General features: G+C 71.0%; 50 protein-coding genes and 3 pseudogenes (1 of these 53 cut by a window edge). 18 read left to right on the top strand and 35 right to left on the bottom strand.

Annotated elements, in window-relative coordinates:
• Positions 1-678: the 3' portion of a phosphotransferase gene (locus AB0M46_RS11170; protein WP_363334798.1), read on the top strand. Its footprint begins 249 nt before the window's first position; 678 of the gene's 927 nt are visible here — the last part of the coding sequence; its start codon lies off the left edge, out of view; it ends in the stop codon at positions 676-678.
• Here the strand turns inward: AB0M46_RS11170 and AB0M46_RS11165 are convergent.
• From AB0M46_RS11165 to AB0M46_RS11140, 6 genes are all read right to left on the bottom strand, one after another.
• On the bottom strand, positions 630-1,481 hold the full coding sequence (locus AB0M46_RS11165) for an LLM class flavin-dependent oxidoreductase (protein ID WP_363334796.1): 852 nt from the start codon (positions 1,479-1,481) through the stop codon (positions 630-632). The genes AB0M46_RS11170 and AB0M46_RS11165 overlap by 49 nt on opposite strands.
• 375 nt (positions 1,482-1,856) lie before the next feature.
• Complete coding sequence (locus AB0M46_RS11160) at positions 1,857-3,059, bottom strand: FAD-dependent monooxygenase (protein ID WP_363334794.1); 1,203 nt, start codon at positions 3,057-3,059, stop codon at positions 1,857-1,859.
• 757 nt (positions 3,060-3,816) lie between these two features.
• On the bottom strand, positions 3,817-5,181 hold the full coding sequence (locus AB0M46_RS11155; RefSeq protein ID WP_363334792.1) for an ABC transporter substrate-binding protein: 1,365 nt from the start codon (positions 5,179-5,181) through the stop codon (positions 3,817-3,819).
• Between the two features lie 26 nt (positions 5,182-5,207).
• Positions 5,208-6,068 carry a carbohydrate ABC transporter permease gene (locus AB0M46_RS11150; protein WP_363334790.1) on the bottom strand — a complete coding sequence of 287 codons (861 nt, stop codon included), beginning with the start codon at positions 6,066-6,068 and terminating at the stop codon, positions 5,208-5,210.
• Between the two features lie 8 nt (positions 6,069-6,076).
• Positions 6,077-7,042, bottom strand: a complete 966-nt coding sequence (locus AB0M46_RS11145) for a sugar ABC transporter permease (protein WP_363334788.1) — start codon at positions 7,040-7,042, stop codon at positions 6,077-6,079.
• 591 nt (positions 7,043-7,633) lie between these two features.
• Positions 7,634-8,191, bottom strand: a complete 558-nt coding sequence (locus AB0M46_RS11140; protein WP_363334786.1) for an NAD(P)H-dependent oxidoreductase — start codon at positions 8,189-8,191, stop codon at positions 7,634-7,636.
• A gap of 144 nt (positions 8,192-8,335) precedes the next feature.
• On the opposite strand from AB0M46_RS11140, the gene AB0M46_RS11135 reads away from it, so the two are divergent.
• Complete coding sequence (locus AB0M46_RS11135; RefSeq protein ID WP_363334784.1) at positions 8,336-8,713, top strand: helix-turn-helix domain-containing protein; 378 nt, start codon at positions 8,336-8,338, stop codon at positions 8,711-8,713.
• A gap of 122 nt (positions 8,714-8,835) precedes the next feature.
• On the opposite strand, the gene AB0M46_RS11130 is transcribed toward AB0M46_RS11135, so the two are convergent.
• The 13 genes from AB0M46_RS11130 to AB0M46_RS11070 all read right to left on the bottom strand — a co-directional run bounded on the left by AB0M46_RS11130 (position 8,836) and on the right by AB0M46_RS11070 (position 27,189).
• Positions 8,836-9,066: a hypothetical protein gene (locus tag AB0M46_RS11130; protein ID WP_363334783.1), complete on the bottom strand. Its 231-nt coding sequence runs from the start codon at positions 9,064-9,066 to the stop codon at positions 8,836-8,838.
• A complete protein-coding gene (locus tag AB0M46_RS11125; RefSeq protein WP_363334781.1) occupies positions 9,063-9,539 on the bottom strand; it encodes a hypothetical protein in 477 nt (158 codons plus the stop codon). The genes AB0M46_RS11130 and AB0M46_RS11125 overlap by 4 nt, the downstream gene beginning before the upstream one ends.
• On the bottom strand, positions 9,536-11,368 hold the full coding sequence (locus AB0M46_RS11120) for a hypothetical protein (protein ID WP_363334780.1): 1,833 nt from the start codon (positions 11,366-11,368) through the stop codon (positions 9,536-9,538). The genes AB0M46_RS11125 and AB0M46_RS11120 overlap by 4 nt, the downstream gene beginning before the upstream one ends.
• Positions 11,365-12,714 carry a hypothetical protein gene (locus AB0M46_RS11115; protein ID WP_363334778.1) on the bottom strand — a complete coding sequence of 450 codons (1,350 nt, stop codon included), beginning with the start codon at positions 12,712-12,714 and terminating at the stop codon, positions 11,365-11,367. Before AB0M46_RS11115 ends, AB0M46_RS11120 begins: the two co-directional genes overlap by 4 nt.
• Positions 12,711-13,541: a polysaccharide deacetylase family protein gene (locus tag AB0M46_RS11110; RefSeq protein WP_363334776.1), complete on the bottom strand. Its 831-nt coding sequence runs from the start codon at positions 13,539-13,541 to the stop codon at positions 12,711-12,713. The genes AB0M46_RS11115 and AB0M46_RS11110 overlap by 4 nt, the downstream gene beginning before the upstream one ends.
• 29 nt (positions 13,542-13,570) lie before the next feature.
• Positions 13,571-15,952 carry a glycosyltransferase gene (locus tag AB0M46_RS11105; protein ID WP_363334774.1) on the bottom strand — a complete coding sequence of 794 codons (2,382 nt, stop codon included), beginning with the start codon at positions 15,950-15,952 and terminating at the stop codon, positions 13,571-13,573.
• On the bottom strand, positions 15,897-16,940 hold the full coding sequence (locus AB0M46_RS11100) for an aminoglycoside phosphotransferase family protein (RefSeq protein ID WP_363334772.1): 1,044 nt from the start codon (positions 16,938-16,940) through the stop codon (positions 15,897-15,899). Before AB0M46_RS11100 ends, AB0M46_RS11105 begins: the two co-directional genes overlap by 56 nt.
• Positions 16,937-18,238 carry a nucleotidyltransferase family protein gene (locus AB0M46_RS11095; RefSeq protein ID WP_363334770.1) on the bottom strand — a complete coding sequence of 434 codons (1,302 nt, stop codon included), beginning with the start codon at positions 18,236-18,238 and terminating at the stop codon, positions 16,937-16,939. Before AB0M46_RS11095 ends, AB0M46_RS11100 begins: the two co-directional genes overlap by 4 nt.
• On the bottom strand, positions 18,235-19,749 hold the full coding sequence (locus tag AB0M46_RS11090; protein ID WP_363334769.1) for a hypothetical protein: 1,515 nt from the start codon (positions 19,747-19,749) through the stop codon (positions 18,235-18,237). Before AB0M46_RS11090 ends, AB0M46_RS11095 begins: the two co-directional genes overlap by 4 nt.
• A gap of 5 nt (positions 19,750-19,754) precedes the next feature.
• Positions 19,755-20,798, bottom strand: a complete 1,044-nt coding sequence (locus tag AB0M46_RS11085; protein ID WP_363334767.1) for a GNAT family N-acetyltransferase — start codon at positions 20,796-20,798, stop codon at positions 19,755-19,757.
• Positions 20,799-20,913: 115 nt separating this feature from the next.
• A complete protein-coding gene (locus AB0M46_RS11080; RefSeq protein ID WP_363334765.1) occupies positions 20,914-21,684 on the bottom strand; it encodes a glycosyltransferase family 2 protein in 771 nt (256 codons plus the stop codon).
• 718 nt (positions 21,685-22,402) lie between these two features.
• Positions 22,403-24,625 (bottom strand): hypothetical protein, encoded by a 2,223-nt coding sequence (locus AB0M46_RS11075; protein WP_363334763.1) that lies wholly within the window; start codon positions 24,623-24,625, stop codon positions 22,403-22,405.
• A gap of 1,040 nt (positions 24,626-25,665) precedes the next feature.
• Positions 25,666-27,189 (bottom strand): MFS transporter, encoded by a 1,524-nt coding sequence (locus tag AB0M46_RS11070; RefSeq protein ID WP_363334761.1) that lies wholly within the window; start codon positions 27,187-27,189, stop codon positions 25,666-25,668.
• Positions 27,190-27,302: 113 nt separating this feature from the next.
• On the opposite strand from AB0M46_RS11070, the gene AB0M46_RS11065 reads away from it, so the two are divergent.
• Positions 27,303-27,971 carry a TetR family transcriptional regulator gene (locus tag AB0M46_RS11065; RefSeq protein WP_363334759.1) on the top strand — a complete coding sequence of 223 codons (669 nt, stop codon included), beginning with the start codon at positions 27,303-27,305 and terminating at the stop codon, positions 27,969-27,971.
• Between the two features lie 702 nt (positions 27,972-28,673).
• Here AB0M46_RS11065 and AB0M46_RS11060 read toward each other — a convergent pair.
• On the bottom strand, positions 28,674-29,138 hold the full coding sequence (locus AB0M46_RS11060) for a hypothetical protein (protein WP_363334757.1): 465 nt from the start codon (positions 29,136-29,138) through the stop codon (positions 28,674-28,676).
• 1,187 nt (positions 29,139-30,325) lie between these two features.
• On the bottom strand, positions 30,326-31,228 hold the full coding sequence (locus tag AB0M46_RS11055) for a hypothetical protein (protein WP_363334755.1): 903 nt from the start codon (positions 31,226-31,228) through the stop codon (positions 30,326-30,328).
• A gap of 179 nt (positions 31,229-31,407) precedes the next feature.
• On the opposite strand from AB0M46_RS11055, the gene AB0M46_RS11050 reads away from it, so the two are divergent.
• Both AB0M46_RS11050 and AB0M46_RS11045 read left to right on the top strand, forming a co-directional pair.
• Positions 31,408-32,151, top strand: coding sequence for an SDR family oxidoreductase (locus AB0M46_RS11050; protein ID WP_363334934.1), 744 nt, complete (start codon positions 31,408-31,410; stop codon positions 32,149-32,151).
• 505 nt (positions 32,152-32,656) lie between these two features.
• A complete protein-coding gene (locus tag AB0M46_RS11045) occupies positions 32,657-32,857 on the top strand; it encodes a hypothetical protein (protein ID WP_363334754.1) in 201 nt (66 codons plus the stop codon).
• Here AB0M46_RS11045 and AB0M46_RS11040 read toward each other — a convergent pair.
• Positions 32,825-33,772 carry a glycosyltransferase gene (locus AB0M46_RS11040; RefSeq protein ID WP_363334752.1) on the bottom strand — a complete coding sequence of 316 codons (948 nt, stop codon included), beginning with the start codon at positions 33,770-33,772 and terminating at the stop codon, positions 32,825-32,827. The two genes, AB0M46_RS11045 and AB0M46_RS11040, sit on opposite strands and share 33 nt — an antisense overlap.
• A gap of 59 nt (positions 33,773-33,831) precedes the next feature.
• On the bottom strand, positions 33,832-34,962 hold the full coding sequence (locus AB0M46_RS11035; RefSeq protein ID WP_363334750.1) for a glycosyltransferase: 1,131 nt from the start codon (positions 34,960-34,962) through the stop codon (positions 33,832-33,834).
• A gap of 334 nt (positions 34,963-35,296) precedes the next feature.
• Here AB0M46_RS11035 and AB0M46_RS11030 point away from each other — a divergent pair, with 334 nt between their 5' ends.
• Positions 35,297-35,524, top strand: coding sequence for a DivIVA domain-containing protein (locus AB0M46_RS11030; protein WP_363334748.1), 228 nt, complete (start codon positions 35,297-35,299; stop codon positions 35,522-35,524).
• Positions 35,525-36,092: 568 nt separating this feature from the next.
• On the opposite strand, the gene AB0M46_RS11025 is transcribed toward AB0M46_RS11030, so the two are convergent.
• Both AB0M46_RS11025 and AB0M46_RS11020 read right to left on the bottom strand, forming a co-directional pair.
• Positions 36,093-36,563 (bottom strand): hypothetical protein, encoded by a 471-nt coding sequence (locus AB0M46_RS11025; RefSeq protein ID WP_363334746.1) that lies wholly within the window; start codon positions 36,561-36,563, stop codon positions 36,093-36,095.
• Positions 36,560-37,705, bottom strand: a complete 1,146-nt coding sequence (locus AB0M46_RS11020) for a molybdopterin-dependent oxidoreductase (RefSeq protein ID WP_363334744.1) — start codon at positions 37,703-37,705, stop codon at positions 36,560-36,562. Before AB0M46_RS11020 ends, AB0M46_RS11025 begins: the two co-directional genes overlap by 4 nt.
• A 422-nt stretch (positions 37,706-38,127) precedes the next feature.
• On the opposite strand from AB0M46_RS11020, the pseudogene AB0M46_RS11015 reads away from it, so the two are divergent.
• Positions 38,128-38,361: pseudogene (locus AB0M46_RS11015) on the top strand (transposase domain-containing protein); the annotation flags it as partial.
• Positions 38,362-38,502: 141 nt separating this feature from the next.
• Here the strand turns inward: AB0M46_RS11015 and AB0M46_RS11010 are convergent.
• The gene (locus AB0M46_RS11010) at positions 38,503-39,555 is read right to left on the bottom strand and encodes an NAD-dependent epimerase/dehydratase family protein (protein WP_363334742.1); all 1,053 of its coding nucleotides are present in this window, start codon (positions 39,553-39,555) and stop codon (positions 38,503-38,505) included.
• Between the two features lie 156 nt (positions 39,556-39,711).
• Between AB0M46_RS11010 and AB0M46_RS11005 the strand changes: the two genes are divergently transcribed.
• From AB0M46_RS11005 to AB0M46_RS10990, 4 genes are all read left to right on the top strand, one after another.
• Complete coding sequence (locus tag AB0M46_RS11005) at positions 39,712-40,365, top strand: glycosyltransferase family 2 protein (protein ID WP_363334932.1); 654 nt, start codon at positions 39,712-39,714, stop codon at positions 40,363-40,365.
• On the top strand, positions 40,362-41,030 hold the full coding sequence (locus tag AB0M46_RS11000; protein WP_363334740.1) for a DUF2064 domain-containing protein: 669 nt from the start codon (positions 40,362-40,364) through the stop codon (positions 41,028-41,030). The genes AB0M46_RS11005 and AB0M46_RS11000 overlap by 4 nt, the downstream gene beginning before the upstream one ends.
• On the top strand, positions 41,027-42,502 hold the full coding sequence (locus AB0M46_RS10995; protein ID WP_363334738.1) for a glycosyltransferase 87 family protein: 1,476 nt from the start codon (positions 41,027-41,029) through the stop codon (positions 42,500-42,502). The genes AB0M46_RS11000 and AB0M46_RS10995 overlap by 4 nt, the downstream gene beginning before the upstream one ends.
• Positions 42,503-42,827: 325 nt before the next feature.
• Positions 42,828-43,040, top strand: coding sequence for a hypothetical protein (locus AB0M46_RS10990; RefSeq protein WP_363334736.1), 213 nt, complete (start codon positions 42,828-42,830; stop codon positions 43,038-43,040).
• Positions 43,041-43,559: 519 nt separating this feature from the next.
• On the opposite strand, the gene AB0M46_RS10985 is transcribed toward AB0M46_RS10990, so the two are convergent.
• Complete coding sequence (locus tag AB0M46_RS10985) at positions 43,560-44,003, bottom strand: helix-turn-helix domain-containing protein (RefSeq protein WP_363334734.1); 444 nt, start codon at positions 44,001-44,003, stop codon at positions 43,560-43,562.
• Positions 44,004-44,144: 141 nt separating this feature from the next.
• Here AB0M46_RS10985 and AB0M46_RS10980 point away from each other — a divergent pair, with 141 nt between their 5' ends.
• From AB0M46_RS10980 to AB0M46_RS10950, 7 genes and pseudogenes are all read left to right on the top strand, one after another.
• The gene (locus AB0M46_RS10980; protein WP_363334732.1) at positions 44,145-45,011 is read left to right on the top strand and encodes an aldo/keto reductase family oxidoreductase; all 867 of its coding nucleotides are present in this window, start codon (positions 44,145-44,147) and stop codon (positions 45,009-45,011) included.
• A gap of 590 nt (positions 45,012-45,601) precedes the next feature.
• Positions 45,602-46,237 carry an EAL domain-containing protein gene (locus tag AB0M46_RS10975; RefSeq protein ID WP_363334730.1) on the top strand — a complete coding sequence of 212 codons (636 nt, stop codon included), beginning with the start codon at positions 45,602-45,604 and terminating at the stop codon, positions 46,235-46,237.
• 2 nt (positions 46,238-46,239) lie between these two features.
• Positions 46,240-47,490, top strand: a complete 1,251-nt coding sequence (locus AB0M46_RS10970) for a serine hydrolase domain-containing protein (protein ID WP_363334728.1) — start codon at positions 46,240-46,242, stop codon at positions 47,488-47,490.
• Between the two features lie 295 nt (positions 47,491-47,785).
• Complete coding sequence (locus AB0M46_RS10965) at positions 47,786-48,808, top strand: CPBP family intramembrane glutamic endopeptidase (RefSeq protein ID WP_363334726.1); 1,023 nt, start codon at positions 47,786-47,788, stop codon at positions 48,806-48,808.
• Positions 48,809-48,813: 5 nt separating this feature from the next.
• Positions 48,814-49,989: a histidine kinase gene (locus AB0M46_RS10960; RefSeq protein WP_363334724.1), complete on the top strand. Its 1,176-nt coding sequence runs from the start codon at positions 48,814-48,816 to the stop codon at positions 49,987-49,989.
• Positions 49,986-50,595: pseudogene (locus AB0M46_RS10955) on the top strand (response regulator transcription factor). The gene AB0M46_RS10960 and the pseudogene AB0M46_RS10955 overlap by 4 nt, the downstream one beginning before the upstream one ends.
• A 36-nt stretch (positions 50,596-50,631) precedes the next feature.
• Entirely contained in the window at positions 50,632-51,717 is a 1,086-nt protein-coding gene (locus AB0M46_RS10950) for a HAMP domain-containing sensor histidine kinase (RefSeq protein ID WP_363334722.1), read from the top strand.
• Between the two features lie 32 nt (positions 51,718-51,749).
• Here the strand turns inward: AB0M46_RS10950 and AB0M46_RS10945 are convergent, their stop codons facing one another.
• From AB0M46_RS10945 to AB0M46_RS10910, 8 genes and pseudogenes are all read right to left on the bottom strand, one after another.
• Entirely contained in the window at positions 51,750-52,370 is a 621-nt protein-coding gene (locus AB0M46_RS10945) for a hypothetical protein (protein WP_363334720.1), read from the bottom strand.
• Positions 52,370-53,272: a hypothetical protein gene (locus AB0M46_RS10940; RefSeq protein WP_363334718.1), complete on the bottom strand. Its 903-nt coding sequence runs from the start codon at positions 53,270-53,272 to the stop codon at positions 52,370-52,372. Before AB0M46_RS10940 ends, AB0M46_RS10945 begins: the two co-directional genes overlap by 1 nt.
• A complete protein-coding gene (locus AB0M46_RS10935) occupies positions 53,269-54,123 on the bottom strand; it encodes an ATP-binding cassette domain-containing protein (protein ID WP_363334716.1) in 855 nt (284 codons plus the stop codon). The genes AB0M46_RS10940 and AB0M46_RS10935 overlap by 4 nt, the downstream gene beginning before the upstream one ends.
• Positions 54,120-54,938, bottom strand: coding sequence for a zf-HC2 domain-containing protein (locus AB0M46_RS10930; protein ID WP_363334714.1), 819 nt, complete (start codon positions 54,936-54,938; stop codon positions 54,120-54,122). The genes AB0M46_RS10935 and AB0M46_RS10930 overlap by 4 nt, the downstream gene beginning before the upstream one ends.
• Entirely contained in the window at positions 54,935-55,489 is a 555-nt protein-coding gene (locus AB0M46_RS10925; protein ID WP_363334712.1) for an RNA polymerase sigma factor, read from the bottom strand. Before AB0M46_RS10925 ends, AB0M46_RS10930 begins: the two co-directional genes overlap by 4 nt.
• Before the next feature lie 158 nt (positions 55,490-55,647).
• Complete coding sequence (locus tag AB0M46_RS10920) at positions 55,648-56,769, bottom strand: ROK family transcriptional regulator (RefSeq protein ID WP_363334710.1); 1,122 nt, start codon at positions 56,767-56,769, stop codon at positions 55,648-55,650.
• Positions 56,766-57,080, bottom strand: coding sequence for an HAD-IA family hydrolase (locus AB0M46_RS10915; RefSeq protein WP_363334708.1), 315 nt, complete (start codon positions 57,078-57,080; stop codon positions 56,766-56,768). The genes AB0M46_RS10920 and AB0M46_RS10915 overlap by 4 nt, the downstream gene beginning before the upstream one ends.
• Before the next feature lie 5 nt (positions 57,081-57,085).
• A pseudogene (locus AB0M46_RS10910) lies at positions 57,086-57,328 on the bottom strand (decarboxylase); the annotation flags it as partial.

Here is a 57,328-nt window from a genome sequence, read left to right as displayed (position 1 = left end):
GCGGCCGGCGAGCCCGCGATGCTGTCCGCGTTCGCGCCGGGCCGCCCGGCCGGCGAGGTCCTCGACGGGCTGAGGGGGCCGGACGCGGCCGAGCTGGGCGGGTCGATCGGCGCCGCCCTGGCCGCCGTGGGCACGGTGACGTTCGCCGCGCCCGGGTTCTTCGGCGACGGCGCGCTGGCGCCCGGCCCGGAGGGTGCCGAGCCGGCCGCCGGCCTCGACGCGTGGGTGGCCCGCTGCCTCGAGCACGGCAACGCCGAGGGCCACCTCACCGGGGACGAGCGCCGGGAGCTGCAGCGGCTGGCCGACGAGGCCACCCCGCAGCTCGCGGTGCTGCACGGCGCCCGGCGGCTCGTGCACGGCGACTTCAACCCGAAGAACCTCCTGGCCGAGCGCCGCGGCGGCCGGTGGGCGGTCGCCGCGGTGCTCGACTGGGAGTTCGCGTTCAGCAGCACCCCGCTCTTCGACGTGGGCAACCTGCTGCGCGACCCGCGCCCGGCCGGGTTCGAGGCGGCGTTCCTGGCCGGGTTCCGCGCCGGCGGCGGCGAGCTCCCGCCGCAGTGGCGCCGCCTGGCCGGGGCGCTGGACCTGTACTCCCTCGCCGACCTGCTGACCCGGCCGGCCGGGCACCGCTACTTCGCGAGGGCGATCGAGCGGATCCGGGCGAGGATGTCCAGCTGAGCCGGGTCGTCGGCGTAGCAGTACAGGACGACCTCGTCGGCGCCGAGCGCCCGGTAGGCCTCGATCGCCCCGGCGATGCGCTCCGGATCGCTCAGCGGCGCGCCCCAGCCGGGCCGCCCGGTGAACGCGTAGTAGTCCGCGACGGCCCGGCGGGCCCGCTCGACGGTGGCGGCCGGCCCGGCGGCCACGTTGACCTGGCAGACGAGGCGCGGCTTGCCGGCCCGCCCGGCCGCGTCCCACTCCCGCCGCACGGCGTCGAGCAGCCCGCCGGCCCACTGCGGCGGCGCGGCGCAGATGAAGCCGTCGCCGTGGCGGGCCACCCGGCGCAGCGCAGCCGGGGCGAACCCGCCGAGCAGGACGGCCGGACCGGTGGGCGTCAGCGGACGGGGGCCGATGTTCGTGCCGCGGTACGCCCCGCCGCCCCAGATCCGGCGCAGCGCGACGATCTGCTCGTCGAGCGCCCGCCCCCGCCCGCCGGTCGGGGTGCCGGCGGCGGCGTGGTCGTCGTCGCGCCCGCCGATGCCGAGCCCGAGCACGAACCGCCCGCCGGCCATCCGGTCGAGCGTGGCGGTCTGCTTGGCCAGCAGCGCGGTGCCCCGCAGCGGCCCGAGCAGCACCTCGGTCTGCAGCCGGATGCGCCGGGTCGCGCCGGCCAGGACGGCGAGCGCGGCGAGGGGTTCGGGATTGTCGTAGGCGAGCCGGTCGAGCAGCGCGAGGGTCGAGAAGCCGTGCGCCTCGGCGGCGCGGGCCCAGTCGGTCAGCCGCTCGGGCGCGCTGATGGGCAGGCCGATGCCGATGTCCATGGGTGGTTCCTCCGTGAGGTGGGCAGCAACAACTAAGCCGCCCCCTCCTCCCCGCGCCTCGGCGAGGTCCCCGGCCCATCTGCGACGTGGTTCCCGGCCCGGGAATTCGGAATTCCCCGCCACTATAGCGCCTGTGTCTGAACCGTCCGGGCAGGTTGTGCTCCAGCGTGTAGGTCAGGGTCGGATGCAGTCGCGGCGGATCAGTGCATCGACCGGTGCTCGCGGGTTGTGACCATCAACTGTCGCCAGCAACGTCGATGAACGCTCGCAGTCTTCGGCGTGCTGCCACGCCTCCGAGGAACCAGGCTGCCTTCTGGGCCGCGGCGATGAACAGCCGCTGGCGGGGATCACTCCGAGGTACGGCGCGCGTTCGGCTCAGCCTTCGATGAGCGCCGCGATCCGGCGGGCGGTGGCGCGGTCCTGCACCAGCTCGCCGAGCACGTCGCGTAGTGCCTCGCCGGTCTCGTCGCCGGCTTCGAGCGCGACCTGCAGGCGCGTGAGCGCGAGGGTGCGTTGCGCAGCAGGATGCCGCTCCGACTGGTAGGCATCGAGCAGGGTCTGCGGCGCTGCGCCGCGCAGCACCGCGGTGAGGGTCTTGCCGAGGGCGACGGCGTCGAGCAGGCCGGCGTTGATGGCCGAGCCGCCGGCACTGAAGATGTGCGCGGCGTCGCCGGCGAGGAAGACCCGGCCTTCGCGGTACCGCTGCGCGTGCCGGCTGTTCGCGACGACGCTCCGCGCGGCATAGGCCGTCGTGTACGGGAGATCGGTACCCAGGACGCGGCGCAGGCTCGCCCGCAGTTCGTCGTCGCTGAGCTCGTCATCCGGCTCGCTGTCACCACGTGGTTCGTGCGTGCTGACGATGTACACGTCATCCGGGGCGGAGCGGTCGAGCGCGTCGGCAGGGGCAATGGTGATCGACCCGTGTCCGGTCCGGTTGGGCCGGAAGGGCACGAGCTGGCCGATACCACGCAGCTCGATGCGATCGCCGACCCGGGCCACAGCGTCCGCCGGGATGGTGACCCGCGCCAGCCGGGAGATGTTGGCGCTCGTGACGCCGGGGAAGCCGATGCCGAGGCTCTTGCGTACAAAGCTCCGTGCGCCGTCGCAACCTACGAGGTACCGGGCGCGCAGCTCGACGGGCGAGCCTTCGGCGACGGCCTGGACGGTCACACCGTTGCCGTCCTGCTCGAACCCGGTAACCTCGCGCCCGCGCAAGACCGTGACGCCGAGGCGCACGGCGCGCTCCGCCAGCAGGCATTCCAGCCGGTACTGTGGCACTGGGAGCACGTGTAGTGGACCGCGCAGCAAGCCGAGTTCGAGGGTAAGCGGGCCGAAGCGAAACCGCGGTGGCCGTACCACCCGCAGCCCCGTGCCCCGCAGGAGCTTGCGCCGCCGCAACTCCAGGACGGCCCGGCCGACAACGCCGTTGCCTTTTGGGATCTGGACCGGCCCGGCGGTGCGGTCGAGAACGACCGCGCGGACGCCTGCGGCGGCAAGGTCTCCGGCGAGCAGCAGGCCCGTTGGCCCCGCGCCGACAACGAGCACGTCAAGGACGGATGCGTCGGTCTGGGTCAACATGGTTGTCAACCTAACTTGACGTACGGCGCCGCGTCAACCTACGTTGACGGAAGAAGGTGACGACGCTGCGGGCCGTGCGCCGTGAGCGGACTCCGGCCACCTACCCGACCCTCGCCCGGCGGGCCGGCGTCTCGCGCACCTTCCGCTACCAGAACACCGAAGCCAAGAACCTGATGACCGGCAACTCCGCCGCCTGCGACGCCACCTGCGGATCGTCGTCGGCCAGGCAGCGACGGTACGCGTCCGCGTGTCTGGCAGCGGCCCACGTTGCACGGCACCTCCGGGTCGGCGGAAGAGGTCGGCGACATGGTGATGTTGTTGAGCGGCCGGTCGTAGAGCCCGTCGGCGCCGACTGGCACGAAGGCCGCCTGGGCCTGGCGATCATCGTTCCCACGACGGAGGAGTGGATCGCGGGCGCCCGCCCGCTGATGAGCAGGCTGAGTTCGATCCCGCTCTCCTCGCCCAGCGAGGTGGGTCGCACGGCCGTCAGCTCCGCGTCCCGCCAGGTCCGCTGCCCGGTTCCGCCCCCGGCGAAGACCACAGAGGACAGCAGCGTCCGCGCCGGCCCTGCGGCCCGGCCGGCACGGCGACGGTCGTTGACGCGCCCAGATCGATCCCGAGCCGATGCGTCACCGGGAAACCCTACGGTCGCCGTACCGCCCCGGACCTCCCCCGGGCATCCCGGCGCGGGCATCCCCGAGGCCGGCAACGCGTCGGTGGGTAGCGGGCCCGGCGGCCGGGCCCGCTACCGTGCGCGCTACTTGAGGTGCGGCTTGACCTGCGAGGTGTAGATGCCCTCGAGGGTGGACTTGAGCTTGGTCATCTCGGCCTGGACGTCGCCGTTCTTGGTCAGGATGGTGGCGCAGGCGTTGGCCATCTCCTGGTCGGCGCCCGGCAGGAACACCCGGGCCCAGTCCTGGTTGCGGGTGACCGCGAGCTGGTCGATGGCGACCTGGGCCTGCGGGGTCTTGGACGTGATCGCCGAGACGTCGGCCGACTTGCGCACCGGCATGTATCCGGTGGCCTGCGCGAACCTCAGCGTGTTCTCGGGCGAGGTCAGGAACTTGATGAAGGTGGCCGCGGCGACCTGGTTCTCCGGCTTGATCTTCTTCGGGATGCCGACGCCGGCGCCGCCCGTGGGGCAGACCGGGGAGGCCGACTTCGGGCCGCCCGGCAGGAAGCCGGCGCCGACGTCGAACTTGGCGACCTTGAGGATGCCGACCAGGCTGCCCGTCGAGCCGACGGTCGCGCTGACCGCGCCGGCGGAGAGGTCCTGGGTGGAGTCCTTGCCGGCCACGCCCGACCACTTGCCCTTGTACACGGCGTCGGCGAGGAACTGCAGGCCGGCCACCGCCTCGGGCTTGTCGCAGGTGATGTCGAAGCTCTCCTTGGCCGACCAGCCGCCGCCCTGGCCCCACAGGTTGTTCTGGAAGCTCCAGCCCGCGTAGCCCGCGAGCGCCGGGAGCTGGAACGCGTGCTGCAGGCCCGGGGTGGCCGACTGCAGCTTCGGCGCCCACTCGGCGAACTCGTCCCAGGTCTTCGGGGCCCGGTCGGGCAGGCCGGCGGCCGCCCAGTGCGCCTTGTTCCAGTAGAACAGCGGGGTGGAGCGGGCCCACGGCACGGCCCAGGTCGAGTTGTTGTACTTGTAGTCGCTCAGCAGCTGCTCGCGGTAGTCGCTGGTGTCCCAGTTGAGGGCCTTGAACAGCCCGTCGAGCGGGATGATCGAGTCCTGCAGGAAGTAGCGGAACCACCACACGTCCGAGAGCACGACGAGGTCGGGCAGCGTGCCGCCGGCCTGCGCGGCCTGGAACTTCTGCGCGATGTCCTCGTAGTTCGAGCCGGCCGACACCAGCTGGACCTTGATGTCCGACTGGCTCTTGTGGAACTCGTCGATGATCTCCTGGGTCACCTGCTGCGACGAGCCGGGGTTGGACGACCAGAAGGTGATGTTGCTCGCCGGCTTGACGCCGGAGAAGTCGAGCTCGGGCTTGGCGGACGAGGCGGGCTCGTTCGACGTCGAGGGGCCGCCGCCGCACGCGGCCAGGGCGGCGGCGGACAGGCCGCCGGCGGCGAGGCCGAGGAAACGGCGCCGGTTGAACTCGGCGGGCTGGGACAAGGACACGTTGTACCTCCAGGTCGATCGGCTGATCACCCCTTGACAGCACCTTGCGTCAAGCCGGTGACGATGTAGCGCTGCAGCGCGGCAAACACCACGAGTACGGGCAGCAGCACCATGACGGTGCCGGCCATGACGATGCCGTAGGAGGCGGCCGCGCTCTCGCTGTTCTGCAGCAGCGTCAGGCCGACCGGCAGCGTCATCATGTGCGGGTCCGAGACGATCACCAGGGGCCAGAGGTAGTCGTTCCACTCGAACACGATGTTGACCAGCGCGACGGTGGCGATGCTGGGCGCGGCCATCGGCACGACCATGCGCCACAGCCGCCGCCAGTGCCCGGCCCCGTCGGTCTCGGCCGCCTCGAGCACGTCGGCGGGCAGCGTCAGGAACGCCTGGCGCAGCAGGAAGGTGCCGAAGCCGCTGCCCAGCCCGGGCAGGATGATGCCCCAGTAGGTGTCCTGCCCGCCGAGGCTGCTGATGAAGGTGAAGTTGGGCACGACGCTCACCTGCGGCGGCACCATCAGCGTCGCGAGCACCGCCCAGAACACGAAGCGCTTGCCCGGGAAACGCACGAACACCAGCGCGTAGGCGGTGACGACGGCCAGCAGCACCTTGAGCCCGGCCCCGATGACGGTGACGATCGCCGAGTTGAGGAACAGCCGGCCGAACGGCACGACGCCGGCTGCCGTGCTGTAGTTCTGCGGGTGCCACGGGTCGGGCAGGATGACGAGCTTCTGGGTGACGACGTCGGCCGGCGTCTTGAACGACGACAGCACCAGGTACGCCAGCGGGAGGATCACCACGAGAATGGACAGCACGATCGGCAGGTAGCCGGTGGCCAGCGTGGCGACCAGGTTACGCCGCGAGAGCGGCCGGGTGTCCACAGTGCTCATCCGCGCGCTCACCGGTAGTGCACCCGCCGCTCGAGGACGATCAGCTGTACCAGGGTCAGCACCACCAGCAGCACGAACAGCACCGTGGAGAGCATCGCCGAGTAGCCGGCCTGGTTGTAGCCGCCGAACGCGCGCAGGTAGGCGTCGTAGATGAGCGTCGTGGTGCCGCGGCCGAGCGGCGTCATCACCCGGATCAGGTCGAAGGCCTGCAGCGAGTTGAGCAGGCTGGTGACCATGAGGAAGAACGTGGTCGGCGACAGCAGCGGGAACACGACCTTGAAGAACTTGCGCCACGCCCCGGCCCCGTCGATCGCGGCGGCCTCGAGCACGTCGGAGGAGATCGACTGCAGCCCGGCCAGGTAGATCACGGCGGCGTAGCCGAGGTTCTTCCAGACGTACACGATGACGACCATGACGAGGCTGAGCGTCTCGTCGTTGAACCACTCGGGGCTGCGCAGGCCGACGGCGCGCAGGACCGCGCCGAGCGCGCCGACCGTGGGGTCGAAGATGTACTGCCAGGCCAGCCCGACCCCGACGCCGGAGAGCACGAACGGCGAGAAGACCGTCGCCTGGGCCAGCCCCGCGCCGCGCACCTTCCGGTTGAGCCCGAGCGCCACCAGCAGGCCCAGCCCCATGGACAGCACGACCGTGGCGACGGTGAACAGGGCCGTGGTGAGGAAGACGTCGCCGGCCTGCGACGAGGAGAAGAAGTGGACGTAGTTGTCGAAGCCGACCGCCCGCGCCGTGTCCGACCCCAGCGTCCAGTCCAGCGTGGAGTAGTACACGTTGAGGATCAGGGGCCGATAGGTGAACAACACGATCAGCGCGAGGTTGGGCGCGGCCAGCGCCACGAACACCAATGCCTCACGCCAGCCCCGCCGGCGCCGAGCCCGTCGCACCCTGGCGTGGCCGTCGGCGGCGACGGGCTCAGGCGGCGACGGCTCGGCCGCGGTCCGCCCGAGCCCAACAGTCATGATCGGCAGCTAACGCGGGCCAGCTGTACGGACCGCGAGCGCTCGGTGAACGCCCCGCATCGGCGCATGTACGGCAAATGGAAGTGTCGACCCGATTTGGGTTACCTGGGGCGGTACATCCGGGACGCTGCCGGTCCCGTCCAGCCGAAGGGGCCGGCGGGCAGGCCGAGGTTGCGGGTGAGCTCGGTGCTGAGCCGCCCGACCGGCAGCTGCTCGGCGGCGACGAACAGGTCGATGGCCTGCCGGTAGGCGCGGCGGGCGGCTGGTCGTCGTCGAGGTGCAGCAGAAAGCCCAGGCGGAACGGCCGGCCCGGTCGCTGCTAGGCCGTCATTGCTGGCGGGTCTCCCGGGAGGGCGGCCATCTCCTCGGCGTAGCGCCGCAGCGGGCCGGCGGGCGCGGCGGCGGCGTAGCGCGCGAACTGCTCCTGGCACTCGCGCCGCCGGTACCCGCCGGCCGCTCCGCGACCTGCAGCACGGTCTTGCCGACCGTCTCGCCGGCGTCGAGGCGCTCCGCGTACCCACCGGAGTCGGGCAGGTAGGTTTGCGCGCGCCGCCGCGGCAGTCCGCGCCCGTGGACAGGCGGCGGCCGGCGTCACTTCCGCAGCCCGGACAGTGCGTCCGACCACGCGATGACCTGGTCCAGGGTGGTACGCAGCGCCTCGAACTGGTGCTCGCCGGGCGTGAGCGTGGTGAAGCCCTCGAAGTCGGTATAGAACGACAGCGCCACCTGTGAACGGACCGTGGCCAGCTGCACCTCGGCCGCGATCAGCCGCAGGTGCTCGACCGCGCGGGCCGCGCCGACCACGCCGTAGCCGACGAACCCGGCCGCCTTGTTGTTCCATTCGGCGTAGAGATAGTCGATGGCGTTCTTCAGCACGCCGGTGGTCGAGTGGTTGTACTCCGGAGTGACGAACACGAACCCGTCGAACGCCGCGATGCGCCGCGACCACGCCCTGGTGTGCTCGTTGGCGTAGCTGCCGGCCGAGGCGGGAACGGGCTCGTCGAGGTGCGGCAGCGGATGGTCGGCGAGGTCGACGATCTCGAAGTCGGCGTCGGTGCGTCCGGCCGCCTCCGCGTAGACCCAGTCGGCGACCTGCCGGCTGTAGCGGCCGGGGCGGACACTGCCGACGATGACGGCGATCCTGGTCATGAGGTGGTACTCCTGTCGGTGTGGTGCGGCGACGAGCTGTGCGTGTATGGACGAGCGCTACCGTGGCAGCTACGCCGCCCGGCCGGAACCAGGCACCATTTCCCGCGTCGGGCACCTCAAGGTGCGTCTTGGAAGGGAGCTGCGATGACGACGCCGGACTCCGTGGCAATGCCGTCCACATGCCGGGACGATGAGCTGCGGCAGCTGATGCGCGGGCTGCTGAGCACGATCGGCGACAAGTGGACCCTCGCCGTGGTCGCGGCCCTGGTCGACGGCGAGCTCCGCTTCAGCGAGGTGCAGCGCCGGGTCGCCGGCATCTCGCACCGCATGCTCACGAAGACGCTGCGCGACCTGGAGCGCGACGGCCTGGTCGGGCGCCGGGTGCACGCCGAGGTGCCGCCCCGCGTCGAGTACACCCTGACGCCGCTCGGACACACGCTGCTCGCCCCGGTCGACGGTCTGGCCCGGTGGGTCGAGGAGTACGGCCACACGGTCCTGCGCAACCGCGGCGACCGGCCGTGACGCGCCATCGCCCGCGGCCGCGCGGTCGGCGTCCCCGAACACCAGCTCGACTGGAAGGACTGAGCACCCGCCGGCGCGCCGGCCCGCCACGCCGGTGGCGGCCACCCTCTAACACCAGTCGCCTAACCGCTGAGCCCCCGGAACCGTTGCAATACCACGACAAGGAAGCCGACGAGCAGCGGCGCGATCACCATGTTCAGCACGCGAAGGGCCTTCCGGTTCGGCGACGGTACGGCACCCTGCAGCACGACCTTGGCGACGAGCGTCCCGAGCAGCACGGTGAGGAGGAGGGGCTGGACCCACACCCACGGGCCCTCGCCGGTCCACACCGACCTGAGGAGCAGGGGGCTCATGAGGAGCTCACCCGCCCGCGTCGCGCAATGCGCCTGTTCCGGATCAGTTCGGTCAGCGCCGCGACCGATGCTATGGCCACGAGGGCACAGAGCCCGAGCGTCGGTGACCAGCGCCGCAGCTGAACCATCGCCTGGGCGACCAAGGTGCCGAGCGCCAGGCTGAGCGCGACCCCGAGGACGAACTGCGTGAGGCGGTCCGGCAGCCGGATCAGCCGCACGCACGCCAGCCCAGGGACGATCGCGAGGTAGGCGAGCACGGCGACGGCCCGTACGGTGGCCGGTCCGCTCAGCAGGACGAGGGCGAGGACCCCGGCGCCGGCGAGCAGCGTCAGCAGCGGTGGCCAGACGGTGGGCGGCCTGGAGCCGTCCTGCCCTCGCGGCGGCGCCGGCCGGCGCAGGAGCATTCCGGTCGCCTGGCGGGGGCTGGGCACGCTTTTCCGGTTGGCCACGCTCGGCTCGGTGGTGTTTGTCATCGGCTTGCGCCTCCCGTGGTGGCGAGGACGTAGATCCTCGCTTCGGGGGTGGTGTAGACCGGCCGGAACCGGCCGGAGTCGACGACCTCGCGTTCAAGGCCCTCGCCCCAGCCCGCCGGTTTGCCGAGAAACGACTCGGCGAAGACGAACTGCCCCTTCGTGATGAGCAGGTACGCGCCCTGCGGGTTGCTCCGCATGTCGTGTTCGATCTCGGATACTGCGGTCGGCCCGAAATCCTGGCCGAGAGGCAGATAGTGGTACTGCTCGATGCCCTGCGCCCGCCAGGGCACGTTCGACGTCAGCGAGACGAACGACGTACCCGCCGGCGCATTCGCGTAGAGCCAGGCCACCGCCTGGGCATCGCCGGGGCGGACCCGCTCGAAGGCCTCGTTGCCGTACCGCGCGACGAAGAACGCGCCGACGAGCACGGCGCTGAGCACACCGGTCAGCGCGGCGGTGAGGACGCGCCGCCGCGCCGGCCAGGCAGCCGCCGGCAGCGCGGCGAGGAGGATCACCATGAACGGCAGGGCGAGGGTGTAGACCCGCAGGAAGATCTCGCCACCATAGCTCTGAAGGGCCAGCAGGAGGAACGGGGCGACCGCAAGCGAGAGCAGCGCCAGGTCGCCCTGCCCGCGGCGCATCCGCAGCCACGCTCCGGCGGCCGCCAGGCCCCAGACGGCCGCGGCGAGACCGACCCGCGACAGCACCACGATCTGGTGCGCGAGATCGCCCCGGACGCGCTGCACCGCTGCGCTGCTGACGGTGCCGCCGACGTCGCCGACGGAACCGAACATGTCGTGCAGGTGCCCTGACCAGTACGGCACCGTGCCGTAGCTGATGTAGGCGGTGACCACGACGGCCAGCAGGATCGGCAGCGTGCGCATCGTGCAGCAGCCGGTCAGCACCAGCGCGCTGGCGGAGATCACGATCGCGATCGGGGTGAGCTGGTGACTGACGGTGCTGGCGGTGAAGACCACGAGTACCACCGCGATCAGGCCCGTCAGCGACACCGGGCCCGCGGGATGCGGGTCCGGGGCGAGCCGCAGCGGGCTCGGCGGGAGCCGGAACACGCGCAGGAGCCAGCCGGTGACCCGTCCGGGTGACCTGTGCCGGGTACCCGTACGCGGGCGAAACCACGCCACCAGTACCAGCATCAGCACCAGGTAGAACAGGTAGTTCATCCCCTGCGGCCCGAAGTAGTCCTGCCCCACCCAGTTCGCCGGCACGAACAGCCAGACGGCCAGCCATGCCGTACGCGCACCCGACGACAGCTCGCGGGCCAGCCGGAAGACGGTCGCGCCGTACAGCAGGTTGAGCACGACGGCCGTCCAGGCGAGCAGCGGCATGGCGTCCGGCATCCCCGCCGCGCGGGTCGCCATCGCCGCCAGGGCGAAGAACCCGGGCCAGTTGAATCGGGCGTCGAGCTGCGGCAGCGTGTGGCCGGTACGCGCGATGTAGTCGGCGAAGCCGACGTGCAGCCAGCTCGGGATCATACGCGGCAACGGCTCGACGAGCGCCGCCGCACCGTGCAGCAGGACGACGAGCACGACGACGTGCGCGGCGAGCAGCGGGGCCGCAGCGGGCCGGGTACGGAACACGCCGCTGACGAAACTGACGGTGAGCAGCGCCAGCGCGACGTACAGCTCGGGACGCAGCGCTGTGACGAGGCCGAGGAATCCGATGTCAGCGACGTCCGACCGCCGCAGGGACTGCACTCCGAGCCCGAGCGCGATCACGGGCGCGCACCACCCGGCAGCCACCCACAAGCCTTCGTGTACCCGGCGCTGCGGCGCGGTCGCCGTGGCCGGCACGGCTGCCTCGCTGCTCACGGCTTGCCCCACGCCAGTCGCAGCAGCGCCGGCAGGACCGCTCCCGCGACAATCAGCTGTGCGGCCAGGTAGGCGACGCCGACCCCGGTCACCCCGAGCTCGTCCATGGTGACCAGGGCCAGCGACAGCACCAGCGTGCTCGACGCGGCGTTGACCAGAATGATCCGGCCGACCCGCCGCTGCACCCGGGATGCGGCGACGAAGACGATCATCACCAGCTTGGGCAGCACCGCCAGGGCGAAGAGCCGCAGGGTGTTCGCGCCGGCTCCGGCGTAGTGCGCACCGAACAGGGCCAGCAGCAGCGGCGCCGCCCCGCAGAGCAGGACGACCGCCGGCGTGAACAGGAGCAGCGCCCGGCGCAGCAGCTGCCGTGTGTACGCCGCGAGACGGGACTCGTCGGCGGCGGCCTCCACGGTGAGCGAGGTGCCGAAGTGGTACGCCACGAGCTCCGCCGAGCTGCCGAGCAGCCACGCCACGTAGAATACGCCGTTGGCCTCCGCGCCCAGCTTGGCGGTCACGATCAGCGGCAGTGCGTTCGTGCCGGCCTGCATGAACAGGTACCCCACGTAGTCCAGCGCGACGAACCGGGCCAGGGCCCGGCGGCCGGGCAGGGCACCCGCGTCGCCCCGCGCCTGCAACCGGGGCAGCAGCCTGCGGAACACCAGCAGGCTGACGGGGATGAGCGCGGCCACGGCCGCGAGATTCCAGGAGGCGAAGATCCCGAGGCTCGGTGCCGCACCGGCCAGCAGTACCAACAACGCGATCTTGAGGACGCCGAAGAGGGCGTTCTCGGCCGGGACCCAGACGGCTCCCCGCAGCGCGGTGAGCACGCTGTCCTGCAGCGTGAACACGCCCCAGCCGGCAACGGCCAGCGCAAAGCAGACGGCGAGCAGCGGGGCGCGGTGCAGGAAGCCGAACTGGCCGGCGACGACCGGTGCGATCGCCAGGAAGGCGCCGCTGATGGCGAGAGCCACCAGGCAGCTGGTCCCGTAGGCGTAGCCGACCAGCCGGGTCCCCTGCCGGCCCGCGGCCGGCAGGAAACGGGCGAGCGTCCCGTTCAGGTTGAGCTGGGACAGGTTGCTCAGGAAGGTCATCGTCGAGACCATGGCGGCGCCGATCCCCAGCTGCGCAGCGGAGTACAGCCTCGCCGCGATCGCCCAGTAGGCGACGCCCAGCACCGAGCTGAGGACCGTGTTGGCCATCAGGGCGTAGACGTTACTGTTCAGCGGATTGCGCAGGTGGCGGCGCAGCCGCGCTGCGACCGGTGTCGCAACGGCGACGGAGTCGAGGGCGGTCGCGCCGTCCGTGATCGCCGGATCGGCGATTCCGGAATGTGGCCCTGTCATGACGCCACCTCCCGGCCGCGCTCAGGCGGCTCGCTGCGGTCCGGCATGCGCGGCCGGCGGGCGGCGGGCCGCGCCGCGTGCACCACACGACGGACCTGCCGGTACGCGCGCCAGCCCCGCGTCCGCAGGTGCTCGCCGCGCCAAGCCAGCGGCCAGCCACGCCCGTCGAGCAGCGCTTCGAGTCCCTCGGTGCCGGTGTCGCGCTCGATCAGGACCCGGGCGATGGCGAAGACCTCGTCCTCGTCGTGGCTCAGCGCGTTCTTCACGGCACAGGCGGAGGAGTAGCCGGCTGCCTGTACCGCGCGGCAAACCGCCGGGCTGTGGTAGCCGTACGGGTAGGCGAACGACGACACGGGTGCCCGCAGCCCGTCCTCGAGTTCCCGCCTGCTGCGCGCGATCTCCGAATCCAGCTCCCGGCGGCGCAGGCAGTCCAACGCGTGGTGCGTGTGGCTGTGTGACCCGATCTCCACCCCGTGCGCGCGCAGCTCTGCCAATCCGTCCCAGTCCAGCGCGGGATCGCTGCCGGCCGGCTGGGTCACGCCCAGCCGGGACGTGATGACGTATGCGGTCGCCGTGAGGTCGTACCGGCGCAGCACCGGCAGCGCGGTCTCGGCGAGGTCGGGGAACCCGTCGTCGAAGGTGATCAGCACCGGCCGCGGCGGCAGCGGTGCCACTCCACGCAGCATGGCGGCGTACCGGCTGACCGTCAACGGGGTGCTCCCCCGGCCCCTGATCAGCGCCATCTGCTCGTCGAAGTCGCCGGGGGACACCGACCATCGCAGCGTCCCGTCACGGCGCTCGTCGCTGATGCTGTGGTACCCGAGCACGGGCACGACGGTTCTGGGTCGCGCGGCGCTCACCGACGGCCCCGTCGCGAGCGGGCCGACCACGCGGCGGCGGCGTAGTAGGCCGGGCCCAGCGCCAGCCCGCACAGCTCCAGAACGGTGAACGAGGCTGGGTAGCCGTCCTGCTTCCGCGCGTTCTTCCCGGACCGCGGCAGGAGGGCGTACGCGATACCGCGCGGCAGCCGTCTGAGCAGGTCCACGCGGGCCGAGGCGTCGGTGGCGACGCACTTCGCGAGCACCGCGCTGAGGCCGGTCCCGTACTGGTACACGGTGCGCCGCAACGCCCGCACCTCACGCCGATGTGTATGCCACACGATCGCGCCCGGTTCGTACACCAGCGAGTGGCCGGCCAGCACCAGGCGCAGCAGCACGTCGATGTCCTCGCCGCTGGGCAGCCGCGGGTCGAAGCCGCCCAACCGGCGCAGCTGCGCGGCACGGAACGCCATGTTCGCCCCGGAGCCGTACGAACCCGGCAGGTACGGGTAGAGCGAGCGGGGCGACGCGGGGACCCGGTGCACGTGCTGCGCCTCGACCGTGGAGATTCCGGTCCGGTCGAACCGCCGGCGCCGGCAGCCCTTGCCGTAACCGCCGTACTGCTCGATCCAGATCTGGGCCGGCGCCTCGAGTTCCCGGGCAAGCACCTGTCCGGTGACCCCGGCGACGTCTGCGTCGGTGAAGCCGTCGACGAGCGCCCGCAGCCACTGCCGGTCCACCATCACGTCGTCGTCCGCGAAGGCCACGATCTCGCCCCGGGCCTCGGCGAGCCCTCGGTTGCGTGCGTGGGTGACGCCGGGTCGCGGTTCGCACGTGCAGCGGATCCGGGGATCGGCAGCGGCCCGCCCCGCGACGATCCGTGCCGTGTCGGACCGCTGAGGGGCATTGTCGACGACGACAATCTCGTACCGGGGGTAGTCCAGCGCGGCGAGCGAGTCGAGTGCCGCCTCGAACAGTGGCGTCCGTCCGCACGTCGGCACGATCACGCTGACGAACGGGCTCGGCTCCTGCGGTGGCCGGCGGGGTGGGCACGACACGCCACCGCCGACCGTTCCGGCCTCGCCGAGCAGGCCCGGGTCCAGCCGATCGAGCGGAGGCAGGCCGTCCTCCCGAAGGTGCTCGTCGACTTCTTCGCAGAGCCGTTCGCGGATCACCCCGGCCAGCGCCGGCGGGGTCAGGCCGCCGGCCGGCAGCGCGACGTCGAGCAGCCCCAGCGGTTGCCCGTGCAGCCGGACCAGGATCTGCGCTGCCGCGTACCGGGTCCCGTCCGGGCCGCTGTCGGGCACGGCGGGCAACCTCTCGGAGAGTTCGGCCGTGAGCACGCGTACCGGCGCCGGCCCCGGGTCGCGCCGTTGCCGGGCGGGCTTTCCGGCGGCGTGGGAGGCGCGCATCGCGTGACCGCAGATGTAGCCGGAGGCGGTCACGAGCAGCCCGGCGACGATCGCCCCGGCCCGCAGCAGCCCGGCGCCGTCGCCGTCGCGGACCTGGCGCAGCCCGCGGCGCACCCCGTCCGGCAGCGCCCGGCGGGTGTACGCGCGCTCCGCGGACAGCCCCGCCTCGCTGCCGACCAAGCGGGCGACCACCGCCTTGGACCGCCCTTCCGAGAAGCAACGCCGGCGGAAGTAGTGCCACGTTGTCCGGTCCGTGGTGACCCGGTGCCGGACTCGCGCCGACGGCTCGTACAGCACGACGCCGTCCGGTTGCTGGCGGCGGATACGGATGCACAGTTCCGTCTCCTCGCAGCCGACCGGCGTGCGTCCGATCCGTCCGAGCGCGGGATCGAAGCCGGCGGTCCGTTCGAGAACGGCCCGGCGGAACGACATGTTGCATCCGATGACGTTGCGCACCGCGGAGACCTCCGTCGGCTGCCCGGTGAAGCTGCACCCGACCACCCAGTCGAACTCGGGCGGCAGCCACCGCGGGCGCTGCTCCTCCCACGCCGGCAGGGCCCGCCCACCGACGGCCAGCACCTGCTCGTCGCGGTAATGCGGCAGCAGCTGGGCCAGCCAGTCAGGCTCCGCCTCCGCGTCGTCGTCGAGGAAGGCGACGATCTCCCCGCGCGCCTCGGCCACGCCGGTGTTGCGGGCCGCCGAGAGGCCGCGCGGGCCGGTGTTCGGCACGACCGTCACGCCGGGGAAGGTGTGGCAGACCCGGTCCAGCAGCACGGGGTTGTGGTCCACGACCACGACGATCTGCGTCGCCGGGGTCTCCTGCGCGAACACTGACTCGACCGCCCGCACGATCTGCGACCAGCGCCGTTCGGTGTAGACGCAGATGACGACGGTGACGCTCGGCGCCGGACCGGGGTCGCCCGGCCGTTCCGGGTCGCGGCCGGCGGCCAGCTCAGACGCTGACGAGGACGCGCTCGACGTTGCCGCGAAGCCACCGTGGATTGTCATGGTCACCTTCCGAGTCGATGAACAGCAGGGTGTGGCGCAGCCAGTAGAGGAGCAGCGCCGCGCGCTGCGGGATGGTGTCCAGCCAGGCGTCGACGTCGCGGGCGGAAACGTCGAGCGTCTCCTCGATGCCGCGGTGCAGGGCGCGCACGACGATGTCGCCGAGCTCGTCGCCGCCGGTCAACCGCCGGGCCAGGACGTGCAGGTGCAGCAAGTCGTGCAGCGGAAGCTGGCCCGGTGTGGCACAGTCCCAGTCGACGACCCCGGTCACCTGCCCGCCCGGCGGCGCGGCCAGCAGGTTGCCCGGCCAGAAGTCGCCGTGGATCCAGGACACGCGCACGGTCCGTCCGACGAGCACGGCGATCAGCTCCTCGTGCAGGCGCCCGACCGCGTCGACGACCCGGGGCGGCTGGGACAGGGTGAGCGCGAACTCCTCGAGCCGCCGCAGCGGTGCGTCGACCCACGCCCGAACGGTGGACCGGTCGAGCACGGTCTGCTCCCCGGTGCGGGCGTGCAGGTCGCTGATCAGCCCGGTGGCGGCGCGCAGGAGCATGGTTCGCCAGGCCCGCCGCACCATCAGCCCCATCGCGGAGACCCCCGGCAGCGCCTCCTCCACGCAGTAGTAGCGCCCCTCGATCGTCCCTTGGGCGAGACAGCGGGGCAGCACCGGACGCAGGTTGGGCAGCCGCGGATCCTGGCGGAGCATCGCGAGTACCGTCGCCTGACGCCGCAGGCTGGCGGCGCCGGCGGCGGTCCACGGGACCTTGACCACGTACCGGTCGGGCGATCCGGAGCGGATGACCGTGGCGACCGCGACGGAGGTGCTGGTGAAGCTGACGGTTTCGGTCCGCCAGCCGGTGTTGCGTATCGACGTCGCGCCGGCGACCAGTCGCGGTGCGGCGGCGGCGGTCCACCGCCGCTCTTCCCGGTGCAGCCACCGGGCGAGGTGGTCGCGCAGCACCGGCCGGGCCTTCTGGAGCGTGCCCCTCACCGGGTCGCCCGCCTCGCGTAGTACTGCCAGATGCGCGCGATCGCGTCGGCGAGCACCAGGTCCGGTGGCCGGTCCGCGTCCAAGGGTTCAAGGTGCGGGATCCGCCGGCGCAGCCGGTGGTACTGCTCCCGCTCGGCTTCCAGGTGCGCGGGGTCGTACTCGCCAGACCGCAGGTACATGACGCGACCCGGCACGTCGAGCAGCAGGACCAGGTTCGGCGCCGGGCAGAGCCGGCTCAGCAGCACGAAGTACGGCCGTTTGAGCCACACCAGCGGCCCGCGCGGCGGCAGCAGCGCGTCGTAGACGTACCGGTCGAAGACCACGACCCGGCCGAGCACCCGGTGGCGCAGTGCGGTCAGGTAGCGACGCCACACGGTGAAGGGGCGCAGCAGAATGCGCAACCCGTGCGCGGCCACGCTGACCGGCGACTCGTTCGACGGCCACAGTCCCATGTAGACTCTCTGCACCGGAAAGTAGAACGCCGACTGGATGCCCGTGGCGAGCGTCGACTTGCCCGAACCGTCGGGGCCGAGCAGCGCGACGCTGATCCCCCGCCTGCTCCAGGCCTGCAACGGCCGCTCCGCGAGCCGCAGTGCGGCCGAGGCGACGAGCCGACCGGCCACCCCGATCGGGTGGTTTCGCCGCCAGGCGGCAAGCAGGGCGCGGCGCCGCGCCGCGAGGGCGTCCAGCCGTCCCGCCTGCCAGTCCTGCAGCAGGGTTCGCGCGGCGGCCGCTGGCATCGCGCGTACCAGCGGGCCGTCGAGCGACGCCGCGTGGCTCAGGTCGGCCAGCCGGCGCACGTGGCGCGCCGCGAAGGCGCCCTTGTCGAGGACGCAGTGCAGCAGCAGCGCCCAGAACTCGTCCTCGGGTGCGAGCACCCACACACCGTCCTGCTCCCGGCGGCGGGCCAGGCACTCGTCGGCGGCCTCCGTACGCACCTGGAAATGCCAGCCGTAGGCGACCTCGGTCACGAGGTCGAGCTCGACCCAGGTGCCGGTGGACGCGTCGAGACCGAGATAGAAGCGGTGGGTTCCCCGGCCGTGGCTGCGTAGCCGGATCAGCCCGTGCGCCTCGATGACGGCCACGGCCCGGGGAAGGTCGGCCGCGGCCACGAGGATGTCCAGGTCGTCCGCGGCGGTGAGCCCATCGGGGCCGCCGCGCAGCAGGCACCACCGTACGCCAGCCTCGTCGATCCCGGCCAGCACCGTGCGGGCGAGCCCAAGTTCGGCTACAGCGGGGTACGGCCACCGATGCGGATGTCCCTGAACCGTCCGTGCGGTCGTGTCGTCGCTGGTCATCGCGTGGTCTCCGACGCTCGTGTGGTTGCGGCTGTGAGGGCGAGGCACGGTTGCGCCGGTGTCACGGCCGGTGCGGGCTGGACAGCCAGGGAAAAGTCCGCCGGCTGGTCGGTCCGCAGGGGGACGTACCGCACCTCGTACGGTTCGAGCCACAACGACCGCCCCTGCACCTTGACCTCGATCCGGCCGGTTCCGAGGTGGACGAGCAGCAGCGCCGTTCGGCCGCGGACGAGTCCCAGCTCCGGCGCCGGCCAGGTCACGGCGTTGTCCCCGGCCCGGTCCGCGAGCACCTGCTGCAGCCGCGCGACCGCCTCGGCATATGCGAGGGGAAGACCGCCGTCCGACCGGCCGGTCGCGCTCCACAGCGCCGGCGAGTCCGTCTCGCGTGTGTCGTCGTCGCGTTGCGGCTGCCAGATGAGTGCCACGGCGGCCTTCTGATCGATCATGTGCAGCAGGGCGCCGATGGCCCGGGCATCCAGTTTCGCCTGGCCGTCCGCGGTGGCCTGGCCGACGTGGAACTCGCTCCACCACACCGGCAACGAGGTGCGCTGCCGCAGCCATTGGGTCAGGGCGCCGAAGAGTGCGCTGCTCGTGCTGGTCGCGGTGGTCCGGCCCTCGTCGCGGGTCGCCGATCCGGCGTCGACCGCGATGAAGTCCGCGCCGTGCTTGTGCTGCAGCCAGTAGTCGATCACGTCGAGACTGCGCTGGTCGATCGTGCCGCAGGCGCCGGACAGGTCGGACGGGTGACCGCCGGCCTCACGGCTCGCCCAAAGGTCGAACACGACGTACGGCCCGCCGACGGCAATATTGGGATCGACCGACTTCAACGCGTCGTACACCGCGTTGTAGAGCTTCGTGTACGCCTCGTAGTCCCAACGGTTGCGGGCTTCGTCCCAGAAGCCCTTCAACTCGTTCCACACCTGGAAGTGCCGCACGTCCGGATACCGGCGGGCGACCGCCGCAGCGAGCGCGGCGAAGTCGGCGTAGTGCCGCGGCTCGGGCGCCGCGTGCAGCTGGTCCCAGTCGGTCTCCCCGGGCCGGCCACCCTTCATCCAGTCAGGGGCGCAGCAGAGTGTGATCACGGGCGTGCCGCCGGTCGACCTGATGAGCTTCATCCGGCGGTCGAGCGAGGACCAGTCGAACGTTCCCGGGCTCGGCTCGGGGTTCACCGCCCCCCACCCGTCGATGTGCTGGTTCTGGTAGGTCGCCGTGGCGGTCAGCACGGCCCGCGCCGATGCGGAGGCCGCAGGGTTGCCCCAGTCGTCGATCGAGTTCTGGGTGTGCGTGACGCCCACGGCGAGGGTGCGCGGGTCGGGGCGGTGGATCTTCGGCGCGGACCAGTCGTAGCCGGCGAGGTCCGAGTCGGCCGGCGGCGGGTCCGAGGTGTGCTTCCGGCCGGGATTCCATCCGACGACCAGCAGCGTGGAGACCAACGAGAGCGTGATCAGCGTGACGATGACGCGACGGCGTCGGGCGCGCGGGTTCGGCAACCGCGACGATCTGCGGAACACGGGGCCTACCCACGCCCTCTCATGCGCCGCAGCGTCGCACTGGCCACGCCACGCGTACGACGCGCCAGCGAGCCCATCGGCATTCGCTCGAGCCGGTAGCCGGCATAATGTTGTTCCGCGGCGCCGAAGCGGCTCTTGAAGAGCGCCAGCGACGAACCGGGGGCGGAGTCGCCCAGGTGGTACGACACGCACCCGGCCTCGGCCGCCTCCTCGATGGCGATGCGGTGCAACAGGTAGGTGGCGTACGTGGGGCCGACGAGCTCCTCGTCCATAGCGCCCCGCCACATGCAGGCCACCGCCTGGCCGAGCAGCACGACGATCGCGGCGGCCGGTCGCCCGTCAACGAACGCCGCGTAGATCCGGCAGCGCGGGCCGAGGACCCGGGCGACCGTGCGCAGCTTGTGGGGCGGCTCCAGCCGTGCCGCCCGCCAGCGTGCCAGCCGGAGCGGTACGCCGTCCTGGTGTGCCCACCGGTCGACGGACTTGGCGTACAGCTCCTGCAGGACCGGGACGAGCCGGCCGGTGTCGTCCCGCTCGACAACGACGTTGGCGCGCTCGGCTCGCCGGACCCGGTTGCGGGTGTCACTGCGGAACCGGGTCCGCCAGACCTCGTCGAAGCCACCGGCGAGGGAGAGGGTCTGTGCCATGCGCGGCTCGCGCCGAACCCCGGGCGGGCAGCCCTGCTCCCAGGACTCCGCGGTGGAGGGGTCGGGACGCAACGAGGCACTGACCATGCGCCTCGCGGCAAGGTCGCCGAGGACCATCCGTACGTCCTCCGGCCGGACGGCACCGCCCTCGCCGAGCAGACCGCCCGCTCCCCAGCCGATCGGCAGCGAGGATTCCATCGCGATCAACGGGCCGACGAGTGAACGGCGCACCAACGGGAGCACCAGCCGTCGGCCGTCCGCGGTCCGGTAGAGCCGCGAGGCGTTCGCATACCCGTCGACCGCGCAGATGCACTCCAGCCACTCCGGGGACTGTGTCGGCAGCGCTCGCGGCGCGGAGGCGAGCACCTCCTGCCACGCGTCGACCGGTGCCGGGCTCGTCACGAGCGGTGCGCTCGTGCCAACGGCTCGGCGCGACCGGGGCCGTTGGCCGAGACCCGCGCTCACGGCGCCGCCCACAGCACACCCGTCGAGTCCACGGACGGGCCCGCATAGCCGGTCACGGCCGGGCCTCTTCGGCAAGCTCCGCGGTGTCGAGCAGTTCGGCGGTCAGCGACTGCCAGGTGAGCAGGACCCGGTGGTCGATCGGGTCCACGACCGGCCGCGGTCGCCGCACGATCCGCTCCCGGACCAGCGTACGGAGCACCCGCTGGCCGTCACGGAACGTGCGCAGGTTCGAGGTGCCGCACCGCCTCGGTAGTTCGGTGCTCGGCACCTCGGCGATACGAAGACCCGCCTTCAATGCGTGTACGACGAGTTCGGTCTCTATCTCGAAGCCGTGCGCCGTGAGGGCGAGCGACGGCAGGCACTCGCGGCGGAACGAGCAGAACCCGTAGCACAGGTCGGTGAAGCGGACGAGGAACATGCTGTTCGTCATCCGGACCAGCATCTGGTTGCCGATCCGCCGCAGCGCGGTCAGATCCAACGATCCGCCGGCGGCAAGGAATCGGGAGCCCTTCACGAAGTCGTACCCGTTCATCAGCGGCGTGACGTACCGATGGATCTCGTCGGGATCCATGCTGCCGTCCGCGTCGATCATCACGATCAGGTCGCCGGTCGCCGCGGCGAAGGCGACCCGCGCCGCGTCTCCCTTGCCCCGGCAATTCTGGGCCAGCACCACGATGTCGGGCCGGACGGCGCGCGCGACCTCCACCGTGCGGTCGGACGAGTGCCCGTCGACGAGGACCACCTCGTCCACGATGGACGGCAGGCGCTTGAGCACCCAGGCGATGTTCTTCTCCTCGTTGAGCGTGGGGATGACCACGCTCACGCTCTGCCGACCGGGAACCCCGCTGATGGGTTCTGCCGCTATGTGGTCGGGCCAGCCCCGCATCCGGGGGAGGCTCAACGATGGCCCGCCGTCCCGTTCCGGCGCGGGGAACGCTCCGACGGCGGGGCCCACGACATTGTGGATGTCGCTGGACCCGGTCATCGGTTCGTCCCGGTGACGCAGACCGCCGCGTTGCCTTCCGGCATGCCGTTGGTCTTTCGCATCTCACCCTGATCGAAATGCGCCGTAGTCCTCATCAAACCCCTCCCCCGATGGGCACCCGAAGCGATTGAATCGATATGCAGCGCCGATGCGGCCGACTGCGCCCCGATCCGAACGTGACGTTAACAGCGAGTGAACGCCCGTAACCGCAACATCCACGAACGTAGCCAGCCGATCAGACACGACTGTCCGATGTGGACCCCGCTTGGTCTGGATGCTCAACGCCGTATGCCCGGCCACAGCAATCACCTCCCACCGTGCGCCCGGGCGAGAAAGTGGGTGAGAAGGCAATCGGGCGAGAGTAGGCCCCACGCAGTTGGGAAGCGGTGCGACACCACCACGCGGTAGCCCGCGGCCACTCTGTCCACAATGGACAGTGTTTTCGGTCAGAGTGCCCCGCGACCCGGGAGAGCATTAGCCAGAACGCAAGCGACAGCGCCGGCCCGCGACGCTGACGAGCAAGGCCGTACGGGTGGGCGGGCCATCGACCCTGTCCTTACGATGACCCCAGCGGGATGTCCGCGTGCCAGTACCGCTGCGTCGTGTCGTTGCTGGCCATGACGACCAGGCCGGCTGCGCTGGTGACCGGCTGTTTGGCCGAGGTCACGTTGTTCAGGTGCGGCGACAGCGCATCTCTGATGACTGGCGTGCCGCGACCCAGCGGGAAGGAGACGTTGCCCATCGGGGAGCTCTTCATGAAGATCGTCCCGTCGGATCCTGAAAAGGGGCACCCGGTGTCCGGCGCAGTCATGAACACGTAGATGACCTGGTGCGCGGAGTCGAGCATGACGATCGGCCGGGTGTGGCAGTCGCTGATGCGGCCGATTGGGTAGCTCGCCCAGGCACCGGTCGAGGGGTCCCGCACCAGGAGCATGATCTGTGGCGCCACCCCCGAGCCGCCGACGTCGTCCAAGCTGGTCTTGACCGCCGCGTAGACGCGCCCGGACTGGTCCGCCTTGAGGTTGATGTGGTCGTCAGCCCAACCGGGACCGCTGAGCACCGCGATGGCCGCCGACCACGTTCCCGCCGCTGCACCGTCAGCGTGGGTGGCGAAGTACATCGCCGAATCGACCTGGTTGCTCCACATCACGCCGACCTTGTGGTCGCCCGTGGCGACGATGGACGAAATGTCGTCGGGGTCCAGCGACGTTGCGCCGGCGACTGGGAGCACGAACGGCACGCCCCACGTCGTGTCGCTGCCCGTGGTGGAGTTCGCATAGACCTTCGAACCTTGGGTCCAGGTCGCCCACAGGACGCCGGTGGAGTCCTTGTCGATGGTCAGCGTCTCGCTGGAGTAGTTGTCGATCTGCACCGGGAATCCGGCGTCCAGGGTGTACGTCCTCGTCGCGGGTGTATAGCTGTAGCGGTAGAGCCGGGCCGGGTTGCCGGACGTGGCGTCGCTGGACGAACTGGCCGTCACGTGGGAGGCGACATAGAGGTGGGTACCATCCCACAGGGTGTCGGAGCGCGACTTCGCCCTGTTGTCGGTCTGCGCGCCGGTGTCGATCCAGGTCTGCGTCGAGCGATCCAGCCGGAAGATGTGGTGGGTCTGGCTGACCGTGTCGAAGAGCACTGCCCACCAGACGCCGTCGTTCCACCACAACTTGCTCTCCGGTTTCTCACCGGTCGCTGCCGCCCCCGGTGTCGACGGCCCGACATACCCGATGCTGCCCGCAGTGCTGGTGGTGAAGGTGGCGTCGGAGCCGTTGGTGGCGCCTGCCGAGTTGGTCGCGACGAGCCTGTAGTGATACGTCGTGGAGGCAGTCAGGCCGCTGAGATTCGCCGAAACTGGGGCTGCGGTGGTGCCGGACCCGGCCGAACCGTCCGGTGAGGGCGTCTGGGTCCCGTAGGACGTCGTGGTGCCGTACTCGAAGTGATAGGTGGTGCTCAACCCGTTTGGGCTGACGGTTCCGGCGATGGTCGCGGCTGTGCCGGCAACGCTCGTGGCGCTGCCGGTCGTCACCGTCGGCCGCTGCGGCTGCGGCGCCTGACCGCTCGGCTTGATGTTTGCGGCAAAGCTCACCTGCACCGACGTACCGCCAGACTCCGTACTCGAGTAGGTAATCGGGCTACCGGTGGCGATGACACCGTTGGAGTCATTGGTCTCGAGTGTGGCCTGGGCTGACGTGGCGGCTCTTGTGTCGGAGCGTTCGGTCAACCCCGCTCCCGGCGTCCAGGTCTCGGAGGCACGGGAGGCAAAGGCCGCGAAGCCCCAACTCCCTGCCACTGTCGGCGTGAAGGCCGGGGCAGTGTGGCTGGTGGTATTGGACCCGCCGGCTTCCACTTTGTAGCCGTATCTCTCGAAGGGGTAGACACCATTCGCCGTGTTGATCGTGGTGTCGGCGCCGGAGTACGCCAGCACGGAGATCACCACGCCGGCCGGCGCGCTCGCAAATCTCCACGTGCCGGACTCCGCTCCCCCCACCGCGGCCTTCACAGCCACCACCAGGTGCGAACCGGTCGTGGTCGCGACATCGAACAGCTCACCGGGGATCTTGGTCCAGCCGCTCGGCGCCGTGTTGGCGATATCAGACAACCCCGGAGTCTTGTACGACAATGACGCGACCAGCAGGTCACCGGCCACCGCCGCGCTGGGAGTACTGAACGTCTTGGAGACAACGCTGCCGGTGCTGTCGGTGGCGTTGACCGGTGTGCCCCGCAGGGCAACGTTCGCGGCATCGACCGCCGCCGTCGCGGCAGCGGCGTGCGCGACCTCCAAGGTCGCGACGTTGCTGACCACTATCACCACAACGGCCGCGGCGGCACATCTCCACCCGAGTCTCAGCATCGCGGGCCCCCGACTGATGTACCCACGCGGGCTTGAGGTCCGGCGCCTTCCGGCGGGACTCGACATTCGGCGGGATGCCGTGCGCGTGTTCATGGCGCCTCCGTGCGACGAGGCCTCAGGCGGCTACCGCGACCACATCGCTCGAACGGGGCGTTCCTGCGCATCACAAGGTGACGTGAGAAGCGCGTCCAAACAACTGCGGACGCTTTGACTCTCGACTATGCACCCGCCTGCCCCGTCCCGGTAGAGATGTGTCGCCGACGCGACACGCCCCTTCCAGGGCGGCCACGGCAGGACCATGACCGCCAATGCCGGAATTGAGGATTTTACGTCGATATTCGTTCCAATTGCGGCGCGCTCGCTACAGCTTGGATGTTCGCGCCGAAGTCGCGGTGTTTGCCGGAGTACCAGGCGTCGATTGGTGGCGCCCTTGACGCTGGTCGTTGTCTCGGCCAGTCGATCGGCGCCGCCGGGCGGTCTCCCGCGTCTTCGAGGAAAGCGCCTGGTCACGGGGTTCGGCATGGGGTGCGAACAAGCCAAAGGGCGCGGCGGTCACCGGTCTGGGTGACCTCGGTGGTCGCGCCGGATGCGGCGGTGCTGATCCGCAGCGGCGCGCCCGGTTCGCTGCTGCCGATCCGGCCGTGGGACCACCCCGATTTGGTGCTGGCCCGTGCCGTGGCGGCGGCGGTCATCGACCGCGACGAGGCCCGGCTGATCGCGCCACGCGCCTGGACCACGAGACCCTCGCTCGAGTCGCCAGCGAGCTCGCCGGCGGCGTCGACGTCTCCACCCGCCGCGTCACAGGCCGCGGCCCCACGCCCCGAACCGGAAGGACTCGTCCGTGAGCACCGACATCACACCGGCAGCGTCGCTGTGCGCCGCCGCCCGTCTTCCGCCGACGGCTGGCCACCGGCTGAGGTTGGTCTGGGTCGACGCGGCGACTGCGAACTCGCGCGACAACGGTGGATGCGCTACCTGCCATCGACGTTGGAAGCGGTCAGCTCGGGCTGGTCCGCGGTCGTGGGGGTGGCCTCGGTCGTCGGCGCGGGTGGGTTGTGGGTCCGGGAGCCGATGGCCAGGAGCACGGTGAGCAGGGCCAGGACCGCGATGCCGGTGCTGGTCAGGAAGCCGCTGCGCATACCGTCTGCGATGGTCTCGGCGGCGGGTGCGGTGCCCGGGGTCTGTGGGGTGTCGTTGAGCACCGAGGCGTAGACGGTGGACAGGACGGCCACGCCGAGCGTGGCGCCGGACATCATGAGGGCCTGGAGCAGCCCGGCCGCGGCGCCGGAGTCCTGGGGTGCCACGGTGGACATGAGGGTGACGTTGAGCGGGACGGTCACGAGACCGAGGCCCGCGCCGGCGAGTAGCAGCGGCCCGAATACGCCGGTGAGGTATCCGGTGGTGGCTGAGATCTGGGTCAGCCAGCCGGTGGCGGCCAGCAGCAGGACGACACCGGCGGCGGCCGTGGCCTTGGCGCCGAACCGGCCCAGCAGCTTGGCCGCGGCCGTGGCGGTGAGCAGCATGCCGGCCGCCATCGGCAGGAAGGCGAGGCCGGCCTGCAGCGGGTTGAAGCCGGACACCTCCTGCAGGAACTGGATGAGGAGGAACTGCATGCTCAGGGTCACCATCGGGATCAGCAGCAGGCTCAGGTACGCACCGGCCCGGGTCCTGTCGGCGAGCAGGGCGAGGGGCATGATCGGTTGACTCGCCGCCCGCTCGACGAGGACGAACGCGACCAGCAACAGCACACCGGCGCCGAGGCCGCTCAGCGCGAGCCAGTCGCGCCAGCCGTGGTCGGCGGTGCGCACGAGGCCGTACACGACACCGACCGCGCCGGCCGCGGAGGTCACCGCTCCCAGCAGGTCGAACCGGCCGGGATGCCGCGGCGCTTCGGCGACGTATCGGGGGGTGCAGAGCACCACAAGCAGCCCGATCGGGACGTTGACGAGCAGGACCCAGCGCCAGGAGGTCACGGTGACGAGGATCCCGCCGAGGATCAGGCCGAGGGTCATCGCCGATGCGGTCATCGAGGAGTAGATGCCCAGCGCCCTGGTCTGCGCCGGGCCCTGGAAGTTGGTGATGAGCAGGGCGAGGGTGCTCGGCCCGGCCGCCGCCGCGCCGATGCCCTGCAGCGCCCGCATGGCGACCAGCCACTCGCCGGTCTGGGCCAGGCCGCCGAGCAGGGACCCGACCGTGAACAGCGCGATGCCGGCGACGAACACCCGGCGCCGGCCGAGGATGTCCCCGGCCCGGCCGCCGAGCAGCAGCAGGCCGCCGAAGGCGAGCAGGAAGGCGTTGACCACCCAGGACAGGCCGGCGGTGGAGAAGCCGAGACCGTCTCGGATCACGGGCAGCGCGACGTTGATGATGGTGCCGTCGAGCATGAGCATGAGCTCGCAGGACACGAGGATCGTCAGGGTCAGGGCGGTGGCCCGGCCGCCCGCCGGTGCCGGTTCGGGTCCGGTGCCGGCTGTGCGGTGCGGTGCACTCGACATGGATCCTCCTGCTGGCATAGCGTGGAGACAGACGAAGAATAGTGAACGCCTGCGTCTACTATAGGGATGCCGGTCCGGAGATGACAAGCAACCCGACTCCGCGACGAGGACGCATGCAGGGCAGGAAGGTGCTGATGGCCGATCCGCAGGACGACTCGGAGCACGGGAGCAGGACGCAGACCCGTCGACGCGGTGCGGATCTGGAGCGCGCCATCTTCGAAGCGGTCATCGAACAGCTCGGCACCGTCGGCTACGCCAGGCTCAGCATGGAGGGCGTCGCGGCGGCGGCCAACACCGGCAAGGCCGCCCTCTACCGCCGCTGGGACAACCGGGACGCACTGGTCCGCGACGCCCTGGGCAACCTGCTACCGCAACCGCCGGACCTGCCCGAGCACACCCCGCTGCGGGACGGCCTGCTGACCCTGCTCCGCTACTTCGACTCGGCGCTGTTCGGCTCCAAAGGCGCCGCGTTCCAGGCCGTCGCCGCGGAGAGCGGCAGCGACGTGACCCTGCTACGGGAGCTGTTCCAAACCCGGGTCACCGACCCCTGCCAGGACCGCATCCTCACCCTCCTGCACCGGCACACACCAGCCGCCCCCGACAAGGAACGCGACACAACCTTCGCCATGGCCGGACCCGCAATGCTCATGTACAACTGCATCAGCGGACAACCCCGCAGCACCGACCAGCAGATCGAGTCCATCGTGGACAACCTGCTCCTACCCCTGGCCCGCACCCAACTGACCAGACCAGGCTGGCCCGGCAAGACCGCCGGCCGGTGATATCGACCGTGGCGCGCACGACCGTCAACCTGCTTGCACGCCGCGAGCAACTATTTCGGGCTGCGCGACGGCTCTCGTGTCGGGTCGGCCGCCCGGGCAGGCTGCGCGGATGGCCGTGATGTTCTCCTGACCGGGGCGTGTCCGGTGCCGCCCGGCCCCCAGTCCCCCGACCGCGACCTGACCAGCCGCAACTGCCCGGCTCAGCAGTGAATGTGGACGCGGATGAGGTACGCGTCCTCGGGTAGCGCGTCCAGGCAGGCGTCCGCGGCGCCCCGCCGCGCGCCCACGCGCCGGTGACTCACGACCCGTGCGAGGTCGTGACCGCCCGGATGGTCGCAGATGCGCTCGGCATCGACCCGGGAAGCGGAGTCCAGACCCGACCAGCTTCCGCCGACGTGCCTGTTCGACGACCCGTCAGTGGCTCGCGCTTGCGACGTCGATCGTCGCCCACCTCTGAGCAACACAGCGAAGGTGGTGCCGGAATGCCTCCCACAAACGCTGAGGCGCGCCCAGGGGCGTCCCAGCGAAAATGAGCGGCGTGCGCGTGCTGTTCACCGCGGTACCGATCTACGGCCATTTTGCTGCCGCTGCCGCCCCTCGCCGAGGCCGCAGCCGCGGCCGGTGACCGGCTCTCGTCCAGGCCACCGGTGCACAGTGCCGCTGCCGGGCACGTCGTGCCCGATGCGACCTGAGGGAGCCGGCTCAGACGGACAACAACCGATCGAGCAGGCGGTGGTACTGCAGCACGGAGTCACGCATGTCCGCGATGCTGTCGGACGCCTGCGCGCTGCCGCGAGCGAACTGCTCCTCGCGGCTGTGCACGCTTTCGGCGAGGGCCTTCACCGCCTCATCCACCAGCTGCCGAGCCTCGGTAACGCTGCCCGGCGGGTCCTGGACGAACCGGCTCTCCACCCTGTGCCAGCGGCGCCGGAAGTCCTCGGTCTGCGTGGCGTCCCAGATCCCCGGCTGCTGCGTGTTGGAGGCCGCCCGCGGCTGGTGGGTTGGCTGCTGCGCGCCCTTGTCGTCCGTCCCGTAGGCGTCGCCGCCGGCCGGTGTCGCATAGGCCGGGCCGCCGGCAGCGTCGGCATCTGTGGGTGGTGGTGGCTCTTGGGAGGGCGGTGGTGCCGCGCTGGCCGCCGCCGGATCGATCGAGCTGCCGTCATGCATTGCGGTACCACCCGTCCTGCCGGCGCCGCGGAGCCGCTGCCCGCGCCGGCGCGGCGAACGGCGGAATCGGCCGAATGTCGCAGCCGCAACACCGGCAAGAATGAGTACTAGCAGGACGATGGCGAGCAGGGCTGCAGTCGATGACATGGCGAAATCCCTTCCCCCGCGGCTGAGCACATTCGGCGCACCACCACGCAACCAGCTCAGACGCTAGCTCGCTCCGGCTCCGGCCGACCTCACCTACTCGATCCGGGCCCGTTGCCTACCCTCAGGGGTGGGTTGTTCCGCGCTACCTTCAGCGGCCGGTGCACGTGTCGCGGACCAGGTCATCGGCGGCGCCCGGATACTGACGACTACGGCGTCCGCGGCCGGGACCTGCTCACCATCGCCGCCTACCGCGAACACCTCGCCGCACACGCCGACCCCGACGGGACCGAGCGCGAATGGAACGGCGACATCGGTGCTCAGCCCGTCGGTGACGACGCCGAGGAGTGCGGTAACAGACTCCAAGATGTCGCCGTCTGTGGCAGCGCCGGTTCGGTGTAGGGGTGCGGCACCCACAGCCGCAGCTCGGCGGCCGGCCCGGCGGCGCGGTCACGTCGAACAGCGCCGACTCGCCACGGTTGTCCGCGACGGCGGCGGTGAGGCTGAAGTCGTTGCCCGACCCCTGCACAGAGAACTGCCGGCGCAGCTCGCCGCCGAAGTTCAGGGTGGCGTGCCGGGCGATCTCCTTGACCACGCCGAAGCGCGCCGGGGGTGCCGTCGGCGATGGCCGCGTCGAGGGCCGCGGCGACCGGGAACGCCACCGCAGGGCCGGCGTTGCGGTTGAGGGCCGCGCCGAGGGCCCGCCCGGCGGTCGCCTGCGGCATGTGCCCGGTGATCACCTCCGACGAGCGGGTCGGCGGGCGGGGCACCTCGACCGCGTCGCCCGGGTGGAACCGGACGCGGACCGCCGAACGTCAGATGCCGAGGGACCCCGCTGACCTGCGCCCCCAAGCGCGTTGACAGTGCCGAGACATCGGCTGCACCTGGGATGGGCTGGCTGCAACGTGGTCTACAACATGTACCCGTCGCCCCGACGTCACCGATTCGGGGAGCCCCCTCGAACTCAGCGTGTTCTCAGGAAATCGCGGTCCATCCGGCGTCCGGGAAAGCCGATGGCGCGTACGCGCACGAGCTTCGGGCGTTCACCCGTCTGTTGGTAGCCGATCGCCGACGGCTCCGCTACGGCGCTCGTGGAAACGCGCGCCGTGCTTGCGGTCTCTGACATGGGCGTAGGCCATGAGCGCGAACAGGACCGTGAGCAGGACCGCGGACGAGCCGAGTGTGCCCAGGTTCAGGCCGCCCTTGGCGGCGGGTTTGGTGAGGAGGTCGCCGGCGGTGGCGCCCAGCGGCCGGGTCAGCACGAACGCGGCCCAGAACAACGCGACATTCGGCACAACGGGAACGTACTTGAGGGCGGCCAGGGCCACGAGGGCCCCGGTGACGAGCAGGGCCCCGCCGCCGTAGCCAAGGCCGGAGCTGTCGGACAGAAAGTCGCCCATCGACGTGCCCAGCGTGTTGGAGACCAGGATCGCCGACCAGAACAGCGCCTCGCCGCGTAACGTGTCGATGTCACGGATGGCGAACGTTAGCCCGGTGTACCGCCACGCCACGAAGATGGCGATCAACAGCGCGACGAGGATCGCCGCGCCGGTCGGGTAGCCCAGTCCCAATCCCTGCGGCCCCCAGCCGAGCGCATCGGCGCCGGCGGGAAGGTACTTCGCGGTCGCGTCGCGGTTCATGAAGTCCGACATGGTCGTGCCGGCCATGCTCGTGGACAGAATGACCGTCCAGTAGAAGAAGGGGTTGTACCTGCGGGAACGCAACTGCACCAGCAACGTGACCACGAACATGCCGAACAGGGCGATCGTGGTGAGGAAGTACCCCAGCTTGAGGGTCTGGGCGAACAGGTCTCCGGCGGTCTCACCCAGGGTCGTGGCGGCGATCTTCATGATCCAGAACGCGAGGGTGACCTCGGGCAGCTTCTTCATGACGTACCGGCCGCCGTGGGTGAACTGCGTTTTGTTGGCGTCCTCGGCATGCTTCACGAGAGCTCCTTGCACCAGTCGGTCGCCGGACCCGGCAACAGCGGGCAAATTTGGCAAATCTACGCCAAATTGGATAAGAATCGCCTGAACAGCAGACACTCCCACCCTCAGGCTCGCCGGCCAAGCGGACCTGCAGCACTGGGAGACACCGCGACCCGTCGCCGACCACGCGCTCCTCGATCGGGCCGAGCCCGACCACGGCGACGACGGTCGCCCATCGCGACCTCGACGAACGCGCGGTCACCGCGGCGGCCGATCACCTGGCCGGGACCGGCGCCGACGCGGTGGCGCAGGTCTGCGACGTCACCGACCGCACCGCGGTCGACGCCGCGGTGGCGGCGGTCGTGCACCGACACGGCCGGTTGGACGTGCTGGTGAACAACGTCGGCGTGTCCCTGGGAACATCGTTCGAAGAGATCGACGAGGCGGCATGGCGCGACCAGAGCGAGCCGACGCTGCATGGCGCCGTCCGGTGCATCCAGGCCGCCCTGCCACACCTGCTCACCTCACCGGTCGGCGGCAGCGTGGTGACGATAGGGTCGGTGAACGGCCTGGCAGCCTTCGGTGACCTGGTGTACTCCGCCGCGAAGGCCAGCCTGCAAAGCCTCAACCAGAACCTCGCCGTGCTGTGCTCGCCTCGCAAGCTGGCGCGCCAGGGCTCGTCATCGCGCGGTGTGCGGTTCAACCTCGTCGCACCGGGCACCATTCGAACGCCCGCCTGGACGCAGGCCGGCCCCGAGAAACTGGCCATCCTCGAGCGGCTGGCCCGACGGTACCCGGCCGGCCGGGTCGGCGAGCCGGAAGACGTCGCAGCCGCGGTAGCATTCCTCGCCTCCGATGACGCGTCCTGGATCACCGGTGTCATCCTGCCGGTCGACGGTGGCGCGTTGACCGGCCCACTCAGCCTGGACAACACCGACTGAGGTTGTACCGCAACCATCGGACTGCTTCATTCGAGCTTCACGGCCCAGTACTCCCGAAGCTACTGTAAGCCGCAAGGTAGTGCGTCGTAGCAGGTCAGGCGCTGGTTGAAGGCCGCGAACCATTGGCCGACCGCCCACCGTTTCGACAGCAGCATGGGGCTGACCTGCTATCTCGGCGTGGGAGTTGATCAGAACCTATCTTGCGGACCCGGTAGATCCAGGTGGTCTGAGCCTGCGGTCACCAGACGGCCTCGCGCTTGTAGGTCGTCGGGCCGTCGGGCCGAACACCCAGTCGCGCGAAGTCGGCGTCGATGTTGTGCTGATGCCGGGATAGCAGGGCTGCGGCAGCGAGGCCGACAGCGCCGGAGAAGGCCAGAACCGCGACAGCCAGAAAGCACCAGGTCTCCGCGCCGACGATGCGGCTGGAGGTTTGTAGCTTGCCGCCGTTGGCGGAGACCGGGACTGGAAATAACGGCGGATCTGTCGATCAAGGGAGAGACGCCAGATGACGACGGATCTCACCGTCGAGCAGGAGCCGGCCGCCGGGTCGGCGGGTGCGGTCACGGATGAGCAGTTGATCGCGATGCTGGTGGAGCGTGCTCGTGGTGACGGGCTGCGCACTCGATCATCCTCCCAGGCGGCGCGCGAGCGCCGCCGCATGATCCGCCGGTGGTCAGGCCAACCGGCGGGCGTGCTGGAGGGTTGACAGCAGGGCGAGCGTGGACTCCGCGCCCTGATTCGCGTTATACCCGCCGGCGGTGAGCCCGTCGTAACCGCCGCCGGTGTCCGGATCGCGCAGACTGATGCCGGCGTCGTTGTCTCCCATGAACCAGCCCACCGCCGAAGCGAGCCCGGCCTGCCACCGTTCGTCACCGGTGACGTCGAGGGCGCGCACGCAGGCATCGGCGATCGTGGCCGCCTCGATCGGCTGCTGGTCGAAAGCCGGCGGCTTGTCGCCGGGCTGCCGGCCCCCGACCGGGGTGCAGGACAGGTGCCCGTCGTGCGTCTCCTCCTCAAGCAGCCAGTGGAGCAGGCGCAGCCCGTCGGTCAGCACGGCCGGGCGCTCGAGGTGCTGTCCGGCGGCGATCATAGCGTCCGGGATGAGCGCGTTGGCATACGTCAGCCGGGGCTCGGGCCACGGCCAGCCGCGATCGGCGCCGGCGACGCGAAGGGTCACCGCCGCGTCGTTGAGCAGCCAGCGCGCGCCCGAATGACCCGGCCGCACCGACAGGATTTCGGCGGCCCCGAGCGCGGCGTAGGCCATTGACCGGGGCCAGCGTGACCGGCAACGGGCGGCAGACTCGAAACACGTCAGGGCACGCTCCCGGACAGAGCGCAGCGGGCTGCGCGCCGCGGCGGTGCCGACTCCCCACACCGCACGGCCCCACCAGTCACCGGTGCCGGGCTCGTCCAGCCAACGCCGGTCGTACCCGAGGCGGTTGTGAAACGCCCCGTCTGGCGACTGCGCATGAACGATGAATGCGAGGTACACCTCCGCCTGCCGCAACAACGCCTCAGATGGGTCCAGCTCTCGGCAGAGCACCATGAGGCCGCGCGCCACGTCATCGACGCAGTAGCCGTGCCGATGGCGGGGGACGGCGTGATCGGCGTGCTCGAGCAACCCAACGTCGTCGCTGAGCCGCAGCAGGTGGTCGTACGACGGCGCCGGGTAGCGCCCGGTCACAGCGGAACCGGCGTCCGGCTCAGCAGCGTCGTCGCCAGCGCGCGGTAGCGCTCGGCGACGAGTTTCCATTGGCTGCGCTGCGAGATGAGCTTGGCTTTGTCGTACATGTCGGCGACCAGGTCGGGCTCGGTAAGCACGCGCTTGAGAGCGGCGCCGATCGCCGGAGCGTCCCGGTGCGGCACGAGCAGGCCGGCACCGCCGCCGAGCAACTCCTCCGCGTGGGGGAAGGCGGTGGCGATGACGGGCTTGTGCGCCGCCAACGCCTCGACGAGCACTCCCGAGGTCGCCTGGTCCGGCGAGTCGTACGGCAGCAGCACGACATCGGCGCGCCCTACCAGCCGGTCGAGGCGGACCTGATCGAGGTAGGCGCGCTCGAACGTGACCAGACCGGCGACGCCGAGCGCCCGGACCCGCGAGTACAGCATGAGCCGGTATGCCTCGCCCTGCTCGATGAGCACTTTGGGGTGCGTCTGTCCCGCGATCACGTAGCGTGGCCGCGGCAGCAGGTGGCGAACCAACCGCAGCCCGCCGATCGCCCACTCAAGCCCCTTGCCGGGGCCCAGCAGCCCCCACGTCAGGATGGTGGGTTCACCCGACGGGTTGAGCAGCCGCAGCGGCGGCCGGTCGGGTGCACCGTGCGGGATGATGGTGACTTTGTCCGGGTTCACGCCATACTCTGCGACCAGCCGCGCGCGGGCAGCCTCGGTCATGGTGACGGCGGCGCCGGCGAGCGCGACGACCTGTTCGAGCACTGCTTTCTGGTGCACGGTAGGCCGGCCCAGCACGGTGTGCAGCACCGCGATCACGGGGGCGCGGAGCCCGCGCAGCACCGGCAGCAGGTCCTCCCCGTCGGCGCCGCCGTAGATCCCGTACTCGTGCTGGACGATCACGACGTCATGGCGGTCGAGTGCGGCGGTGGCTGCCGCCTCGGCCTCGGGGGCGTTCACCAGCAGGTGTCCGACGACCTCCTGGCGATCCGCGTACGCCGCTGACTCCACCACGCGCACCACACCCGCCCGGTCCCCGCCGGCCGGCAACGTGAGCGCGCGCAGCAACGATGCCGTGAACGTCGCCAACCCGCACTGGGTCGGCGGGTACGTGCTCAGAAATCCGTAGGAAATCGTCATCGCACAGGACCGTCCCGCCGAGCATCGACATCGACGCAGCGGTAGCCGTTCGTTCTTGGCATGACCCACCCTTCACTGGTGGGTGCGGCGCCGGCCGGCGAGCGCAGATGGCTTACCCGGCGCTGGTCAATCGGTGCGAGCACCATCAGGACGGCGATCTGCCGCCACCAACCCGGGACATCGATCGAGACGGGTCAACGCTACTGACCGTAGCACGCGGCACAACGTGTCAGAACGAACCAGTCCGCGTCTCGCGTGCGGCCCGCGGAGACCTTCGACGTTGATCGATCAATGTAAGTGCGACTCTGCTTCGGGAAGGGGCAAACTCGCAGGTATGACACAGTTCGCGACCGAGTTCCGTGGCTACGATCGGCCCGAGGTCGACAAGTTCGTCCAGACGGCCAATGACGCCATCGCATCCAACGACCCGGCCCGACGGTCCAGGGCTCAGGCCGACGCCAAGGCGGTCAGCTTCCGGGTGACCCTCCGCGGGTACAACCGCCGGGAGGTCGACCACTACCTGCGCCGGATCGCCAAGGGCCGCCCCGACGACCGGACCTGACCTGACATTGCGACGACGACGAGCGAAAGTTGGACGCACTCCCCCTCCCGCCGCCTTGCGCGCAGCGTGTGTCGCGGGAATCGACGGCACGAGCGAAGCGCATCAGCGCGGCCGAAGTGTGGCGACCACCCAGTTCGACGCCACCGCTGACGAAATGCGCTTCTCGCCTACTTCGTCTTGGGACCGGATGAGCGGCCCGAGATCGCCCTTCCCGAACGTCAGATCCCACGGTTGGGCGAACAGCGGCTGTGGGTCGGTGCCGTTGTCGGGTTCGGTCAGTGGCCACGCCGACGCGCCCTAGACGTGGCGTCACGCCATCCCGAAGCGACGGCGGAGCGCTTGATCGGTCGCAGTCTCAGGCATGTCTGGGTGAGTTGCTCTCGCCACTTGGCCTCATACGACGCGACGAATTCGCGGAGTGCAGCGCCAATCTCATCCGGGGAGTCTTCCTGGACGAAGTGGATCCCTTGTGCGGTGGTCTCTAGGTGCGCCCGACCAAGATGGCGCCGGGCTCCGCCTTGATGAGGAGCTTCGGAACCGGCGACTTGCAATGAGCCTTTCGTACGCGCTATTCGCCGCCGGCCGGGCGGGTCCGGCGTACTGACAGGGCGAAGGCGAGGGCTGCACCGCCGTACAGCACGGCGGTAATCGCTAACCAGCGGCCGAGGTAGACGTCCTGTGGCAACGCGGTGGCGGCTTCGAAGCCGGGCACCATCCTGAAGATCAGCGGGAACCACACCAGCAGCAGTAGGCCGGACAGCACTGTCGGTACGCGCAGGTAGTTGATCCACGGGATCGTGCGCAGATCGGCGGCGCGGCGGTGCAGCACCGACCGGGCCGATCGGTCGGTGATCGCGTACAGCGGGAACAGGATCAGGTCGTGCGCGATCGCCGCGCCGACCAGCCACACGGCCACGCCGATAGGCTGCACCGCGAACAGTCGCACGGCCGCGTAGCCGGCCACCGCGAATGCGCAGATGAGGGCGAGCAGGTGCAACGGGTTCGCGCCGTACCAGCGGATGAAGCGGGCCATGCTCACGCCCGGAAGGTGAGTGCGCCCACCCACTTGGTGTTGTTCACACCCGGGTTGGCCGGCACGATCACACGAGCGGGATAGCCGTGGTCGAGCGAAAGGTCCGCGCCGTTGACCCGCAGGGCGAGCAGCGATCGCAGGTCGCGGATCTGGTTGTCGCGCAGGACGGCGGACCGGAAGGACCCGGTCCGCTGCACGGATTCCACCAGGACGTTCGCCGCGCCGGGCAGGCCGACGAGGTCGGCCAGGTCGGCCAGGCGCACCCCACTCCAGTGCTGATCCTCGGTGGACCACCCTTCGACGCAGGCGATCGGCAGTGCGGCGGCGTGCTGCGGCAGCTTGAGCAGCTGCTCCCGGGTCAGGGTGAGCTCACGGTCGCCACCCCGCACGACCAGTCGCCACGCATCGCCGACATCGGTCGCCGTGATGTCGACGGACGAGGCCGTCTTGTTGATCTGAAAGCCGTTGGGTCCGCCGCCGGGGTTGCGGTTGCGGGGGGCCAGCAGTGCCGTGTACCGCGCCCAGCCGCCAAGGCTCTGCCCGACCGTCACCGCGAGCAGCAGCAGGGAGCCGGCGCCGACCAGCCCCACCGCGCCGCGCCGCGAGATCGTCGGCGCGGCCGGTGCGGGTGACACGAGGCCGTCCGGGTCAGCGGGCTCGGGACGGGTGTGCGCCAGGTCGGTGCGGAGCTCGTCGCGGAGTCGGCGCGAGCGCAGGGCCCGCGTCATCTTGCCGAGTTTCAGGGCGACGTGGGCGGCGAACGCGGCGACGAAGACCCAGGCGCCGTAGAAGTGCAGGCTGTAGAAGGAGCCGGGGAAGACGTAGAACAGCTGGATGTTGAGCAGGCCCGTGACGAACTCGAAGATCGCCCCGCCGACCAGCAGCAGCAGCGACAGCCGTTCCAGGGCCTGTGCGGGGCTGCGCACGGGCGGCCAGTCGAACAGCTTCGGGATGACCGACCACAGCTTGGCCAGCAGCACCGGAACGAGCACGACGCCGAGCGTGACGTGCAGGCCTTGGGTGAGCCGGTACAGCCAGGCCGGGTGCGTCGGCCAGTCGAACAGGTAGAAGCCCAGCAGCCCTTTGTCCGGGGTGGTGTCATTGCCCAGGTCGGGGTTGTAGGCGGCGTAGGACAACAGGCCCGTCACGAACAGCACTGTGACCCCCGCCAGCAGCACCAGGCCGAACACCGACGTCAGCCAGGGACCGCGGATCGGGCTGCGCCAGAATTCGCGACGCAACGGTCCCGGCGGCCCAGCCGGCTGGCGGCCTGGTGACGCTGCGCCCGGACTCGCCTGATCGTCCGCCACTCCCCCGTTGCCTCTCGTACACGAGCCATCCAGACCCTGCCAGGTTCCCGCCCGTCCACGTGGCAAACCTGAACCTGGACCCGGCAGGCGGCCGGGCCGGCCGGTGACGATCATGGCCGCTTCTTTCGACGCCCGCTGCGTTGCTCGGCCAGCCCGCCGACCCGGCCGAGACCGCTGGACGGCCGTTCTTCGGGCAGGTCATCGCCCATGACATCAGCGCCGACCACTCACCCATCCGCGGCGGGATCGAGCCCGAAGCGCTGCGGAACACCCACAGTCCCACGACACGGGCGCCAGGTGTGCACGCGCCCGGACCTCTGGGCGAGTTGACCCAGATCATCGACTTCGACCTGGTCGACGCCGTGCTGGCAGAGACCGGGACACGCGAGAAACGGCTGCGGCTGCTGCCGTCTCGGGTCGTGGTGTACTTCGTCCTCGCGCTCGCCCTGTTCGAGCGCTGTTCCTACCGAGCGACCTGGGAAAGGTGCCGCAAGCACCGCCAGTCCGGCGCGGGCACCCGCGGCTCAGGCAGCGCCCAGACCAACCGCTCGGCTGGCTGCCCAGTCATCGCGGCGAGTCGATGGCCAGGTCGCGGGTACTATTACAACGTGCGAACCACAACCAGTGGTCGCTGTTCAAACCCGCAGCGGCGCGCGGGCAAATTCGGCGAGGCCCTCTTCGAAGCCGACCGTCGCGTTGAAGCCGAGCTCCCGACGGGCCCGTTCGGGCGAGGCGACCACGTGCCGTACGTCGCCGGCCCGGAACTCGCCGGTCACCACCGGCGGTGGACCGCCACAGGCCGTCGCCAGCGCGGCGGCCAGCTCACCCACTGTGCGTGGCTGGCCGGAGGCGATGTTGTACGCCCGGAACCCGCCAGGCGGCCCGCCGGTGGCGTCCAGCGCGGCCGCGTTCGCCATCGCCACGTCGCGGACGTGGACGAAGTCGCGGCGCTGTCCGCCGTCCTCGAACACTCGCGGCGCCACGCCGCGCTCCAGCGCAGAGCGGAAGATCGCCGCCACTGCGCTGTACGGGGTGTCGCGCGGCATCCGCGGCCCATACACATTGTGGTAGCGCAGCGCCACCGCATTCGCCCCGACGGCACGCGCCCACGCGGCGGTCAGGTGCTCCTGGGCCAGCTTGGTCGCCGCATAGACGCTGCGCGGCTCCAGCTCCGCGTCCTCGTCGACCGACCCCGGGACCAGCGGCACGGCGCAGCGCGGGCATGTCGGCTCGAACCGGCCGGCCGCCAGGTCATCCACCGCCCGCGGGGCCGGCCGGACCGCGCCGTGCACCGGGCAGGCGTACGCCCCCTCGCCGTAGACCACCATCGAGCTCGCCAGCACCAGCCGCCGCAGGCCGGCGCGCGCCATCTCGGCCAGCAGCACCGCGGTGCCAAGGTCGTTGCAGCCGACGTAGTCAGGCAGGTCAGCCATGTCCACGCCCATACCGACCATCGCGGCCTGGTGCACCACCGCGTCGACCCCGCGCAGCGCGGCGGCCACCGCCTCGGGGTCGCGAACGTCGCCGCGCACCAGCGGTACATCCGCATCCGACGGCGCGTCAGGCAGGCCGCGGTGCGCGGCCGGGTGCAGCACGTCGAACGCGACCACGTCGTGCCCGGCCGCCATCAGCAGCTCCACCACGTGCGCACCGATGAATCCGGCACCGCCGGTGACCAGTACCCGCATCCGCCGATTCCTCCCCCGGTGGGCGGTTGCCGCAAGCGGCCACACCGGCGACTCTACCCGCCGAAGCGTCCGTCGGCGGCCGCGTTCGCACGTCGTAGCATCCTCGGTTCGCCGAACCGTGGATCGGCCTGCCCCGGCGTTGGGTACCGTCCGATCGTGACGGATGTCGTGCTGCCCTGTCTCAATGAGGCACCCGCGCTGCCGTGGCTGCTGTCCCGGATGCCCGCCGGATACCGGCCGATCGTCGCCGACAACGGCTCCACCGACGGCTCACCCGAGGTCGCCGCCGCCCACGGCGCCACCGTCGTGCACGTGCCGCAACGCGGCTTCGGCGCGGCCGCGCATGCCGGGCTGCTGGCCGCCACCGCCGACATCGTGTGCTTCTGCGACGCCGACGGTTCGTTCGACCCGCAGCAGCTCTCCCGGGTGACCGACCCCATCCGCGCCGGCACCGCCGACGTGGTGCTCGGCCGGCGCCGGCCGACGACCCGCCGGGCCTGGCCGGTGCACGCCCGGCTCGCCAACGCCCTACTCGCCCGGCGGCTTCGCCGCGGGATCGGCGTGCCGCTGCACGACCTCGGCCCGATGCGCGCCGCCCGCCGCGCTGACCTGCTCGCCCTGAGCCTGCGCGACCGGCGCTCCGGCTACCCCCTCGAAATGGTGGTCGCGGCGGCCCGGGCCGGCTGGCGCATCCACGAGACCGACGTCGACTACGCCCCCCGCACGGCCGGAACCCGATCGAAGGTGACCGGCACCGTTCGGGGCACCGCACAGGCCGTCCACGACATGGCCAAGGTCCTGTCCACATGAACATCCAACTCCTGCTGTTCGCCAAGGCGCCGGCACCCGGTCGGGTCAAGACTCGGCTCTGCCCGCCCGCCACCGGCCGGCAGGCGGCCGCGATCGCCGCGGCCGCACTGGCCGACACCATCGACGTCCTCGACACCACCCCCGCGATCCGCCGCACCATCGTGCTCAGCGGGCGGTACCTTGCGCCGGCCGGCTGGCATACCGTGACCCAGCGCGGCGACGGCCTCGCACAGCGGCTGGTCCACGCCTACGCCGACACAGCCCTACCGGATACCGCCACACTCCTGTTCGGTATGGATACCCCGCAGCTGACCGCAGTGCTGCTGGCTACCGCCGTGCAGGCGCTCCTCGACGGCGCCGACGCCGTGCTCGGACCTGCCCACGACGGCGGCTGGTGGACCCTGGGCCTGCCCGACCCGGCGCACGCCGCCGTGCTGCGCGGCGTACCGATGTCCACCCCGGACACCGGCCGGCACACCCTCGCCGCGCTAGCCGGACTGGGCCTCACCGTCACCCTGCTGCCCGCGCTCCGCGACGTCGACACGGTCGCCGACGCCCACGCCGTCGCCGCGCAGTGCCCCGACAGCCGCTTCGCCGCGGCCGTACGGGCGCACCTGCCAACGCCGGATCCGGCCGCGGCGCCAACCGCGCCCGGCCCTCGGTGACCGCCGCCCAGCCGCCCGCCGCACCCGGCATGGCCACCGACAACGCGCCGCCGACCCCGCACCTGCGCTGGCGCCGAGCAATCGAACACGGACTCGCCGTCGCCGGCGCCCTCGCGACCGGGGCGACCCTCGCCGTACTCGTAGCCCAGCCCGATGCGGTCGCGCCGGGCCTCACCGGCCCGACCCGGGCAGTCGTCTTCGTCGGCGCCGCCTGGCTGGTCTTCGCCGTCGGGGGGTGGCTGGTGCACCGGCTCCCGGTCCGCACGGCCACGGTGCTCATCCTGCTCGGCGGCGCCGTGCTGCCGCTGGCGGCCGCAAGCGCGCCGCCCCGCAGCAGCGACGACATGTACCGCTACATCTGGGACGGCCAGGTACAAGCCGTCGGCATCGACCCCTACCGCTACGTCCCGGCCGCACCCGAGCTGACCGGCCTGCGCAACGACTTCCTGTGGCCCCCGAATGCGAACTGGTGCGTCCCGGCCGACGCCGTCGACCCCGACCACGGCCGTCCACTCGCGGCAGGCTGCACGGTGATCAACCGGCCGACCGTACACACCATCTACCCGCCGGTCGCCCAGGCGCTCTTTGCCGCCGTGCACGTCGTGTCGCCGCCGCACAGCCGGCAGGTGCCACTGCAGCTGGTGATGGCCGGGTTCGCGCTGGCCACCACGATCCTGCTGCTGATCGGGCTACGGGCGACGGGCGCCGACCCCCGGCTGGCGGTGTTGTGGGCGTGGTGTCCCACGGTCGCGCTGGAAGCAGGCAACAACGCCCACGTCGACGTCGCCGCCGCGTTCCTCACCGGCCTGGCCCTGCTCGTCCTCGCCCGGGCGAGCACCCGCCGCGCCAGCACCCTCGGCGGCGCCCTGCTCGGGCTCGCCGTCGCCACCAAGCTCACCCCGCTGCTGATCACCCCTGCCGTGTTGCGCCGACGCCCGGTCCTCGTCGCCACGGCCACCGCCACCGCGGTCGCCGCGGTCTACCTGCCCCACCTGCTCGCCGTCGGCACCCAAGTGATCGGCTACATCCCCGGGTACCTCACCGAAGAGGGCTACGCCACCGGCGCCCGGTTCCCCCTGCTGACCCTGTTCATGCCGACGACCTGGGCCGGGTCGGTCGCGGTCGCCGTCCTCACCGTGGTGGCGCTGCGCTCGGTCCGCACCGCCGACCCGGACCGGCCATGGCTGGCCGCTACCACCATGACCGGCACGGCGCTGCTCGTCACCGCGCCCAGCTACCCCTGGTACGCACTGCTGCTCGTCCTGCTGGTCGCCCTCGGCGGCCGGACCGAGTGGCTGGCCGTCGCGGCGGCCCCCTACCTCGCCCAGTACGCCCCCAACCTGCACCTCACCACGGCATCCACGCAGCGGATCGGCTATGCCGCCGCGCTCGCCGTCGTGATCGTCGCCGCGCTCCACCGACGCCGGTCGAGGACAGCGCCTACGCCGCAAACACCCGGCGTCGATACGTGAGCACCGCGTCGGCACCCAGCACCATCGGGCGTGAGTTTCCACGGTAAACCTCTAGAGCAACACCAGCCATGGGCCCGGCGTGTACCTGCCGCCCTACGTCCTGGTCGAGGCAGGCCAGACGAGTGCCGCCTTCCCGGCCCATGTCCCCAGCGCCGACACACAGTCAATCGTGCGGCCATCGGCCAGCCTCGGCACCCCGGGCCATCGCGACATTGGTGGTCGTCCCCGCGACGTTCGCCCTCGGCAGTAGCGTGGCGCGCCCGAGCACGGGCGGCGAGCTCCCGATAGGTATCGGCGCACCAACCCGTCAGGGACCGTGATGGCGTTGGCGAGCGACACGCCTGACGTAACCGTGCCGGCTACGGTGACGATCCCGGCGGGCAGCCCCGGCGTCAGCTTCCCGGTCGGTGTAGCGGAGCCGATGCCGCCGGGCGGCGCGGCACAGAGCGTTCAAGCCAAACCCATCCTCGCGTGGCGGAACGAGGTCGACCTGCCACGGTCCGATCCCGACATGACCCGCATCGAGACCGTCACCTGAAGCCGCCTTCCACGGAACCCAGGTGCACTGCGGGGCATCAGGACGGCCCGGCCGGAGGCGTCGACCTTGATCTGCAAGAAGTGTGGTGATCTGGGCGGTCGGCGGAGAGGGCGCCTGATGCCGACGTAAGGACGATTCGGCGGTCGCCTCTCTTGTGAGGGCATCGAGATCCCCAATGGCGCGCTGATCCTGCAGCAGATGAGGGTGGTCCCCAGTGTCTGAGACGAGGGCGAACACCGAGGAAATCGTGGGCTACACGGCGGGGGTGTTCGACATTGCCGGGTCGGCACGGTGCCGGTGCAGCACTTGGCGGATCAGGCGATCGGCGACACCGCCAAGGCAGCTCCGGACGAAACGTCACTCTGGAAGTGTCGTGATCTGCCGCGAGTCTCGCGCGGCGGCCGACCCGAAGACCGGCACGCTCTGTGGCGACAGCTCGGCGCCGCCGGTGCGCAGTTGTGCCGATGTCAGTGCGCTCGATGGAGGCAGCGGGGCTGGGGGACGTCGTGTCTACGGGAGTCAGGCGACGTGGTTGTCGTACGTCGCGCGGTTGGCGAGCACGTCGTCCATGTGCATTTCGGCCCAGGCCTTCAAGCCGCGCATCATCTGGTGCAGGGAGAGGCCGAGGTCGGTCAGCTCGTAGGTGACCGTGACGGGGACGGTCGGCACCACAGTGCGGGTGATCAGACCGTCGCGTTCCAGGGAGCGCAGCGTCTGAGTCAGCATCTTCTGGCTGACGCCAGCCAGCAGGCGCGACAGCTCCGAGTACCGCATCGACCGGGGTTCACCGGCACAGCCGGCGCCGAACTGATGCGAGCCGTCGCTGCGTAGCGCGGCCAGAACCAACGTGACCCACTTGTCCGCGATTCGGTCGAGCAGGTGGCGGCTAGGACATTGCGCCAGGAAAGCGTCGTACTCCACCTTGGCCTGCGCCCTCTTCTGCGCCGCTGTCGTCGTTGTCATTGAACCGTTCCTTCCACCGCTGGGTGCGTTACGAACCTCTAGGTGCCTACTTCCCGCGAGAAAGTTACCCCCTGATAGTGGAGCAGTCATCCGTGATGCACCAGAACCGCTCAGCGCGACACGAAAGCCAGAGGTATGAGCATGGCCTCCACTTCCCTTCCCGGCGGCACCTGGACACTGGGAGACCTGACCGTCACCCGGTTCGGCTACGGCGCCATGCAGCTCGCCGGCCCCTGGGTCATGGGACCGCCGGCCGACCACGACGGCGCACTCGCCGTCCTCCGCGAGGCCGTCGAGCTCGGCATCACCCACATCGACACCGCCGACGCCTACGGGCCGCATGTCACCAACCAGCTGATCCGGGAGGCGCTGCACCCGTACCCCGAGTCGCTGCACATCGCGACCAAGGTCGGCGCGAACCGCGACCAGCAGGGCGGCTGGCCCCCGGCCCGTGACCCGGAAAGCCTGCGCCGCTCTGTGCACGACAACCTCGAGAACCTCGGTCTCGACGTGCTCGACCTGGTCAACCTCCGGCTCGGCAATGCTGAGGGACCCCAGCCAGGTTCGGTCGCCGAGGCGCTCGAGACGCTCGTCGAACTCCAGCAGCAGGGCCTGATCCGGCACCTCGGACTGAGCAACGCGACGCCGGAACAGGTCGCCGAGGTGCAGACGATCGCCCCGATCGTGTGCGTGCAGAACATGTACAACCTCGCGCACCGCCAGGACGACGAACTGATCGACGCGCTCGCCGACCAGGGCATCGCCTACGTGCCGTTCTTCCCGCTCGGCGGCTTCAACCCGCTGCAGTCCTCGGCGCTCTCGACAGTAGCCGCCCGGCTGGAGGCAACACCGATGTCTGTCGCCCTGGCCTGGCTGCTGCAGCGTTCACCGAACATCCTGCTGATCCCCGGCACCTCGTCCACGACACACCTGCGCGAGAACATCGCCGGCGCGGGACTTTCGCTCTCCGACGACGACCATGCCGAGCTGGACAAGATCGGCCGCTAACGCAACATCCGCCGGCCTGGCCTTGCCATGTTCGGCCGACTCACCGGACATCAGGCCACCCGAAGCCCCGGCCCGGTCAGATGAGGACGGCATAGGCTACCCGCCGACCCGAGGACGTCGAAGGCGACCTCGGGCGGCATCCTCGCCGACCTACCCGGCCCCGAGGAAACGCACTCAACTGCCGCGATGCGCGCTCGCCGGCCGTCCACTCGCGGAGTCGGTCTTCGGAGGTTCACGCCGCCGCTCGGCGAGCCGACCTGGCGCCGTGGATGCCGCCGTCACACCGAGTCCTAGACCTGGGAGTATGTGGTTGCTACCGTGCCCCGCCCGGTCCAGACGCGGGGCCGTGGTTTGACATCGGCGTGTTCGGGCCCGGCCGGAGCCGCCACACCCCCGCCCACAGTGCGTCGCGCCTTTGGGTGTCTCCCGAGCGGGTCGTACTGCGGCAAGTTTCGATATTTGCAGGACTCGACGTTCGTAGGCTGTTGGCTCAGTTGAATGGGAGGGCCACGTCACAGACCAGATCGCTGGGCGTGGCCGTGTCGGGGTCGGTGGGGTAGCCGTACACCTCTCGGGGTGGCGCAACGACGGTGTGGCCGTGGTCGTGTACCCAGCGTCGAACCACCGAGAATGCCGTGATGGCGGACTCCGGACGAGCCCTGCAGATGCTGAACCAGCTGCACGAACTGGGCGTACGCCTGTCCATCGACGACTTCGGGATGGAGTACTCGTCGCTGGGGCGGTTGAAGGACCTCCCGGTCCACGAGTTGAAGATCGACCGGTCGTTCGTCTCCGCCGTGCGAGCCAGGGGCAAGGAGCTCGCCATCGCCCGCTCCATCATCGAGCTCGGGCACAGCCTCGGCCTCGAGGTCGTCGCCGAGGGCGTCGAGGACCAGGAGACCTGGACGGAGCTGGAACTGCTCGGCTGCGACATCCTGCAAGGCTTCTACATCGCCAAGCCGATGCCGGCCGACAACATGCTGGGCTGGCTGGCCACGTGGCCACGACCACGCGGCCTCGCTGCCGTAGGCACGGGTGACAGTCAGCGCGCGAGGACACCCATGTTGAACGGCGCCGGGCACGGTTCAGTGTTCTTCCCGGAACGTGTTTCGTGGGCGTATCGAAAAATGCATACGCCAGTGCAACGGTCTTCCGTCTTCAGTGGAGGCATGAACCACAGCGCACCATCGTCAGCGCCAGGTTTGTCGACTGGGAAAGGACCGTGATCATGGACTCGGATTCGGTACAGGGCATCGACCGGCGGCGGCTGTTCAGATGGGGCGGACTGGCGGCCGCCGGCGTGGTGGCGGCCGGCGCGCCTCTGGTGAACGCCGGGCTCGGCCACGCCGACTCGATCCCAACCGCCTCGTCCGGGCACGACCAGATCCCGCCGGACACCCTGCCCGGCGGTGCCTACGACCGGTACGTGGCGCAGCTGGCCGCCGAGGGCAAGTTCTCCGGCGTGGTGCTGCTGTCGCACCGGGGCCGGACGGTGCTGTCCCGCAGCTACGGCATGGCCGACCGGGAGAAAGGGATCCCCAACCGCGAGGGCACCGCGTTCAGCCTCAGTTCGGCGGGCAAGCCGTTTCACGCGGTGGCCATCTTGCAGCTGGCCCAGCAGGGCAAGCTGCGGCTGTCGGACACGGTGGGCGCCCACCTGACCGGCTTCGCCAACGACATCGCCGAGCAGGTCAACATCCACCACCTGCTGTCCGGCACTTCCGGGCTGGACAGCCCGGTTGAGGACGTGCAACGCGTCTTCCAGAGCCGGGACGAGGTGCACGAGTACTACGAGCAGCGGGCCCGACAGGCGAAACTGGTGGGCGTCCCGGGCACTCCCGGCACCGCCCACGCGGAGGCGGAGGTCACCATTTCCGCGCTGATCGTGGAGGCCGTGGCCGGCACGACGTACTGGGACTACGTCCAGGGGAACATCTTCAAGCGCTGCGGCATGACCGGCTCGGCGTTCTACACCCGGCCGCAGTGGCTCACCGACAAGCACATCGCGCACCCGTACATGAAGCTGGCCAACGGCAGCGTGGTGGACGCCCTCCGCAACCTGGACCAGGGCAGCCCGTACCTGTACATACTCGGCAAGAACCCGGGCCGCGCCTTCATCGATGCCCCCGGGGACGGCGGCTTTGCCACCGCGCCGGATCTGGTCCGGTTCGCCAACGCGCTTCGCGACGGCACGCTGCTCGAGCGGCCCTGGGCCGACGTGCTCCTCGGGGCCAAGATCCCCCACGGGCCGGCGTCGTTCGGTGCGTACGGGCTCGCGATCGACATCGTCAATGGCCAGTGGGAGTACCAGCGTGCCGGTGGAAACCCCGGTGTCGGCGCCAACTGGAGCATCTACCCGTACACCGGCTGGGTCGCCGTCACCCTCGTCAACCGCGACACCGACAGCCTAGTGGACCTCCTCGAGCAGCAGACGCAGGCCATCACCGGGGCCCCGGCCGGTGGCGGGGCGGGTGGCTGAGGGGTGGGCGAGGATTCCGCGTATCGCGAGCGTATCCAAACGTGCATACGTCACCGCAACGGCCCTCCGTCTCTCATGAGGGCATGAACCGCAGCGCAGCCATGAAACGGCAGACTCCGCTGACAACCCGATCACCGCCAAATCTGTCGTACTTCCACCTGGACGCGAATCGCATCCGAAACAAGCCTTCAGCGGCGCTCCATGACATATGTCATGACCGCGCTGCGCGAATCGCATCGAGAACTGATTACCGGTGCGACTGCCGTGCGTGAGTACACCCGGAAAGGATGGGGGCGTGACACAGAACGATTTCCTCATCGCGCCCTCCGCGTCGGACGCGGGCTCCAGAATCGCCGAAGCCGGAAAACGGCTCCGTGGCCCCCGACCTGTCCCGCCGGGCGTCGAGTACCACCGTGTTCTCGCCGGCGACAAGCGCCGTATCGGGCGCGGCGTGCTCGCGCTCATCCTGCTGCTGTTCGGCCTGTTCGGCTTCGGCGGCATCATCGGATATGCCGGTGGGCAGATCGACCTGCACGTGTTCGGCCGCCACAACCTCATCGCCGGCGGCACCGAATACACGCCGATCATGCAGCTCGGCAACCTCGTGTCGATCGCGCTGCTCATCCCTTGGAGTATGTGCATCCAGCGCTGGCTCTACGGCGTGCCGGGAGCCTCGTTGCATTCGGTGCTCTCGAGGCTGCGCCGTGCCCGTATCGGTCGCGCTGTGATGATCCTGCTGCCGGTCTGGGCCGTCTACCTGACGGTGTTCACGGCGCTCTCGCCGTACAAGGTGATGGACTGGGCCGTGTCCGACCTGCTCTGGCTGTTCGCGATCACGCTCGTCCTCCAGCCGCTACAAGCCGCGGGTGAGGAGTACGGATTCCGCGGGCTTGCGTTCCGGGTTGCTGCGAGCTGGGGCCGGGGACCGCGCACCGCGCTCGTGATCGGCATCACCGTCTCGAGCATCCTGTTCGCCATCATTCATGGATCCACCGACATGTGGCTGAACATCTACTACCTCACGCTGGGCATCACCTGGTCGCTGATCACCTGGCGCACCGGCGGACTCGAGACCTCGATCGTGATCCACGCCGTGAACAACACGCTCGGGCTTGCGCTGATGCTCGTGATGCACAGCGACCCCGTCTCCGGCGGTGACCGCTCGTCGGGCGTCGGCTCGGCCATCTTCCTGATGCCGTGCGTGCTGATGGCGATCATCACCGCGGCGATCTGGTTCCGCACCCGTCGTACCGGCCCCGCGCGCACCCCCTGGCCCGAGGCGTCCGCTTTTGCGGTGTATGCGCCGAAGGCACAATGAGTGGCATGAGCGACTGGCCCGTGGTCAGCGCACGACGGTTCGAGACCTTCGTGCGCTGGTCCACGTACGCCGTCGTCACCACCCCGATTGTCACGCTGCTCAGCGGCCTGTTCGGGTCGGGGCTCCCCGTCGGCGAGCACCTCGTCACGATCATCGTGGCGACGGTGCTCGCCGTCCTGCTCGTCGTCGGCAACGTCCTCGTGAGCCGGCGCAGCGTCGACATCGTTGTCGGGCAGGAGCGCCGCCTGCCCGCGGCCGGCGTCGTCGCGTGGGCGGCGGTGCTCGTCGTGACGGTCGCAGCGCTCCTCACCATCCCGGCGCCCGCGACGGGCGTCACGGTCGCCGCGGCGGTCGGATCGGCAGCCGCGAGCCTCGTGCCGGTGCTCGGCGCACGCCGCACGCTGGCGCTGAATGCCGGCATCATCGCGCTGGCGATTCCGTTCGCCGCGCTCGTCGGCCTCCCGCTGCTCATCGTGAGCGTGCTGATCGTCAGCGTGGGGCTGTGGGCGGGCTGGTCGAGCGTGTGGACGCTGCGGGTGCTGAACGAGCTGCAGAGCGTGCACGAGGACCGGGCCGCGCTCGCCCTGGCCAACGAGCGGCTGCGCATCTCCCGCGATCTGCACGACGTCTTCGGCCGTACCCTCGCCACCATCGCGGTGAAGAGTGAGCTCTCCTCGGAACTCATGCGCCGCGGGCGCGTCGAGCGCGCCGCTGACGAGATGGCCGAGGTCCGCCGGCTCGCTGGGGAGGCCGGAGCCGAGGTGCGCCGGGTAGTCCGCGGGGAGTTGCAGACCACCTGGCAGGCGGAGCTCGATGGTGCCCAGTCGCTGCTCGGTTCCGCAGGCATTCAGTGCATGGTCACCGGTGACCCCGTTCCTGCCGGAGCCGCCGACGCGCTGGCCTGGGTCGTGCGCGAGGGTGTCACGAACATGCTGCGCCATTCCACGGCCACCCGGGTCACGATCGCCACCGCCGTCGAGGACGGCGAGGCCCAGCTCACCATCACGAACGACGGCGCTGGAACCGCGCCGCCGGGTTCCGCCGACCCGAATGCCGGAACCGGACTGCGCGCGATGTCCGAGCGCATCCGCGCGCTCGGCGGGCGGGCGGAGACGCGGCGTGACGGAGACTGGTTCCTGGTCGACGCAGTCGTCCCGCTCACAGAGGGAGAGAGTCCATGATCCGCATTCTCGTCGCCGACGATGAGCATCTCATCCGCGACGCGATCGCGGGGCTCCTCGACCTCGAGGACGACCTCGAGGTCGTCGGCCACGCCGCGTCGGGCGACGAGGCGCTCGCCGCCGCACTGCGCCTGCGGCCGGACGTGGCCCTGCTCGACCTGCAGATGCCCGCGCCGGACGGCATCGAGGTCGCCCGCCGGCTCACGGTCGAGCTGCCCGATTGCCGGGCCATCATCGTCACCTCGCACGGCCGCCCCGGCTACCTCAAGTCCGCACTCGCCGCCGGCGTTCGCGGGTTCCTGCCGAAGACGGTGTCGTCACGCACACTCGCACAGGTGGTGCGCAAGGTCGCCGGGGGCGGACGCCACGTCGACCCCGAACTCGCCGCCGAGGCAATCGGCGCCGGCGACTCGCCCCTCACACCCCGCGAGGCCGACGTGCTCGCCCTCGCCCGCGACGGCGCACCCGTCAGCGAGATCGCCCGGCGCGTCTCCCTCTCCCCCGGACACCGTACGCGACTATCTCGCCGCCGCCATCGCCAAGCTGCACGCCGCCAACCGCCACGAGGCCGCCCGTATCGCTGCCGAACACGGCTGGATCTCATGACGGCGGCCGGAGGCGAGCGTGGATAGGAAACCGGGGTTGAGCGTTCGCGTCAAACTCACCCTCAGCTACGCCGGATTCCTCATGCTTGCCGGCGCGCTGCTGCTCGCGACGGTGTGGGTGTTCCTCCTGCGTTACGTCCCCGACCGTGCGCTCCTCCTCCCCGGCTCCGGTGACATCCCCGCTGAGGGTGTTTTTCCCGTCCGATCCAGCCTCCTGCACGCATTCGCTCCGAGGGCCGCCGCCGTGTTGACATTCCTGCTGGCGTTCAGCCTCGTCGGAGGATGGATCCTCGCCGGCCGGATGCTCGCACCACTCACACAGATCACGGATGCGGCCCGGCTGGCCGGGAACGGGTCGCTGTCCCACCGGATCCGCATGAAGGGCCGCCAGGACGAATTCCGTGAACTCTCCGACGCGTTCGACTCGATGCTCGAACAACTCGAGTCCCACGTCGCCGAGCAGCAGAGGTTCGCCGCGAACGCCTCCCACGAACTGCGCACCCCGCTGGCGATCTCGCGGACGCTCCTCGACGTCGCCCGCAAGGACCCCACGCGGGACCGGGACGAACTCATCGAACGCCTGCGCGCTGTCAATACGCGGGCGATCGACCTCACCGAGGCCCTCCTGCTGCTCAGCCGCGGCGACCGCGGAGGCTTCACCCGCGAGCGCGTCGAACTCTCCCTCATCGCCGAAGAAGCCGCCGAAACACTGCTTCCCCTCGCCGAACAGCGCCGGATCACGCTCGACGTTACCGGCGGGGCGGCCCAGACCAGCGGCTCCGCTGAGCTCCTGCTGCGGATGGTGACGAACCTCGTCCAGAACGCCATCGTCCACAACCTCCCCGCCGGCGGCATCGTGACGGTCCACACCGAGGCGCACGGCGACACGAGCGTGCTGCGGGTCGAGAACACGGGACGCCGGCTCCCACCGGAACTGGTACCGACCCTCACCGAACCCTTCCAGCGCGGAACCGAACGCGTACGCACCGACGAGCACGCCGGTGTCGGCCTCGGCCTGGCCATCGTGCACAGCATCGTCCGCGCCCACGACGGGACCCTCGATCTCGCCCCCAGCCCCAACGGCGGTCTCCTCGTCACGGTCCGGCTTCCCGGCACGCCGTAGACACGACCGAGCTGAGGGCCCCTCGTGCAGCGCTACCAGTAGTGGCGCCGCCCGCCGACCGGCCGGCCGTCCCGCAGCAGGGTGGCGGCGAGCGCGAGGGCGGCCGCCCCGCCGGCGACGGCCCAGCCGGCGCTGCTGACGGTCCAGTTGCCGTAGTCGCCGCCGAAGGCGTACGGGAACACCGGAACGTGCCGTTCCAGCGGCCGGACGAGGGCCCAGGCGGTGACCGCCGGAACGACGGTCACCGCCCACCGCTGGCCCGGGGTGGCCTCACCGGCCGCGCGGCGCCGGGTGACCCAGGCGGCCGCGACCGCCGCGGCGGCCAGGCCCTGGGCGAACACCGCCCAGGGGTGGCCGTAGAGCTCGGCCCGGGCCCACCAGACGGCTGCGGCCCAGGCGGCCAGCAGCACGGCGATACCGCTTCCGCGGGCGGCCGTGCGCCAGGCCAGGCCCCGGGGTGCCGGGTCGACGACGGCGGCCGCCGGTTCGTCGAGACACCAGCCGACCGCGCCGGCGAGCAGCCCGACGGCCGTGCCCTGCAGGGGCCAGAGCGTCCAGTTGTCGTACCGCACCGCCTCGAACAGCCCGAACAGCAGCAGCGAGGCGATCGCGACCAGGGTCCACGGGACCGCCCGGGCGGCGTAGCGCAGCATCAGCCGCCGGCCCCCGCGATCGGGTTGGCGACCGCCTCGGGCAGGCCGAGCGTCATCGTGAGCACGAGCGCCAGCACCGCGACGGCGACGGCGGCACCGATCACCAGGCGCAGCCGGGCCCGGTCGGACTCCGGGTCGTGGTAGAGCGCGCCGAGAACGCCGAGTGCGCACACCGCGAGCAGGTAGGCGATCCATGCCTCAGGCGAGCCGGGCAGCGCCATCCAGTGCCCGGTGCCGGTGTTCCAGCCGATCGGGCCGTACCAGTACGTCCATGGCCAGACCACCCGCCAGTGCCACGTCGCCTGGAAGTTGCCCTGCATGAGGATCGTGACCAGCACGACCAGCACGACCGCAAGCGGCGTCACCCCGCGGCCGGGCAGCCAGCGGGCCAGGAACAGTCCGAGGATCGGGCCGCTCACCGCCGGCACCACGCCGAGCGCGAACATCACGGCGAAGACGTGGCCGTCGGTCATGGGCCCGAACGGGACGGTCGACGGCGCGGGTGGATGGATGTGGTACTGCGCCAGGGCCGCGGCGTACCACAGCAGCGCGACGCCGAGGGGCACGACCGCGGCCGCCGCCAGGGCCAGGGTCCGGGTGCGCTCGGGCACGGCGACCGACCCGGCGGCGGCCGCGGCCCGGTCGGATCGCCGGGCCAGGCTGGCCATGACGATGAGGCCGAGGACGCCGAGCAGGGCGGACGGGGCGACCATGCCCATGACCGAGGACGAGTAGTCGCCGGCGCCGTTGGTCGCGTCCGGGTTGAGGAAGTCGGCCACGCAGAGGGCGACGAGCAGGGCCGCGCCGAGCCAGAAGAGCTTGGCGACGAGGTAGTGGCGGATCTCCTGCCGGGCCAGGACGCCGAGCATCGAGGTGGCGGGGGGTCGGGCGGTCGTGGTCATGCCGCGGCTCCTTCGGCAGTGGCGCTTCTGAGCAGGAGGTAGGCGTCCTCGACCGTCGGCTCGACGGCCGAGGCGCCGGGTCCGGGCCGCCCGCCGACGGACCGGATGAGCCCGGTCCCGGTCTTCCAGGTCTGCACGGCGCCGGGGTTGGCGGTGGCGCCCTGGTGCACGCGGCCGGCAGCGCTGGCGAGCAGCTCCGGCACGCTGCCGTCGAAGCGGACCCGGCCGCCGTCCAGCACGACGACGCGGTCGCACAGCGCCGACACGTCCTCGGTCTGGTGGGTCGAGATCAGCACGGTGCCCGGCCGGCCGGAGAGCAGGCCGCGCAGCGACGCCCGCTGCTCGGGGTCCAGCCCGGTGGTGGGCTCGTCGAGGATCAGCAGCGCGGGGTCGCCGAGCAGCGCCTGGGCGATCGCCAGGCGCCGCCGCTGCCCGCCGGACAGCGCGCGCACCTTGACCGTGGCCCGATCGGCCAGGCCGACCAGGGCGAGCACCCGGCGTACCTCCGCGTGCCTTTGCTCGGTGTCGCCCCACTCCTTGAGCACAGCGATGTAGTCGAGGAACCCGAACGAGGTCATGCCGCGGGGAAAGGTCACCTCCTGCGGCAGGTAGCCGATCCGGCGGCGGGCCGCGGTGCGCTCGGCCTGGGAGCCGGTGACCTCGTGCCCGGCCACGGCGACCGTGCCGGTGCTCGGGGCCAGGGCGCTGGACAGGATGCGCAGCAGCGTCGTCTTGCCCGCGCCGTTGGGCCCGAGCAGGCCGATCACGCCGGCGTCGAGGCGCAGCGTGGTCGGGTGCAGCGCGGCCGTACGGCCGAATGTCTTGGAAACGGCGTCCAGGGTGGCGGTCATCGGGCGACCCTCCGGGCGTGTCGGGAGTTGGTGAGGTGGACGAGCACGAGGCCGAGGACGGCCACGGCGAGGGCGAACCCGGCCTGGCCGGCGGCGGTGGCGACGGCGCCGATGCCGCCGGTCCCGGCGGCGGCCGCCGCGGCGACGAGCCAGCCGGCGCCGACGACCGCGCTGGCGATCCGGGCGGTGAGCCAGGTCAGCAGGATCAGCGTGGCGACGGTGAGCGCCAGCCCCGGCAGCAGCCAGATGGCGAAGTAGCCGTGCAGGGCCGGCACGACCAGGGCGACCGCCACGGTCAGCGGGACCGCCGCGGTGAGCGCGGCGACGGTGCGCAGCAGCGCCAGGCGCAGCTTGGAGAAGGGTGTGGTACCAGTGACCTCGCGGAACGGGTCGGTGGCGTCGTACGTCGCCACCACGGCCAGCATCGGGACCAGCGGCGCGAGCACGAGGAACAGCGCCGGCGGCCCGCCGGGCAGGTGCACCGGCGCCATGGCGGTCACGACAGCGCACAGGACGGCGGCGCCGACCGCGACCGACCAGGACAGCAGCAGGTCGCGGGCGGCACCCACGACGACCAGGTCAGTCTCCGGGACGCCGAGGCGGGCGAGGATTCGGTACGGCCAGGGCCGCCGCGGCCGGGTGATCTCCGCGTGCACCGCCCGCCAGAGCGACTCCACGTCCCGCACCAGCGCGCGGGCGGCCCCGCGGCACTGCGGGCAGGACGTCACGTGCTGCTCCACGGCCGCCTCGGCCACCGGGTCGAGCCGCCCGTCCGCGTAGCGCCGCCAGGTCGGCTCGTCGACGTGCCAGCTCATGCCAGTCCCCCCATCAGCAGCTGCCGCATCCGGGCCTTGGCCAGGCGCACCCGGCTCTTCACGGTCCCCTGCGGCACCCCGAGCAGCAGCGCGGCTTCCTTGGTACTGAGCCCGTCGAGCACGGTCACCTGCAGCGCCTGGCGCAGCTCCGGCGACAGCCCGCGCAGCGCCGCCGCGAGGTCGCCGTGCTCGACCGCGACCAGCAGCTCGTCCTCGGCGCTGCGCAGGCTGGGCGACAGGGCGGCGATCACCTGCTGGGTGACCGGCGTCGCGCCCTGCCGCTGCCGCAGCCGCGACACGAGCTGCCGGATCGCGATGCCCCACAGCCACGCGCCGACGTCACCGTCGCCGCGATAGCGCCCGGCGTTACGCCACACGGCGACGAATGTGTCCTGCACCGCCGAGGCGGCCAGTTCCTCGTCGGGCGTGCGCCGCCGCAACCGCAGCAGCAGCCAGGCCGAGTGCCGCCCGATCAGCTCCCGCAGCGCCCCTTCGTCACCGGCGCCGACCCGCGCCAGCAGGTCGGCGTCGCTCGGCGGTGGCTCTTCCATGCCCCCACTGTCGCGGGCACCACCCGGATCGGATCACCGTCCACCCGACCATTTTTCTACGCCCGTCCCCGGCCTGCAGGCCGCTGAGGGCGATCCAGCGTGCCGGTAGGCGGGCGGCCAGGTCGTGCAGATCTTGGGAGGATTGCGCGTCGTTGGGTTCAGGCGCTTTCGGCGGTGATGTGCAACGGGTCGTCGAGGAAGGCGGCGAAGCCGAGCTCTGCGGCTCCCAGCAGGGCCGCGTCCTGGCCGAGGATGCCGGGCCGCAGGTCTGTCGGCCGTCGGGTGTCAGGCGTGGTGTGATGGGCGATCCTCGCGTGTACCTGTTCTGCGGCGCCGGCGTATACGTAGCGCAGCGTGCCGTCGAGGATGACGACCTGTGGGCGGATGAGGGTGATCAGGTTGGCGATGGCGATGCCGAGCCAGTCGCCTGCGATGGCGAGAGCTTTCGCGGCCGTTTGGTCGCCTGCCGCAGCGTCACGCACCATCGCCGGGACAGCGTCGCGATGGCCGGCCTCGGGGTCACGTCCCGCGGCCGCCAGCAGGGCGTCTCGGCCGAGTTTGGTGTCGAGGCAACCGAGTGAGCCGCATGAGCATGGTCGTCCGTGCTGTGGGTCGACCAGCATATGGCCGATGGCGGGCGTCTGTCCGTCGTGGCGGCCGAGGTTCGCGCCGTCAACAACGATGCCACCGTCCACGCTGTCGCCGCCCTGCAGGTAGACGACGTCGCGGAAACCGGCGCCGGCGCCTCGTTCTCGCTCAGCGACGGCGGCCAGCTGGGCCCGGCGACCGACAGCGACCGGTCGTCCCAGCAGGCGTTGCAGGTCGGTCCCAATGGTCGTGGGTTCTGCGCCGAGCGCGGCTCCCATTCCTACGCACGCGGAGCCCGGCGTGGCTGACTGCTGTATCTGCTGGCTGAGTTCCGCAAGGACGTCACACATGTCCCGGCCGCCGGGGCGCGTGGGCGTGTCGGCTTCGCGGCGGTCCAGCAGTTGCCCGCCGAGGCCGACTCGGGCGGCTACCGGCCGGTCTGTTCCGATGTCGAAGGCCAGGACGTGGGCACGCTCCGGTCGCGGGCGGACGACCAACGACGGGCGCCCAGCCCCTGAGCGGGCGGCCGCATGCTGGTGCTCAAGTAGGCCCGCGGCGGCAAGTTCCCTAGTCAGGGCCATGATCGTGCTGCGGTTGACGCCCATCTGGCGGGCCAGAGCAGCGCGGGACATCGGACCGCTGCGATGCACATGCTTGAGCAGGGTACCCAGGCTCGGCCGGGACCGGCTCATGCTCGCCGGCCGTCGGGCTCGGGCTGCGACCGGGTGGCGCCGACCACCTGGGCCGTCTCCGCCGGGCCGGTGAACAGGTGGGTGTGCAACCCGAGGCGTTCAGCGGCGTGTACGTTCTCGGCGCGGTCGTCGATGAACAGCACGCGGTCGGGGGCCAGCCCGAGTTCGTGGCAGCACCTGAGGTACGCGTCGGCGTCCGGTTTCGCCCGGCCGATGCGGCAGGAGAAGGCGACGAGGTCGGTGTGTTTGGCCGATGGGGACTGGTGCCGGGCGATGACACCGAACAGGTCGAACAGGATGAGGTCGGGCATGTCGATCACACCTTGTGGACGATGGTGCCGGCGGCGGTGAGGGCGTTCGTGTGCTCGTCGTCCGCGTCGTCGGTGGTGACGACCATGCTGAGGGCGGAGACGGGCGTGACGTAGGCCAGGGCCGTGCGGGAGAACTTGGCCGGTTCGGCGGCCGCGATGATGCGGTGGGCGGATGCGATGATCGCGCGTTTGATCGCGGCGTCGGCGAGGTCGTAGGCGGTCATCCCGGCCGGGGTCAGCCCGCAGCA

The sequence above is a fragment of the Dactylosporangium sp. NPDC051485 genome (genome assembly GCF_040682015.1).
In the GTDB taxonomy this organism is placed as follows: Bacteria; Actinomycetota; Actinomycetes; order Mycobacteriales; family Micromonosporaceae; genus Dactylosporangium.
This window is presented reverse-complemented; position numbering and strand designations above follow the sequence as displayed.

What these genes read in the sequence shown, in the direction of transcription:
- AB0M46_RS10925 (WP_363334712.1), bottom strand. Translation starts at nt 55,489, where the DNA reads ATGGAAGAGCCACCGCCGAGCGACGCCGACCTGCTGGCGCGGGTCGGC.
- AB0M46_RS10985 (WP_363334734.1), bottom strand. Translation starts at nt 44,003, where the DNA reads ATGACAACGACGACAGCGGCGCAGAAGAGGGCGCAGGCCAAGGTGGAG.
- AB0M46_RS10935 (WP_363334716.1), bottom strand. Translation starts at nt 54,123, where the DNA reads ATGACCGCCACCCTGGACGCCGTTTCCAAGACATTCGGCCGTACGGCC.
- AB0M46_RS10960 (WP_363334724.1), top strand. Translation starts at nt 48,814, where the DNA reads ATGAGCGACTGGCCCGTGGTCAGCGCACGACGGTTCGAGACCTTCGTG.
- AB0M46_RS11035 (WP_363334750.1), bottom strand. Translation starts at nt 34,962, where the DNA reads ATGACGATTTCCTACGGATTTCTGAGCACGTACCCGCCGACCCAGTGC.
- AB0M46_RS10940 (WP_363334718.1), bottom strand. Translation starts at nt 53,272, where the DNA reads ATGACCACGACCGCCCGACCCCCCGCCACCTCGATGCTCGGCGTCCTG.
- AB0M46_RS11000 (WP_363334740.1), top strand. Translation starts at nt 40,362, where the DNA reads ATGAACATCCAACTCCTGCTGTTCGCCAAGGCGCCGGCACCCGGTCGG.
- AB0M46_RS10945 (WP_363334720.1), bottom strand. Translation starts at nt 52,370, where the DNA reads ATGCTGCGCTACGCCGCCCGGGCGGTCCCGTGGACCCTGGTCGCGATC.
- AB0M46_RS11150 (WP_363334790.1), bottom strand. Translation starts at nt 6,068, where the DNA reads ATGAGCACTGTGGACACCCGGCCGCTCTCGCGGCGTAACCTGGTCGCC.
- AB0M46_RS11030 (WP_363334748.1), top strand. Translation starts at nt 35,297, where the DNA reads ATGACACAGTTCGCGACCGAGTTCCGTGGCTACGATCGGCCCGAGGTC.
- AB0M46_RS11165 (WP_363334796.1), bottom strand. Translation starts at nt 1,481, where the DNA reads ATGGACATCGGCATCGGCCTGCCCATCAGCGCGCCCGAGCGGCTGACC.
- AB0M46_RS11125 (WP_363334781.1), bottom strand. Translation starts at nt 9,539, where the DNA reads ATGACAAACACCACCGAGCCGAGCGTGGCCAACCGGAAAAGCGTGCCC.
- AB0M46_RS11070 (WP_363334761.1), bottom strand. Translation starts at nt 27,189, where the DNA reads ATGTCGAGTGCACCGCACCGCACAGCCGGCACCGGACCCGAACCGGCA.
- AB0M46_RS11160 (WP_363334794.1), bottom strand. Translation starts at nt 3,059, where the DNA reads ATGTTGACCCAGACCGACGCATCCGTCCTTGACGTGCTCGTTGTCGGC.
- AB0M46_RS11145 (WP_363334788.1), bottom strand. Translation starts at nt 7,042, where the DNA reads ATGACTGTTGGGCTCGGGCGGACCGCGGCCGAGCCGTCGCCGCCTGAG.
- AB0M46_RS11010 (WP_363334742.1), bottom strand. Translation starts at nt 39,555, where the DNA reads ATGCGGGTACTGGTCACCGGCGGTGCCGGATTCATCGGTGCGCACGTG.
- AB0M46_RS11135 (WP_363334784.1), top strand. Translation starts at nt 8,336, where the DNA reads ATGACGACGCCGGACTCCGTGGCAATGCCGTCCACATGCCGGGACGAT.
- AB0M46_RS10930 (WP_363334714.1), bottom strand. Translation starts at nt 54,938, where the DNA reads ATGAGCTGGCACGTCGACGAGCCGACCTGGCGGCGCTACGCGGACGGG.
- AB0M46_RS11045 (WP_363334754.1), top strand. Translation starts at nt 32,657, where the DNA reads ATGACGACGGATCTCACCGTCGAGCAGGAGCCGGCCGCCGGGTCGGCG.
- AB0M46_RS11095 (WP_363334770.1), bottom strand. Translation starts at nt 18,238, where the DNA reads ATGACCAGCGACGACACGACCGCACGGACGGTTCAGGGACATCCGCAT.
- AB0M46_RS11105 (WP_363334774.1), bottom strand. Translation starts at nt 15,952, where the DNA reads ATGACAATCCACGGTGGCTTCGCGGCAACGTCGAGCGCGTCCTCGTCA.
- AB0M46_RS11130 (WP_363334783.1), bottom strand. Translation starts at nt 9,066, where the DNA reads ATGAGCCCCCTGCTCCTCAGGTCGGTGTGGACCGGCGAGGGCCCGTGG.
- AB0M46_RS10970 (WP_363334728.1), top strand. Translation starts at nt 46,240, where the DNA reads ATGGACTCGGATTCGGTACAGGGCATCGACCGGCGGCGGCTGTTCAGA.
- AB0M46_RS11060 (WP_363334757.1), bottom strand. Translation starts at nt 29,138, where the DNA reads ATGCATGACGGCAGCTCGATCGATCCGGCGGCGGCCAGCGCGGCACCA.
- AB0M46_RS11115 (WP_363334778.1), bottom strand. Translation starts at nt 12,714, where the DNA reads ATGACAGGGCCACATTCCGGAATCGCCGATCCGGCGATCACGGACGGC.
- AB0M46_RS11065 (WP_363334759.1), top strand. Translation starts at nt 27,303, where the DNA reads ATGCAGGGCAGGAAGGTGCTGATGGCCGATCCGCAGGACGACTCGGAG.
- AB0M46_RS11140 (WP_363334786.1), bottom strand. Translation starts at nt 8,191, where the DNA reads ATGACCAGGATCGCCGTCATCGTCGGCAGTGTCCGCCCCGGCCGCTAC.
- AB0M46_RS10920 (WP_363334710.1), bottom strand. Translation starts at nt 56,769, where the DNA reads ATGAGCCGGTCCCGGCCGAGCCTGGGTACCCTGCTCAAGCATGTGCAT.
- AB0M46_RS10980 (WP_363334732.1), top strand. Translation starts at nt 44,145, where the DNA reads ATGGCCTCCACTTCCCTTCCCGGCGGCACCTGGACACTGGGAGACCTG.
- AB0M46_RS10915 (WP_363334708.1), bottom strand. Translation starts at nt 57,080, where the DNA reads ATGCCCGACCTCATCCTGTTCGACCTGTTCGGTGTCATCGCCCGGCAC.